This is a genomic window from Pseudarthrobacter sp. NPDC092419 (assembly GCF_044755045.1).
Taxonomy (GTDB): domain Bacteria; phylum Actinomycetota; class Actinomycetes; order Actinomycetales; family Micrococcaceae; genus Arthrobacter.
On the sequence record NZ_JBIVQF010000001.1, the window covers coordinates 430,198 to 487,868 of the forward strand.

The 57,671-nt window shown below is 62.7% G+C and carries 46 protein-coding genes (2 of these 46 only partly in view); 15 read left to right on the plus strand and 31 right to left on the minus strand.

Translation table 11 applies throughout. From position 1 onward, the window contains the following. Positions 1-697, plus strand: partial view of a hypothetical protein gene (locus ACIQC0_RS01965; RefSeq protein WP_400532326.1) — the 3' end only. The gene continues 809 nt to the left of window position 1, outside the view; the window shows 697 of its 1,506 coding nt (coding positions 810-1,506); the start codon falls outside the window, past its left edge; the stop codon is at positions 695-697. Continuing rightward, entirely contained in the window at positions 694-1,311 is a 618-nt protein-coding gene (locus tag ACIQC0_RS01970) for a hypothetical protein (protein WP_400532327.1), read from the plus strand. The genes ACIQC0_RS01965 and ACIQC0_RS01970 overlap by 4 nt, the downstream gene beginning before the upstream one ends. A gap of 25 nt (positions 1,312-1,336) precedes the next feature. On the opposite strand, the gene ACIQC0_RS01975 is transcribed toward ACIQC0_RS01970, so the two are convergent. From ACIQC0_RS01975 to ACIQC0_RS01985, 3 genes are read right to left on the minus strand one after another with little or no spacing between them, the layout of a single operon-like run. Further along, positions 1,337-1,837: an SRPBCC family protein gene (locus tag ACIQC0_RS01975; RefSeq protein WP_400532329.1), complete on the minus strand. Its 501-nt coding sequence runs from the start codon at positions 1,835-1,837 to the stop codon at positions 1,337-1,339. 20 nt (positions 1,838-1,857) lie between these two features. Beyond that, entirely contained in the window at positions 1,858-2,592 is a 735-nt protein-coding gene (locus ACIQC0_RS01980) for a hypothetical protein (RefSeq protein WP_400532330.1), read from the minus strand. A gap of 37 nt (positions 2,593-2,629) precedes the next feature. After that, the gene (locus ACIQC0_RS01985) at positions 2,630-3,115 is read right to left on the minus strand and encodes a nucleoside deaminase (protein ID WP_400532332.1); all 486 of its coding nucleotides are present in this window, start codon (positions 3,113-3,115) and stop codon (positions 2,630-2,632) included. Positions 3,116-3,213: 98 nt separating this feature from the next. On the opposite strand from ACIQC0_RS01985, the gene ACIQC0_RS01990 reads away from it, so the two are divergent. The 3 genes from ACIQC0_RS01990 (at position 3,214) to ACIQC0_RS02000 (ending at position 4,754) form a co-directional block, all read left to right on the plus strand. Continuing rightward, complete coding sequence (locus ACIQC0_RS01990; RefSeq protein ID WP_400532334.1) at positions 3,214-3,789, plus strand: HNH endonuclease; 576 nt, start codon at positions 3,214-3,216, stop codon at positions 3,787-3,789. 95 nt (positions 3,790-3,884) lie between these two features. Continuing rightward, on the plus strand, positions 3,885-4,256 hold the full coding sequence (locus ACIQC0_RS01995; RefSeq protein ID WP_400532336.1) for a hypothetical protein: 372 nt from the start codon (positions 3,885-3,887) through the stop codon (positions 4,254-4,256). Positions 4,257-4,379: 123 nt separating this feature from the next. Then, the gene (locus tag ACIQC0_RS02000) at positions 4,380-4,754 is read left to right on the plus strand and encodes a PH domain-containing protein (protein WP_400532337.1); all 375 of its coding nucleotides are present in this window, start codon (positions 4,380-4,382) and stop codon (positions 4,752-4,754) included. 137 nt (positions 4,755-4,891) lie between these two features. Here the strand turns inward: ACIQC0_RS02000 and ACIQC0_RS02005 are convergent, their stop codons facing one another. From ACIQC0_RS02005 to ACIQC0_RS02050, 10 genes are all read right to left on the minus strand, one after another. Continuing rightward, complete coding sequence (locus tag ACIQC0_RS02005; RefSeq protein ID WP_400532338.1) at positions 4,892-5,218, minus strand: type II toxin-antitoxin system PemK/MazF family toxin; 327 nt, start codon at positions 5,216-5,218, stop codon at positions 4,892-4,894. After that, entirely contained in the window at positions 5,215-5,418 is a 204-nt protein-coding gene (locus ACIQC0_RS02010; RefSeq protein WP_377215189.1) for an antitoxin MazE-like protein, read from the minus strand. Before ACIQC0_RS02010 ends, ACIQC0_RS02005 begins: the two co-directional genes overlap by 4 nt. Positions 5,419-5,600: 182 nt before the next feature. Then, positions 5,601-5,918 carry a putative quinol monooxygenase gene (locus ACIQC0_RS02015; protein WP_400532339.1) on the minus strand — a complete coding sequence of 106 codons (318 nt, stop codon included), beginning with the start codon at positions 5,916-5,918 and terminating at the stop codon, positions 5,601-5,603. A 66-nt stretch (positions 5,919-5,984) separates the two neighbouring features. Next, positions 5,985-7,157, minus strand: coding sequence for a Gfo/Idh/MocA family protein (locus ACIQC0_RS02020; RefSeq protein ID WP_400532340.1), 1,173 nt, complete (start codon positions 7,155-7,157; stop codon positions 5,985-5,987). A gap of 64 nt (positions 7,158-7,221) precedes the next feature. Then, entirely contained in the window at positions 7,222-8,043 is an 822-nt protein-coding gene (locus ACIQC0_RS02025) for a sugar phosphate isomerase/epimerase family protein (RefSeq protein ID WP_400532341.1), read from the minus strand. Further along, positions 8,040-9,194, minus strand: a complete 1,155-nt coding sequence (locus ACIQC0_RS02030) for a Gfo/Idh/MocA family protein (RefSeq protein ID WP_377215185.1) — start codon at positions 9,192-9,194, stop codon at positions 8,040-8,042. The genes ACIQC0_RS02025 and ACIQC0_RS02030 overlap by 4 nt, the downstream gene beginning before the upstream one ends. Positions 9,195-9,199: 5 nt before the next feature. Then, positions 9,200-10,183: an ABC transporter permease gene (locus tag ACIQC0_RS02035; RefSeq protein WP_377215184.1), complete on the minus strand. Its 984-nt coding sequence runs from the start codon at positions 10,181-10,183 to the stop codon at positions 9,200-9,202. Between the two features lie 3 nt (positions 10,184-10,186). Then, positions 10,187-11,695 carry a sugar ABC transporter ATP-binding protein gene (locus tag ACIQC0_RS02040; RefSeq protein ID WP_377215183.1) on the minus strand — a complete coding sequence of 503 codons (1,509 nt, stop codon included), beginning with the start codon at positions 11,693-11,695 and terminating at the stop codon, positions 10,187-10,189. A gap of 55 nt (positions 11,696-11,750) precedes the next feature. After that, positions 11,751-12,911, minus strand: a complete 1,161-nt coding sequence (locus tag ACIQC0_RS02045; protein WP_377215182.1) for a substrate-binding domain-containing protein — start codon at positions 12,909-12,911, stop codon at positions 11,751-11,753. A gap of 52 nt (positions 12,912-12,963) precedes the next feature. Continuing rightward, a complete protein-coding gene (locus tag ACIQC0_RS02050; RefSeq protein WP_377215181.1) occupies positions 12,964-13,446 on the minus strand; it encodes a hypothetical protein in 483 nt (160 codons plus the stop codon). Positions 13,447-13,661: 215 nt separating this feature from the next. Between ACIQC0_RS02050 and ACIQC0_RS02055 the strand changes: the two genes are divergently transcribed. Beyond that, on the plus strand, positions 13,662-14,732 hold the full coding sequence (locus ACIQC0_RS02055) for a LacI family DNA-binding transcriptional regulator (protein WP_377215180.1): 1,071 nt from the start codon (positions 13,662-13,664) through the stop codon (positions 14,730-14,732). 80 nt (positions 14,733-14,812) lie between these two features. Here the strand turns inward: ACIQC0_RS02055 and ACIQC0_RS02060 are convergent, their stop codons facing one another. Next, positions 14,813-15,676, minus strand: a complete 864-nt coding sequence (locus tag ACIQC0_RS02060) for a class I SAM-dependent methyltransferase (protein ID WP_400532342.1) — start codon at positions 15,674-15,676, stop codon at positions 14,813-14,815. Between the two features lies 1 nt (position 15,677). After that, positions 15,678-16,712, minus strand: a complete 1,035-nt coding sequence (locus ACIQC0_RS02065; protein WP_400532344.1) for an AAA family ATPase — start codon at positions 16,710-16,712, stop codon at positions 15,678-15,680. A 155-nt stretch (positions 16,713-16,867) separates the two neighbouring features. Between ACIQC0_RS02065 and ACIQC0_RS02070 the strand changes: the two genes are divergently transcribed. After that, positions 16,868-17,680, plus strand: coding sequence for a haloacid dehalogenase type II (locus ACIQC0_RS02070; protein WP_400532346.1), 813 nt, complete (start codon positions 16,868-16,870; stop codon positions 17,678-17,680). Here the strand turns inward: ACIQC0_RS02070 and ACIQC0_RS02075 are convergent. The 6 genes from ACIQC0_RS02075 to ACIQC0_RS02100 form a co-directional block, all read right to left on the minus strand. Then, positions 17,623-17,952 (minus strand): hypothetical protein, encoded by a 330-nt coding sequence (locus ACIQC0_RS02075; protein WP_400532348.1) that lies wholly within the window; start codon positions 17,950-17,952, stop codon positions 17,623-17,625. The two genes, ACIQC0_RS02070 and ACIQC0_RS02075, sit on opposite strands and share 58 nt — an antisense overlap. A 33-nt stretch (positions 17,953-17,985) precedes the next feature. After that, a complete protein-coding gene (locus ACIQC0_RS02080; RefSeq protein WP_400532350.1) occupies positions 17,986-18,669 on the minus strand; it encodes a hypothetical protein in 684 nt (227 codons plus the stop codon). Positions 18,670-18,847: 178 nt separating this feature from the next. Continuing rightward, on the minus strand, positions 18,848-19,468 hold the full coding sequence (locus ACIQC0_RS02085) for a flavin reductase family protein (RefSeq protein WP_400532351.1): 621 nt from the start codon (positions 19,466-19,468) through the stop codon (positions 18,848-18,850). A gap of 6 nt (positions 19,469-19,474) precedes the next feature. Next, positions 19,475-20,392, minus strand: coding sequence for a hydroxymethylglutaryl-CoA lyase (locus tag ACIQC0_RS02090; protein WP_400532352.1), 918 nt, complete (start codon positions 20,390-20,392; stop codon positions 19,475-19,477). Continuing rightward, on the minus strand, positions 20,392-21,645 hold the full coding sequence (locus ACIQC0_RS02095) for a CaiB/BaiF CoA transferase family protein (protein WP_400532353.1): 1,254 nt from the start codon (positions 21,643-21,645) through the stop codon (positions 20,392-20,394). The genes ACIQC0_RS02090 and ACIQC0_RS02095 overlap by 1 nt, the downstream gene beginning before the upstream one ends. Positions 21,646-21,756: 111 nt before the next feature. Then, on the minus strand, positions 21,757-22,548 hold the full coding sequence (locus ACIQC0_RS02100) for an IclR family transcriptional regulator (RefSeq protein WP_400532354.1): 792 nt from the start codon (positions 22,546-22,548) through the stop codon (positions 21,757-21,759). Positions 22,549-22,681: 133 nt separating this feature from the next. On the opposite strand from ACIQC0_RS02100, the gene ACIQC0_RS02105 reads away from it, so the two are divergent. The 5 genes from ACIQC0_RS02105 to ACIQC0_RS02125 all read left to right on the plus strand — a co-directional run bounded on the left by ACIQC0_RS02105 (position 22,682) and on the right by ACIQC0_RS02125 (position 28,784). Beyond that, the gene (locus ACIQC0_RS02105) at positions 22,682-23,527 is read left to right on the plus strand and encodes an ABC transporter ATP-binding protein (RefSeq protein ID WP_400532355.1); all 846 of its coding nucleotides are present in this window, start codon (positions 22,682-22,684) and stop codon (positions 23,525-23,527) included. Continuing rightward, on the plus strand, positions 23,524-24,390 hold the full coding sequence (locus ACIQC0_RS02110) for an ABC transporter permease (protein ID WP_400532356.1): 867 nt from the start codon (positions 23,524-23,526) through the stop codon (positions 24,388-24,390). The genes ACIQC0_RS02105 and ACIQC0_RS02110 overlap by 4 nt, the downstream gene beginning before the upstream one ends. A gap of 35 nt (positions 24,391-24,425) precedes the next feature. Further along, positions 24,426-25,502, plus strand: coding sequence for an ABC transporter substrate-binding protein (locus ACIQC0_RS02115; RefSeq protein WP_377215168.1), 1,077 nt, complete (start codon positions 24,426-24,428; stop codon positions 25,500-25,502). Positions 25,503-25,575: 73 nt separating this feature from the next. Next, positions 25,576-27,573: an aconitate hydratase gene (locus ACIQC0_RS02120; protein ID WP_400532357.1), complete on the plus strand. Its 1,998-nt coding sequence runs from the start codon at positions 25,576-25,578 to the stop codon at positions 27,571-27,573. A gap of 20 nt (positions 27,574-27,593) precedes the next feature. After that, entirely contained in the window at positions 27,594-28,784 is a 1,191-nt protein-coding gene (locus ACIQC0_RS02125) for an MFS transporter (RefSeq protein ID WP_400532358.1), read from the plus strand. Here ACIQC0_RS02125 and ACIQC0_RS02130 read toward each other — a convergent pair. Further along, complete coding sequence (locus ACIQC0_RS02130) at positions 28,781-29,410, minus strand: class I SAM-dependent methyltransferase (protein WP_400532359.1); 630 nt, start codon at positions 29,408-29,410, stop codon at positions 28,781-28,783. The two genes, ACIQC0_RS02125 and ACIQC0_RS02130, sit on opposite strands and share 4 nt — an antisense overlap. A 135-nt stretch (positions 29,411-29,545) precedes the next feature. Here ACIQC0_RS02130 and ACIQC0_RS02135 point away from each other — a divergent pair, with 135 nt between their 5' ends. Further along, positions 29,546-30,412, plus strand: a complete 867-nt coding sequence (locus ACIQC0_RS02135) for a ribokinase (RefSeq protein ID WP_400532360.1) — start codon at positions 29,546-29,548, stop codon at positions 30,410-30,412. A 199-nt stretch (positions 30,413-30,611) separates the two neighbouring features. Here the strand turns inward: ACIQC0_RS02135 and ACIQC0_RS02140 are convergent, their stop codons facing one another. From ACIQC0_RS02140 to ACIQC0_RS02150, 3 genes are all read right to left on the minus strand, one after another. Further along, positions 30,612-32,879, minus strand: a complete 2,268-nt coding sequence (locus ACIQC0_RS02140; RefSeq protein ID WP_400532362.1) for a DUF262 domain-containing protein — start codon at positions 32,877-32,879, stop codon at positions 30,612-30,614. Next, a complete protein-coding gene (locus ACIQC0_RS02145) occupies positions 32,876-34,573 on the minus strand; it encodes a DUF262 domain-containing protein (protein ID WP_400532363.1) in 1,698 nt (565 codons plus the stop codon). Before ACIQC0_RS02145 ends, ACIQC0_RS02140 begins: the two co-directional genes overlap by 4 nt. Before the next feature lie 144 nt (positions 34,574-34,717). Then, positions 34,718-35,344 (minus strand): DUF4230 domain-containing protein, encoded by a 627-nt coding sequence (locus ACIQC0_RS02150; protein WP_400532364.1) that lies wholly within the window; start codon positions 35,342-35,344, stop codon positions 34,718-34,720. Positions 35,345-35,593: 249 nt separating this feature from the next. Here ACIQC0_RS02150 and ACIQC0_RS02155 point away from each other — a divergent pair, with 249 nt between their 5' ends. Further along, the gene (locus tag ACIQC0_RS02155; RefSeq protein WP_400532365.1) at positions 35,594-36,913 is read left to right on the plus strand and encodes a hypothetical protein; all 1,320 of its coding nucleotides are present in this window, start codon (positions 35,594-35,596) and stop codon (positions 36,911-36,913) included. A gap of 79 nt (positions 36,914-36,992) precedes the next feature. Next, positions 36,993-37,220 (plus strand): hypothetical protein, encoded by a 228-nt coding sequence (locus ACIQC0_RS02160; protein ID WP_400532366.1) that lies wholly within the window; start codon positions 36,993-36,995, stop codon positions 37,218-37,220. Positions 37,221-37,249: 29 nt separating this feature from the next. Here the strand turns inward: ACIQC0_RS02160 and ACIQC0_RS02165 are convergent, their stop codons facing one another. The 6 genes from ACIQC0_RS02165 to ACIQC0_RS02190 form a co-directional block, all read right to left on the minus strand. Further along, on the minus strand, positions 37,250-39,865 hold the full coding sequence (locus tag ACIQC0_RS02165) for a DUF4268 domain-containing protein (protein WP_400532367.1): 2,616 nt from the start codon (positions 39,863-39,865) through the stop codon (positions 37,250-37,252). Between the two features lie 174 nt (positions 39,866-40,039). After that, positions 40,040-45,598: a DUF3320 domain-containing protein gene (locus tag ACIQC0_RS02170; protein ID WP_400532368.1), complete on the minus strand. Its 5,559-nt coding sequence runs from the start codon at positions 45,596-45,598 to the stop codon at positions 40,040-40,042. Between the two features lie 87 nt (positions 45,599-45,685). Further along, entirely contained in the window at positions 45,686-48,073 is a 2,388-nt protein-coding gene (locus ACIQC0_RS02175; RefSeq protein ID WP_400532369.1) for a HelD family protein, read from the minus strand. Between the two features lie 163 nt (positions 48,074-48,236). Continuing rightward, positions 48,237-50,456, minus strand: coding sequence for a 3'-5' exonuclease (locus ACIQC0_RS02180; protein ID WP_400532370.1), 2,220 nt, complete (start codon positions 50,454-50,456; stop codon positions 48,237-48,239). Further along, positions 50,456-56,818 (minus strand): DEAD/DEAH box helicase, encoded by a 6,363-nt coding sequence (locus tag ACIQC0_RS02185; protein WP_400532371.1) that lies wholly within the window; start codon positions 56,816-56,818, stop codon positions 50,456-50,458. Before ACIQC0_RS02185 ends, ACIQC0_RS02180 begins: the two co-directional genes overlap by 1 nt. Further along, positions 56,818-57,671, minus strand: the 3' end of a protein-coding gene (locus tag ACIQC0_RS02190) for an Eco57I restriction-modification methylase domain-containing protein (RefSeq protein ID WP_400532373.1). It continues 3,739 nt past the right edge of the window; 854 of the gene's 4,593 nt are visible here — the last part of the coding sequence; the start codon falls outside the window, past its right edge; it ends in the stop codon at positions 56,818-56,820. Before ACIQC0_RS02190 ends, ACIQC0_RS02185 begins: the two co-directional genes overlap by 1 nt.

The window sequence follows — 57,671 nt, forward strand, 5'->3', positions numbered from 1 at the left end:
GCCCAGGCCGGACATGGCACCTTGGCGCCCGGGCCTTCGGCTGCGCTTCCGGGCGCGGGCCGCACACGACGACTCGTTGTTCCGCTTGGAGCTTCTCCAATGGATCCGCTATCCCAGCAATGCAGTCCTGCTGCTGTTCATTAACGGGCTCTGTATCGCCGCTGTCGTGTCGGCAGCGGCCGCAGGCGCGGATGACCTGGGCCTGACGTACGTCGCCCTGGCCGTTGCCAGTTCCATTGGCATCGGCTGCTACGGCCCCACCCGCAGGCACCACTGGATTTACCGCATCGCCGGGAGCCCTACGGCCTGGGTGGCGCCAAAATTCATGGCCGTGGTGGCCGTGTGGTCCGCAATGATGGCCATCTACGGTACGGCTCTGGTGCTGCTGACCGGATGGGAGCCCTTCGAGCTGGTGATGACCCTCCCGATGCTGTTCGTGGAACTGTGTGCCAGTTGCATCGTTGGCCTGGTGCTCCCGGTGTCCCGCGACCAGTCGATCGGCGGGGCGGTGTCCGAGGCCGTCGCCCTTATCGGCCTGATCGGCCTGACGTTCTCAGCCCAATCCGTCCTTGCCATGTCCGCAAATCTCCTGATCGGGGTTCTGCTGCAGCTGCTCATGATGGCCGCGGTGGCAACGGCCTACTTCGCCATTGGCCGGAAGCTGGCCCTGCGCGGATCCGACATGGCGGAGATGTGACCGGGCACCACGGCCCAGGGGGCAGCCTCGCCGTCTTGGGCAGCGTCGCCGCTTCCCTGCTGGCCGTGACCAGGGCAGCGTCGAAACCGGCGCTGGCCATGGCCGTCCTGTTTGTCGGAGCAGGGACTGTGGCCGCGGTGGCAACCGGGGTGCCGGACGTTCCCCTGTCGGCAGCATTGACGGGCCTCATTGTCAGCGTTACGTCCCTCATCGTCCATGAGACTGCACATCTGCTCACCGCACGCGCCCTGCTGCGCCAGCCTTCGGCATGCTCCGTCCACCATTCAATGACCGAAGTCTGGATAAAGACCCCACCCCTGGGCGGCAAGCAGAACATCCTCACCGCACTCGCCGGGCCGTCCGCCGGCATCATCTGGTGCCTGCTCGCCATTCCTGCCGGTGCACCGGCCTGGATCGCTGGTGCCATCGCCGTGGTGCATGGCGTGAACCTGCTGCCGTTCCTCGCCGACGGACGAATGCTCCTGGTCGGTCTGGGCCAGATATTCCTGGCGGCTTCGAGATACTCAGGACCACCGCCGCGCCGCGCGAGGGCAGGAGCTCGAGTTCACCGTCGAACGTGTGGGTCTCCCCCTCCACCAGGCAGAGGATCGTGAACTGGATAATGGTTCCGACTCACACCTAGGAGCGGGCCTCCTCATCTGCATCGATGGATTCGGCGATCCGCTTGATCGCCGCGAGCGTTTTCGGAATGCCGTCGAGGGCCTGCTGGGTGCGGTCGGCGATCTGGACCTGGGCGCCGTCGCCGAACTTCTCCTCGAACATGGCTATCCCGGCCGGCAGGAACTCCCACGACTCGGTAAGCGTCGTCCCGGTTTCCGCCGGGGTCATCGTGAAGCCCCACCGGACAAACTTGCCGCCTACCACCCAGGCGAACTCACGGCCGCGGTCGGCAGTCACGACCTGCGACCGGGTCTCCCAGGTCCGCTGCGGCAGCTCATTGCGCCCGGTAAACCAGGCCCCGGGCTGGCCGGCACTGTCCTCGTCGTCCCACCAGCATGATGTACAGACGGGGCTCCATTCGCCGGTGCGGGTGATATCCGAGACCAGGTCGTAGAGGGTATCGGCTGAGGCCTGGACGGTGATGGAGTCCTGGTACTGGCGGATGCTGGTCTCGTTCATGGGTTCATCCTTCCCAACGTTCACTTCTTCTGACGCCGGCTGCCGCCGTGCCAGTCCTCCTGCTGACCCACTGTATTCGCGGCCACTCCGAAGGCAGGCAGCTGAGGCTGCTCGCGCAGGCTGCGCTTGAGCTCGGCGAAACCTCCGAAGCGTGCCAGCCCCACCACGTGGTCCCACAGCTCTGCGGCTGACTCCCCCTCCGGCAGCCGGCTGATGACCGGCCCGAAGAAGGCCACGCCGGTCGGTGGTTCAAAGTGGATGATGGGCGTGCCCACGTCCTTGCCGGTCAGGGCCAGCGCCTCGTCCGTTTCCTGCCGGATTTCGAGGTCCCAGGACTCGTCGTCGAGAGCGTCCGCGAGGTTCAGGGGCAACCCGGCGTCGGCGAGGATCGGCTCCACAAACTCCCGCGTCCCGCGCCTCTCCCGCATCTCGCCCTCGGTGCCCTGGTCCGCGTCCGGGGCGGTTTCGAAGATGTGTGTTCCGAACGCTTCATACAGCCGGCCGATCGACTCGCGGCCATGCTCCGCGCGGGCCGTGGCTGCCACCCGCAGAAGCCGGAGTCCGGCAGTGTGCCCGGCCTCGTATTCCGGCGGAAAGTGAGCGTCATAGTCAACCTCGGCATTGACCTGGCGCAGGGAGATGAACCGCCAGTCGACGGTGTAGTCGCGCTGGGCCTGCACCAGCCGCACCCATTTGCTGGTCATCCAGGCGAAAGGGCAGACCGGGTCGAAGTAGAAATTGATATCGGCTTTCATTCGTCCACCCTTACACCGGTTAGTGACGCAGGTCTAATCAGGCCTCTTCCGCGATGTCCTCCGCCCACAGCTCCGGATGGGAATCCTGGAAGGCGCGCATCATGTCCACGCACCGCTGGTCCTCCAGCACCACCACCTCAACGCCGCGTGACCGCAAAAGCTCCAGTTCGCCGTCGAACGTCTGCGCCTCCCCCACCACCACGCGCGGGATCTTGAACTGGATGATGGTCCCGGCGCACATGGCGCACGGCGCGAGGGTGGTGTAGAGCGTGGTGTCCCGGTAGCTCTTCTGCCGCCCGGCGGCGCGGAGCGCGGACATCTCCCCATGCGCGATGGGGTCGGCGTTCTGAACGCGCTCGTTGTGGCCGCTCGCGATGACGACGCCGTCTCGGGCGAGCGCGGCGCCGATGGGGATCCCGCCGTCGGACAGGCTCTTTTGGGCGGCGCGATAGGCGGCGTCGAATGCGGCAGCGTCGGTGCTGTCCGGTGCCGGCGCGGCGGGCTGCTGCGGCTCGTGGGTCATGGCGCCATTGTTGCACGGGGCTCTGTTGTTTTTGACTATACGATTCTCTAGAAACCCGGAAGCTGTGATTTTCCGGGAAATGAATATGGGGGAATTTTATGCAGGAATTAAGCCGAATCTATTGGACGCGGATGGGCCTTCGGCTGGCGTATTCGGCGGTGATGCTGTGGCTGGCTTTCTCGGTGATGACAGCTCTTATGCCAAAGGCCGCGCCGGTTGCCGGCCCGGCGCCGACCACTCCCGCGGAGGTCCTTCGCGGACTCGTCGACGGGGTGGTCGCCGTGGCAGTGCTGCCAGGGCTGGTGATTGTCGTTCTGGGCATCGTCGCCGCGGTGGTCACCGCCGGTGATGTACGACGGCGGGACCCGGTTCGGCGCTTCACCCGCCAGCAGCGACGCGAGGGGATGTCCCGGGCCGGCGGGCTGTGCGAGCTGGAGTCAGGGTTCGGGCGGCGCTGCGCACGCCCGGCCGAGCACGGGGACCACTTCTATCCGTGGTCCAAGGGCGGGTCCACCAGCCTGCAGAACTTCGTGGCGGCGTGCGCCAGGTGCAACCGCAGTAAGCGTGCCGGCATCCCGTCCCCGGCCCAGCAGCGGCGCCTCGAACGACGACGGCGGGACTACCTGCCGTCGTCGTCCTCCGTCAGCGTGGGCGAACGCCAGCCGCTGCCCTGACGCGGGCAGCCAATAGCCAGCTCGAGTGAATCAGGCGGGAAGCACCTCTTCCGGAGTTTCCTCCCATAGCGGGGATCCGGTCGATAAAATGGGCCATGGTGTTGCTTTTCTCAGCAATGGGAATCCTGCTTTGGGCCGGCTTCCTGCTGGCTGCCTGGCTTTTCCTGGGAACCTTGCTGGTCATCGGCAAGTCGATTGGTTGGTCCGTGGACCTCGTTGCTCTGCTCATCCGCAGGAACAAGATGCGTGCCGCTTCCAAGGGAAGTGTCCGCCCAGCACCGCCCCGACAAGTTGCCCCGGAGCGGAATGCGCCGCCCGCCCGCAAACCGCCGGCCCAGAAGCCGACCGCCCAGGAATTGACGCAGGACATCATGCCCAAATGGAACACGGCGCATCGGCGCGACGTGGACCGCGACCTGGCCGAGTGGCAGGCGCAGTTCGACGCCCTGGACCGCCGCAACGTGTAGCAATGACCTCCAGGTAGAGCCGATCTTTGCCGGGTCCCGACGCGGCCCCCAGCTGGTCAAGCGTCGGTCTCGTGGTGGAGCCGGAATTCGGCATGGTCATGGAACAAATAGGGGGAGTTTGTAATGGAAGCAGCCGCAGTAGCTACATGGATGTTCGTGGAGGAATGCCCGATTCCCCAAGACGTCGCGGAGCTCATGGTCGGCGGTGAGCAGCCCGTAGCGGCCTACAAGACGTTCCGGGACAGCGCAATTTTCACGACCAAGCGCATGATTGTCCGTGACGCACAGGGCTTTACGGGCAAGAAGGTGGAGATTTATTCACTCCCCTATTCGGCCATCAACATGTGGTCGTCCGAGAACGCCGGGACATTCGACCTCGATGCAGAACTGGAGCTGTGGACCCGGGCAGGGCATATCAAGATCAAAGTCGGCAAAAAGGCTGACATCCGGCGGCTCGACATGCTGATCGCCCACTCCGTGCTGGGAACGCAGCACTGATGTAATGGGAGGCCGCGCGCTTCTTGCCTGGTACGTCCCCCGCCCGGAAGTGCCCGAGCGTTCGCGGCGGAAAGCCCGCATTAAGTGAGAGAGCGTCGGAGGGGACGACGGCGGAACTGCCTGCCGACGCCGGTCTATCAGCGTGCCAGGCCGAGGAAGACGGCGAGCGATTGCTCCACGGCAACCATGGTTTCAGAATCGATTCTGCCGATTCGCGGGCCGAGGTTCGCGCGTCGCACCGTTGTCAGCTTGTCCACCATGATCTGGCTGGTCTGCGCCAATCCGGTCAGGGTGCTTGGCTCCACCGTCAGCCGTAGCAATGGCGCGTCAGTGAGGTGCGAGGTCAGCGGGAGTAGGGTGATCGATTCTGATTTCCCGAACACGTCATCCTGGATGATGAGCGCCGGCCGCGGTTTCTGCGCATAGGTTCCGCCGGATACCGTCCACAGCTCACCGCGGTTCACTCGGGCCAGTCTTCCGAGATCTGTTCGACGAAGTCCTGGTCGTCGAAGGCCCGGTCGGCAGCGGCAACCGCGAGCGCCTGACGTTCGGCCTCCCGCCTGAACTCGTCCGTGCGCGCGTCCGGCACCCACATCTGGATCTGCCGGAAGCCCCGTTCGCGCATGACGGCACGGTGCCGGGCAACCCGGTCTCTAACACCCATACCTCAACGTTACATGTAACGCTTTGCCCTGTCACTCAAGCGGAGGTTCTGCGCCCGATGCGACCGCGTCAAACATGCCAACCCCCGGCCAGCAACAGCGGATGGAACGTCGACGGCAGGACTACCTGCCGTCGTCGTCCTCCGTCAGCGCGGGCGAACGCCAACTGCTGCCCCAGGCCCTGTCAGCGCCTTCCGGTAAGAGGAGTGATGGGAGTTACGGAGAACGGTACGGCCAGCAGGGAATGCACCTCTTTCACGAATTCCTTGACATGGTTTTCTTCGTTGTGGGCCTCGAGGTCCCCGCGGCTGGCCCACCCCTCAAAGAGGACGAAGGTACCGGGCCTCTGATCGTCAGAGAAGACGGTGTATTCCAGGCAGCCTGGGTCTTCCCGGCTCGCGGACTGCAGCCGAACGAGTGCCTCATGAAGCGTTGCTTCCTGCCCTGCTTCGGCGATGAACACTGGCGTGAGCCAGACTTGCTCTTCTCTTGTTTGTGGCAATTTCACGTCCTCGGGTGCTCCTGTGCCCGCGGGAGGGACGGCTGGTGGGCCGCCCCTCCCTTCGGGTCATGCGTTGATCTGTGGAACGTCGACCCACGATTCTTTTGCAGCTGACTCGACGATTGCGTCGTCGATGAGGGCTACCTGATAGCCGTCGGCAAAGCTCGGGCTTACGCTGCCGCCTTCTGCGATCGCTTTGAAGAAATCGTAGGCCTCGATGATCTTCGTTTCGCCGTATCCGATGCCGAGAGCAGGGATGGGCCACAGTCCTTCGCCATAGGGGTGCGCGGGCCCGGTGTAAACGGTACGGAATCCACGGCGGTCGCCCGGGTCGGACGCGAAGCAGACCTGCAGCTCGTCGCGCCGCTCGTAGTTGAACACGATGCTTCCTTCGGTTCCGTGGATTTCGAAGGTGATGTAGTTGTTTCTGCCGTACGCGTTGCGTGTTGCTTCAACGGATCCCACGGCTCCGTTGGCGAAGCGGATCATCGTCATCACTTCATCGTCAACATCAACCTGGCCCCTTGGGCCTTCTCCGCCACGAACGGTGCCGAGCGCGTCAGCGCCGCCCGCCTGCAGCGGCCGCTCGGGGATCCAGGTGGACATCATGGCGTTGACGGCGCTGAACTCGCCCACGAGGTACCGGGCCATGTCAATGACGTGTGTTGCAATGTCTCCGAGGGCACCGGAACCTGCGATGGATTTCTGGAAGCGCCAGGAAAGCGGTGAATTGGGGTCGGCGCTCCAGTCCTGCAGGTAGGTCCCACGGAAGCTGAGCACGCGGCCAATGGCGCCTTCCTCGATGTATTTCTTTGCCAGCGCAACGGCAGGGGTGCGCCGGTAGTTGAAGGCAACCATGTGGACGATGTTCTTGTCCTTGACCGCGTCATACATGGCCCTGGACTCTTCGCCGGTACGCGCCAGGGGCTTTTCGCAGATAATGTGTTTTCCCGCCTCAGCCGCGGCAATGGCAATCTCGGCGTGGAGGTGATTGGGCGTAGCAATATCGACGACGTGAATGTCGGGGTCCTCGATGATGCTGCGCCAATCCGACGTGGACTTTTCGAAGCCGAAGCGGCGGGCCGCTTCCGAAGCGAGGTCTTCGCTGGCTTCTGCAATCACTTTGCGGACCGGCATAGCCGGTGCAGGCCAGAAGAACATAGGCATGGCGGCGTAAGCCAACGAGTGGGCCTTGCCCATGAAGCCGCCTCCGATGAGGCCGACGTTGAGGTTCTGCATGTGAGTCTTTTCCTTCCGGAAGGCAGGGCTGATGCCGGCTTTGGCGATGCCCTGCGGTTGAAAATTAGTTGGAGAGGAGCTTTTCCAGGTATTTCTTGCTGATGGCGGCCGCTTCCCGGGGGTCGCCGTCGTAGTTGTCGAGTTCGACCATGAGCCAGCTGTCATACCCGCTTTCCCGGATTGCGGCGATGATGTCCGGGAAGTCCAGCTCGCCCTGTCCCAGGGGCAGGAAATTGAAGGGGTCCCGCTGGAAGTCTTTAAGGTGCACGTGCCGGATACGGTCTGGGTATTTCCGGATAATCGCGGCCGGGTCGGCCCCACCGGCAGCAAGGTGGGCGGTGTCGGGGCAGAAGCCGATCCGGGTGAGCGGCATCAGCTTGTCCAGTTCGTCCGGGCTCTCCACGATGGTGCTCAAGTGCGGGTGGTAGCTGGCTGACAGCCCGAAGCTTTCTGCGATGTCCGTGACTTTGTCCAGCGCCTGGCCGAGCCGGCGGTAGTCTTCCTCGGTGGTGCCGGCCGCGCGGCGTGCTCCGCCTCCTACTACTAGCCGTTCGGCTCCGAAGCCGGCAGCCAACTCGGCGGCGCGGTGGATCCGGTGGAGCTCGTCGGGAAGTATGTCGGAATAGATGAAGTTCGCCCCGGTATAGACGCTGGTTAGTTCCATTCCGGCAGTAGCCAGGATCTCCTTGAGTTCTTCGGGCTTCTCTGCGTACTCCGCGAGGTTGCCGTCGAACATTTCAACACCCTGGTAGCCGACTGAGGCGATGTCCTGGACGGCGTCCCGCATCGACCCGTGGGTCAGGTAGAAAAGGTCCTTCACGCTGGTCACGCCTTGCGGGTGGCCGACGACGCCGCCCCAGGTGATGGAACAGTAACCGAGTTTCATTGCTTCTGCCTTTCAGCTGCTGAGGAAGACTTGAGTGATCCGATGAGGTTGTCTGTCTGGGGAACGTCGACCCACGTCTGCTGCGCGGCTGAGCGTACGACTGCATCGGTGAGGAGTGCTGCCCGCAGTCCATCCCGGAAGGTGGGCAGACCGTCGGGTTCTTGACCCTGGACAGCCGCATATACGTCTGCGACGAAGGCATTGAAGCTGTCCTGGTAGCCCTGCGGGTGACCCGGAGGAAGCGTGGCGTACCGTCTCCCGCCGGGGGTCGTGAGGGTTTGAGGGCCTACCGGGATGTGGGCGGTTGAGTCGGTGCGGCCCATGTGCAGGGTGTCCGGCCGTTCCTGGTTGAAACTGAAGGACGCTTCGGTTCCGTCAAAAGAGAACCAGAGGCGGTTCTTCCTTCCGGGACTGACCTGGCTGACTACCAGGGATCCTGTGGCGCCCTGGTCCGTCTCGAACAGGAGCGTCGCCCCGTCCTCGGTAGCCACAGAGGACATACTCCCTCCTGTTTCCCGCTGATCGTAGGCACGGCTGGTGCTCGCTACGAGCCGGATAATCTTGTGCCCGGTGGTGAATTCCATGAGGTCGCACCAGTGGACGCCGATGTCACCGAAAGCCCTGGACGCACCGCCGATCGATGAATCGACCCGCCAGTTGGTGGCTTCTGCGCCCACGAGCCAGTCCTGCAGGTACGAGCCGTGCAGGAGCCAAAGACTGCCCGCCTCGCCGCGGGCGATCCGGTCCCGCGCTTCGCGCACGGCCGGATAAAACCGGTACACGAACGGAACGCCAGTAACCACGCCGGCCTGGTCCGCGAGCTCTTTCAGCTCCCGGGCGTCATCAACGCTGGTGGCCAGTGGCTTTTCGCAGACGACTGCCTTTCCTGCAGCAATGGCCTTGCGGGCGAGGTCGGCGTGGGTCGCATTCGGTGTGCAAATGTGGACCACGTCCACGTCGTCCCGGGCTATCAATGCCTCGGGCGTAGCGGCCGCGAAACGGGCGCCGAGTCCGGCTACGGCGGACTCGGCTGCTGCCAAGGTCCGGCCGGCGACTGCGGTGACTTCACCGCCTGTTGCGCGAACTGCATGGGCGTGGACAGAGCCCATGAATCCTGTTCCGATGATTCCGGCCCGTAGTTGGAAAGTCACGGGTGCTACTTCTTCCTGGCCAGCGCGACAGCCAGGATGATGATGGCACCGCGCACCACCTGCTGCTGGCTGCTGTCGAGCCCTGCGAGGATCAGTCCGTTGTTGATCAGTCCAATCAGCAGCGCCCCGAAGAGAGTGCCGATGATGGACCCGAACCCGCCAAAGAGGCTGGTTCCACCCAGGATGACGGCAGCGATGGCGGAGAGTTCGTCTCCGGATCCCCACTGAAACCGCCCCGACTGGAGACGTCCGGCGTAGAGCATGCCGGCGACGCTTGCCGCCACGGCCGAGATAAGGAGCACCTGGAATTTGATGCGCTTGGTGTTGATGCCGGTAAACTCTGCGGCGTTGCGGTTGCCTCCAGTAGCCAGGACCTGACGGCCGAACTTGGTGCGGTTCAGCACGACGGCGCCAATGGCGACGAAGATGGCGCTCCACACCACCAGACCCGGAATCGGACCGAAATTGCCGGATCCAAACAGCATGTTGAACGTGTCGTTAAGGATGGGCTGAGGCGCCGAGGCCGTGATCCACTGGGCCACGCCGACGGCGATGCCCAGCATGCCGAGCGTCACCAGGAAGGAAGGGATGCCAAGGAGGCTGACCAGGGCACCGTTGACCGACCCGACGACGAGCCCGACAGCGAGGCCGGCCAGGATGCCGGGGATCAGGCCCCACTGGGAGAGTGCCATCGCGGTGCAGACACTGGAGAGACCGGCCACGGATCCGACGCTCAAGTCGATCTCTGCACACGCGATCACATAGGTCATGCCGACGGCGATGACGGTGATCGTGGCGGTCTGCCGGAAGATGTTCAGCAGATTGTTTGGCGACATGAAGCCCTGGTCGCGCAGCAAAACTGCGAAGAAAAGGAAGACCACGACGAAGCCGATGTAGATGACATAGCGACGCCAGTCGAGTTCTTTCAGGACGGTACCGAAATTGCGGGCCGCGTTGTCCCGCGGCGCTACGGAGTTTGCCTTGCTCACTGTTCAGACTCCTTGGACTGCGAGTTGGAGATATTCCTCGTCAGCGATTTCGCTGCGGGGAATGTCACGGATGATGGAACCGTCCTTGAGGACGAGGACGCGGTCGCTGACCGCAAGTAGTTCTGGATACTCGGAGGAGATGACGATGACGGCTTTTCCGGTACTGGCCAGTTCACGGATCATGTCCAGGATTTCGCTTTTGGTGCCGATGTCGACGCCGGCCGTGGGCTCGTCCAGGATCAGAATGTCCGGGTCGGTACCCAGCCACTTGGCGATGACCACCTTCTGCTGGTTTCCGCCCGAAAGGAGCCGCACCGGACGGTGGGGATGGGCGACTTTCACTGCGAACCTCTTAATCAAGGACGAAGACAGCTCCTTGGCCTTGGCCCCGTCCAGGAAGGGTCCCCGCTGGATCTGGCTGAGGAGGGGAAGCAGCAGGTTGTCCTGGACGGAGTGCTCCAGGACAAGCCCTTGGGCCCTGCGGTCCTCCGGGATGAGGGCGAGGCCGGCATTGATGGCCTGCTGCGGTGAGGTCAGGGTTACCTTCTTTCCCCGCAGGAGGACTTCGCCGCTTTCCGCCTTGTCAATTCCGAAGAGTGCACGCGCGAGTTCGGTTCGTCCGCTTCCCATCAGCCCTGCCAGGCCAAGGATTTCGCCGGGCCGGAGTGTAAAGGAAACGTCCCGGACGCGCGGCCCCGCATTGAGTCCGCGGACTTCCAGCAGCGGCGCCCCTTCGTGTGCCACGTGGTCCCGGGCACGATAGGAGAGCTGGCCCTCGATCTTCTTGCCCACGATGCCTTCCACGATCTGTTCGGGAGTGACGTCCGTCAGTGGCGCGGTGAGGAGGTGGCGGCCGTCGCGGAGGATAGTGATCCGGTCCGCAAGCCTGTACACCTCATCCATGCGGTGGGAGATATAGATGATTGAAATGCCGCGCTGCTTGAGCCGGTCAATCAGTTCGAAGAGGGCTTCGGATTCATGCCGGGCAAGGCTGGCTGTGGGTTCGTCCATGATCAGCACCTGGGCGTTCTGTGCGAGCGCCTTGGCGATCTCGGTCAGCTGCCAGTAGGCAGTGCCGAGCCGCGAGACCTCGGCGCGCGGGTCGACGTCGACCTCCATCTCAGTGAAGACTTCCCTGGCCCGGCGCACCGCGGCACGGTCGTCGATCATTCCCCCCACGCCGAGCGGTTCGGCGGCAAGGAAGATGTTTTTGGCTACGGTCAGGCTCGGTACCAGGCTGAATTCCTGGAAGACCATTCCGATTCCGGCGGCCTTCGCGTCCTGGATGGAGTTGATGGCTGTCGGTTTGCCTCCAACAAGGATCTCCCCGGCATCTGCCTGGTAAACGCCCTGGAGGATTTTCATCAGCGTGGACTTCCCTGCGCCGTTGCCGCCTGCGAGCGCGTGGACTTCGCCCTTGCGGACGTCGAAGCTCACGTCCTTCAGTACGGTAACGCCGTTGAAGCCCTTGGAGATCGATCGCATTTCGACGACATTGTCTGCGGTGTTCATCGTTGCCCTTTCGGCGCGGTGCGGAGGAAGGAACCCCCGCACCGCCGGTTCTTGGCTACTGCTTGTAGGAGTCCCGGATGTCCTTCGGAGCATCCTCGTGGTAGACCTGCTTCCAGGCTTCCAGAACGTTGGAGTGGTCAACCGGGAGGGCGCTCAGTGCCACGTAGGCCGGAGCTTCCTTGCCGATGAGCGCCCCTGCGGCCAGCCGCGCTTCCGTGACACCCTGGTCGAACGGAACCTGCGCTCCAAGGCCAACAATGAGTTCGTCTTTGGCCAGGGCAATCGCGACGTTCTTGCCCAGGTCCTCGGTGGCGATTTTCAGGTCCTGCCGGCCCGCGGCCCTCGCGGCTGCCATGACCCCTTCTGCGGGGACATCCCAGACAGCCCAGATGCCGGACAGGTCGGGGTACTTGCTCAACATGGCGTTGGCAGCAGCCTGTGCGTCTCCAGCGAAGTCGGGACCGGCGATCCCCTTTTCTTCGACGATCTGGATCTCCGGATATTCCTTCGTAATCGTTTCCTTGAACCCGTCGTAACGCTGCTTGGTTACGAAGAAGTCGGCCTGGTGGAAGACCACCCCGATCTTCCCCTTGCCACCGAGTGCTTTAGCCATCTGGTGGGCAGAGACGACGCCGTTGCCGTAGTTGTCGGCGGAAACAACAGAAACGTAGTCCTTACCGGCGGTCAGTCCCTGGGGGATGTTGTCCATGAAGACGAGCTTTGTCCCGGCAGCTGCAGCCTTCTTATAGGCCGATGCCGTGGCGACGGGATCGGTGGGGATGGAGACGATGATGTCAGGGTCCTGGGTCATGACCGTCTCGATGTCCGAGACCTGCTTGTCCGGCTTGAAGTTCGCATCCGTTGTGGCGATGACCTTGATGCCGAGTTTTTCGAATTCACTCTTGAGCCCGTTGACCTGGGCCGTGGCCCAGTCGTTGCCGCCGTAGTGCATCACGATGGCGGCTTTGGCGTTGAGTCCCTTGACTTTCTCGATCTCTTCGGGCGTCAAATCTGCGACGGAGGCGGGCGAGGGGGTCTCGCCGTTGGGGCCCTTGCTCAGGACCTGTCCCTTGATCTTATCGAGGGCCTGCTGGGCCTTCTCTGACACGCCGGCGTCGGGAGCATTCGAGGTGTCTGCTGCCGGGCTGCTGCAGGAAGCGATGGATAGGGACAAGGCTGCGGCGAGGGCCACAATGGGAAGCCTGCGGATCATCATTGTTCTCCAGTGCTTTGAGTGGTGGATGGATGGGGTGGATGTTGAATGTGGGTCAGGCGAGGGCAATAGCCAGGGCTGGAGGAACCGGCGACAGGACAAGCCCGCCGGAGGCCGACGCTGCGCGGATGGCAGCGGCCTTGTCTGAAGCTCTCAGGAGCGCCTCTGCGTGCACTCTGTCGACGAACAAACCGAGGGAACATGGCCCGTGGTGGGCTTGAACCCACTTCACCGCCTCGTTAGCCGCCTTCCCCATATCAGCGCCCGGTTCCGCGGCGGGGCCGGAGATGGTGGACACCGAGGCGGGTTTACCCGAGTTGTCGACGAAGAGGACCAGGCTTGCCCAAAGCAGGTTTTCATCGAAGATTCCGATGACCGCCGAGGAACCGGCAGGGACAAAGGTGCGGACAGCGGCTGCGAGATCGTTCGGCGGCGCGTCTTCCAGGATCAGTTCCAAATTTGCCCACTGGGACTCATCGACGTTTCGAAGCCCAGTGTTGGGATCGAGCGCGAGGGCGTCGGCGATCGTGTCAGCCATCCCGCTCCTTTCCTCCGTTGGTGGTTGGGGTCACTTCCGTAAGCGTTTATGGAATACCGTGAACGTTTACGGACACCATCGTAAACGTTTACGGAGAGAGGTGTCAACCATCACATTGCAATTCCTTTCCGGCGCGCGGGCCGGTGGCCCGGCGTAAGATCGAAAGGCATGGAACCCGAGGGTTTGTGCCATTGAGGTGCTAGACAGGAGAGAGTGTGGCAGGCACGACTGTTCCCCGCGAGGCGAACGAGAGGTTACCGGACGCCCCGTTGCGGCGGCGCAAGCCTACTATCAACGATGTCGCGAGCGCGGCCGGCGTGTCGTTCGGCACGGTTTCGCGGGTGCTCAATGACGCGCCGGATGTGAGCGCCGCGACACGGGAACGTGTCTTGCAGGTCATCAAAGACATCGGCTACCGGCGCAACCGGGCGGCCACTGCATTGGTTACCAGCCGATCGACGTCCATCGGCATACTTTCCGACGGTTCGCCGCGGTTTGGTCCTGTGGGTACGCTGATGGCTCTCGAAAACGTTGCCCGGAAGAAGGGCTATGCCACAACCGTCATCAGTGTCGAGAAGCCCTATGATGCGTCCGTCCAGGACGCCCTCGACACCCTGGACGATACCGGAGTGGGGGGAATCATCGTCATTGCCCCGGTGGTGGACATGGCAGCCGCCGTATGGAACGCCACGTGCCGCGTCCCTGTGGAGATGATTGCCGCCGGGGCATCCTCAACCCCCAACGTCTTCACGTACTCGGAAAACCAGGAACTGGGAGCGAGGCTGGCCACCCAGCACCTCATAGATCTGGGCCATAGGGACATCGCCCATATTGCAGGATCCATGGAATGGTTCGATGGCCGGGTGCGCAAACGCGGCTGGGAAGCGGCGCTGAGGGAGGCCGGACTCACGCCGGGGCTTTGCCTCGAGGGCGACTGGAGCCCCAGGTGGGCCTATGAGACGGGTCTCCGGCTGGTGCGCGAGGGAAGAGTTCCCCAGGCCATCTTCGCAGCCAGTGACCACACTGCCCTCGGACTGATCCGGGCTTTCACCGAAAACGGCATCCGCGTTCCGGAGGACGTCAGCATCGTGGGATTCGACGACGTTGAAGGATCTGATTATTTCCTTCCTCCCCTGACCACCGTGCGCCAGGACTTCACCGCGCTGGCGCTGATGAGCACCGAGGTGCTTCTGGGTGCCATGGAGGGGCGGGACGTTGACCGCACGCCGATCCCGCCCACCCTTGTGGTGCGCGACAGTGCCCGCCAAGCCACCTCCCAAACGTAGAAACGGCAGGGAAGTGAGCGAGCGTTCGCGGAAAACCTGCATTAAGTGAGAGAGCGTCGGAGGGGACGACGGCGGGACTACTAGCCGGGATCGCCTGCCGTGCCGTTCTCCCCGGCCTTCGTCAGCGTGAAGATTCCGTAGCGCATTGCGCCGGTGCGGTAGGCAAGGATCATGCGGGGAATGCTCAGGACAGCACCGCGGTTGCGTGCGCCCAGGGCGACGCCGCGCATTTCGCGATCGACGAGCAGGACCTTCGGGAGCCTGCCGGCGCAGATCCACCAGGTGCGGGCCACGCGGCGGCTGACGTCCTCATAGCCGGCGACCGTAAAGCCCGCCGCCGTTGCCATCGCCTCATACTCCTCGCGCGTGCCCATCGACGGCAGGCGCCCTTCGCGGCAGATCGGCTCCAGCAGGTGGCGGACCTTCCAGCCCCTGGCATCGGTCCCGACGAGCCACGCGCAGACGACCAGGCGGCCGCCCGGGGCCAGCACGCGGTGCGCTTCGGCGAAGAACCTGGGCTTATCCACCATGTGCTCGCTCGACTCGATCGCCCATGCGGCGTCAACCGCGGCATCAGCCAAGCCGTTGGTAAGCCAGTCGCGGACCTGGATGTCCACGCCCGGTACCGGATGCGCAGCGGCGTACTGGGCCTGCTCGGCGGACAGCGTGAACCCGGTGACGCGGACCCCGCGCGTCACCGCGACCTGCCTGGCGGTGGCGCCGTAGCCACAGCCAATGTCCACGCACGTCTGGCCGGGCATGAGGCCCAGCCGGTCGCCAACCGCGTCCACCAGCGCCTCGACCGCTTCACGAGGTGTCTCCCGGCCCGTAACCCAGAGCCCGTGATGGACATGGTCACCCCACACCCGGCGGTACACGGGATCGAGGTCGTCGTAGTGGTCCGCCACTGCCACGGCGTCCTGGGAGATGTCGGGCACGATCATGTCACACCAGCCAGCGCCACCAGCGTGGCTGCTCAGGTTCCGGCACCGGTTCGGGATCCGGCTCTTCTCCGAGGGCCAGCGCGGCCTGGATGATGTCGTCCGCCGTAAGCGTCATGACGGCGTCACGGTCCAGCGCGTCGAGGCTTTGTTCCTCGTCGAGCGACAGCCGCAGCGCCTGCCGGTTGAGGGCCTGTTCGAACAGCGTGCGGGCGAACCGTGCGTTGCCGGAATCCTCGCCCGCGTGGAGGCCAGTGAAGATCTGGCGCAGCACCTGGTCCGCCTCGGGCTCCAGCATGTACTCGTGCTGGGCCAGCATCCGGTGGAAGATCTCCTGGAGCGCGTCGACGGAGTAGTCCGGAAACGTAATCTCCCGGGCGAACCGCGAGCGCAATCCCGGGTTGGAGAGCAGGAAGGCCTCCATGAGCCGCGGGTACCCGGCCACGATCACCACCAGCCGGTGGCGGTGGTCCTCCATGCGTTTGAGCAGGACCTCGATCGCCTCGGGCCCGAAATCCATCCGGCCGTCCTCGGGGGCCAGCGCGTAGGCCTCGTCGATGAACAGGACGCCGTCCAGCGCGCGCCGGATCACCCGGTCGGTCTTGATGGCGGTCTGCCCGACGTACTGCCCCACCAGGCCCGAACGGTCCACCTCCACCAGGTGGCCCTTCTGCAGCAGGCCGACAGCGCGGTACATCTCGGCCAGAAGCCGAGCCACGGTCGTCTTGCCCGTGCCCGGGTTTCCGAGAAACACCAAATGTTGCGACGTGGCCACCTCCGGCAGGCCGTGCGCTTTCCGGCGGGCCTGGACCTGGAGCAGCGCCACGAGGGCGCGGACCTGTTCCTTTACGGTCTCCAGCCCGACCAGCGCGTCCAGCTCGGCCTGCACCTCAGCCAGCGGCCGTGCCGGCCCGGGCCTCGCACCCATGAGGTCACCGACCAGGTCATCGACGCGGTCCGAACCGGGCAGCTTGAGCTGATCGGCCAGGTGGCCGATGGTTTCGCGCAGGTCATCGAGCGGGTTGCGGCCGTGAGCCATGCCTCCACTGTAAACCTCTAAGCCCAGGTCCTGGATCCAAGGAGCTACACGGAAAGAAGCTGATAGAAATCGCGGCCGGGCGCAGCCGGGTGGCTGAAATCAGTGCCCATGCTGCCAGACTATCGGTCAGGGCAGTCCACAGAAGGAGACAGGACATGGGGTTCCGGCCGTACCGTTCGCCATCCACCGGGCGCGAGGTGCGCGCCATCCTTTTCGACACCTTCGGGACCGTGGTGGACTGGCGCTCCGGTGTCGCACGGGAAGCAGCGGCCTTTGCCGCGGAGCGGGGGCACCACCTCGACGCCGAGGCCTTTGCGGACGACTGGCGCGCCCTGTACCAGCCGGCCATGGACGCCATCCGCAGCGGCGCCCGTGAGTTTGCCACGTTGGATACCTTGCACCGGGAAAACCTGGACCAGGTGCTCCGCCAACACGGCTTCGCCCCGGAGCGGCTCGATGCGGAAAGCGTGGAGAAGCTCAACAGGTCCTGGCACCGGCTCCCGCCGTGGCCGGACAGCGTGGAAGGCCTGGCCGCCATCCGCCGCTGCTACATTGTGGGACCCCTGTCCAACGGCAACACCTCCCTGCTGCTGGACATGGCCCGGAACGCGGGCCTGCCGTGGGACGTGATCATCGGCTCGGACATGACCCGCACCTACAAGCCGCTGCCGCAGGCCTATCTTCGGACCGCGGAGTTCCTGGACCTAGACCCCGGCGAAGTGATGCTCGCGGCGGCCCACAACGACGACCTGCAGGCCGCCCGGGAAGCAGGATTGGCCACGGCCTTCATCGCCCGCCCCACCGAATACGGCCCGGCCCAGACGGCGGACCTTGCCCCGGAGGCTGACTGGGACCTCGCGGCCGCTAGCATTCCGGAACTGGCAGGCCTCCTCGGGACCCCGGCAGAGCTTCAGGCGGGGGTCCCATGGACCGGCTTCTCCGGTCGGCGCTTCCTGCGGATCAGGTAGCGCGCCACGAGTGCCACGATGAGGCCGGCGAGGGTCACCAGCTGCACCTCGTCGAAAGACAGGCCGTCGATGTTCGGCTGGAGCTCCTCCTCCGTTGCCCAGCCGAAAAACACCTCGCTGACCAGAATCGCGGCGCAGAAGTAGGCCACCGCCGAAAGCAGCCATACCCACTTGGGCAGGCCTTTGCCCACGATCAAACGGGCAATAAGGCCAAATGCCAGCGACATGGCCGCAAGCAGCGCCACCGCGCCGAATCCCAAGTCCCACTGCATGGACGTCTCCTTTCCCCGTGAACCAACCAGCCACTATTTGAGGCTGAGCACCTCGTCGATGGGCCGCCCATTGACGAACACCTGCGCGCTGGTGGCCCCCGACGCCGCCATGGCGGTGTACTCCAGCTGTGCCTTGGCACGCGGGACATCGCACACGCCGCCCGGCATGAACTGGCCGGTCAACCAGATGGTGATGGTGCTGCCGCTCAGCTCGCCGCCGACGTACGCGAGGTTCGACTGGTACAGGGCATTCACCAGCCCGGACAGGCCCACGTCACGGCTCTTGTTCGCCAGCAGTGTCCTGATGCTGGGGCCCACCTGGTCCGTGAAGCGGACCGGCGCCGTCGTGGTGGCCACCGCACTGTCGCCGCAGCCGATGGCAGGCCCGGCCACGCCGTTGTCCCCCACCGCGACGTAGTAGACCGTCAGCGGGGCCACCTGCTCCGGCAGGCCTGTTGGCGCGGGCCCGGCAGTGGGCGGCGGGCTTGCCGGGGCGGACGACGGCGGCAGGGACGTCGGGGCGACAGTCGCCGTCGGTTTGGCGGCAGGTGAGGTGGGGGACGCCGTCGTCGTTGATGTCGGGGAGGTGCTGGCCGTCGCCGTCGGAGCGGCGGAGGTGGCGGTCGGGGCAGGGGCCGGCGGCCCGAAGCATCCCGTGAGCACCATCAGGCCCGAGAGCCCCAGAACGCTGAATACCGGGATTTTGGGCCTGGCCATGATGCCCCCTTCGAGAGCGGGCCCGCGGGTGCCGGCCCTGTTCTCAAGCTACTCCCGGGGGTTTAGCCAGAACAGGGACCTAAGTCCGTGCGGAAGCGTTCTCGGAAATCCTGCACTAAGTGAGAGAGCGTCGGAAGAAAACCTGCATCAAGTGAGAGAGCGTCGGTGGTGGGCGGGCCTAGGGTGCCCGGCGGAAGTGGCCGGGCCAGTCCTTCAGCCTGATCCGGCTCAGGTCGCGGATGTCGCCCAGGATTCCCCACTCGTCCAGCCCCAGCCGGGCCAGCGGTTCCAGCAGGTCGATCCGCGGGTGGCTGCCGTCCAGCGCCGAATCACTCACGGCTGCGTGGGTCACTTCGCCGAACACCAGGGTGGAGTCCCCCATCGGCAGCACCGAGTGGAGCCGGCATTCGAGCACCGCGGGTGATTCCTTGACCCTCGGCGCGCGCACGGTGACGCTGGGCTCACGGGCCAGCCCGACGGCGTCGAACTCGCTGACCTCCGGCGGGAAATTGGTGCCGGTCGCGTTGATCTCCTCGAGGAGGCGAGCTGGCGCGAGGTTGACGACAAACTCACCGGACGCCGTGATGTTGCGGAGCGAATCCTTCTCCCCCACCGACGTGAACTGCACGATGGGCGGGTTTGTGGACGCGACGGTGAAGAATGAGTGCGGCGCAAGGTTGTCAACGCCGTCCGGCGAAATGCTCGACACCCAGGCAATCGGCCGCGGCACCACCACCGCGGTCAGCAGCCGGTAGAAATCACGGGCGGACGCAGCCGAGGGGCTGAAGTCGATGCGCATGCTGCCTTAAGCCGCCGCGGGAAACGCCCCGGCCCCTGACAGCCCGGAACGCGGAGCCGTGCCCACCTTGCCGCAGATCCAGCGGCCCAGTTCCGTCGCCTTCTGCAGGTCGATGCCGGTGTGGAATCCGGCCCGCCCCAGCATCCACGCGAGGTCCTCCGTGGAGCTGTTTCCGGCCGCGCCGGGAGCGAATGGGCATCCGCCGAGGCCACCGACGCTGCTGTCGAAGACATCGACGCCCGCCGCCATCGCCGCATAGGTGTTGGCCAGCGCGGTGTGGCGGGTCTCGTGAAGGTGCGCCCTCAGCTGCAGGTCGGTTTCCCCGCGCAGCCTGGCGAACGTCTCCCCTACCTGCCACGGCACCGCGCAGCCGATCGTGTCCGCCAGCGCCACCTCCGCGAGGTCCGCGCGCGCCATGGCATTGCGTACGACGTCGAGGGTCTGCTCCGCGGGGACGTCACCTTGGTAGGGGCATCCGAAAGCGACGGCGGCCGTGACGCTGAGCGGTATGGAGGCCGACGCGGCAATCGCCGACACTTCTTCGAGGGCGGCGAGCGCGGCGGCAACGGTGGTGTTCTGGTTGGCGGCGGCGAAGGCGTCAGTCACCGGGAGCACATAGTTCATCTCGTCCACCCCGGCGTCGACGGCGCGGTGGGCGCCCCTGGTGTTCAGGACCAGGCCGATGTAGCTGGCGGCGCCGGTGCGCGGCACTGCTGCCATGACGGCGTCGGCGTCGGCCATCTGGGGAACTGCCTTGGGGTTTACAAAGCTGACGGCTTCGATGCGCCTGGCGCCCAGCCCGATCAGTTCTTCGATAAGCCGGACCTTGTCTTCGGTGCTGACGGGGGTCTTTTCGTTCTGCAGACCGTCACGCGGGCTGACGTCCACGATCGAGACGGGCCGGGTTTCGTGGGCAAACGCCATCAGATTGCTCCTTCGCTGCGCGCGTTCTGCAGGTCTTCTTCGGTGAGGTTCAGCAGGCCCTGATACACGTCCGCATTGTGGGAGCCGTGCACCAGCGGTCCGTTCCAGCCGATCCGGCCGGCGGAGCGGGTGAGCTTGGGGACGATTCCCGGCTGGACCACGGTGCCGAGTTCGTCGTCGGCCACTTCCACGAGCATGTCCCGGGCCTTGAGCTGCGGGTCCTCGAAGATGTCTTCCACGGTGCTCACCGTGCTGTTGGGAACACCGTGCTGATCGAGGAGACTGACCAGCTCGCCCGCGGTGTAGTTCACGGCCCAGTCGGCGATGACGCCTTCCAGCTCCTCCTGGTTGTGGCCCCGCTGCGCGTGGTCGCGGTATTTAGGGTCCTCCGCCAAGTCGGGCATGCCCATCGCCGCGGCCAGGCGTACGAAGACCGAGTCCTGGTTGGCTGCGATGACCACCCACTTGCCGTCGCTGGAGCGGAAGATGTTCGACGGCGCGATCCCCTTAAGTCCCGAACCGCTGGGTCCCGGGACAATACCGGTGGCGGCATAGTCCGGGACGGCGCTTTCCAGCAGCGAAAAGCACGCCTCGACGAGGGAGACATCGACCACCTGGCCGGTTCCGCCGCGCGCGTCCCGCCAGTACAGGGCCAGCAGGATCCCCTGCAGGGCGTACAGCGAGCCGAGGCTGTCCCCCAGGGAAATGCCGGTGCGGGGCGGCGGCTGGTCCGGGTAGCCATTCAGGTGCCGCAGTCCACTGCGCGCCTCGGCGACGGAGGCATACCCGGGCTTTGACGCTTCGGGGCCAGTCTGTCCGTAGCCGGAGACGCGGGCAATGATGAGGCCGGGGTTAATCTTCCACAGCTCTTCCGGACCGAGGCCAAGCTTTTCCATGGTGCCCGGGCGGAAGTTCTCCAGGATGACGTCGGTTTCCTTGCAAAGCTCCAGGAAGAGCTCCCGGCCGCGCGGGGCCTTCAGGTCCATGGTGACGCACTTCTTGCCGCGGGACTGGACAGACCACCACAGGGGATGGTCCTTTATCCGCGCCCGGCCCCATTCGCGCATGGGGTCAGGCCGGTTGGGGGATTCGACCTTGATGACTTCGGCGCCGAAGTCCGCCATCTGCCGTCCCGCGAACGGTCCGGCAATCAGTGATCCCAGTTCAAGGACCCGCACTCCGGACAGCGGACCGGCGCCATTGCCGGGAGCTTCAGCAGCAGCTGCCGCCGTGCCGGTTTCGAAAACCTTCATCAAATCTCAACTCCTGATTCCTGATGCGGACCGCACTCGCGCCCGGTGGTCCGTCGGCGCCGTCGTACAGAAACCAGTATGCACCGCGCTCACCATATTGTGAACAAAAAATCACGATATGGGCATGACCTCCGGCGGAAGGCTTCCCCCGATGAGCCGGGTTCCTTCAGCGGCGGCGGCGATGACCGGCTCCACCCAGGAGGCGCACACGTCGTAGGGCATCCGCATGGTGGGGCCCATGACGGTGAGTGCGCCGTAGAGCTCGGCCTGCGGCCCGAAGATCGGCACCGACAGGCCGCTGGCCCCGGTAACCCGCTCCCCGGTGGTGATGGCAAAACCGTCCGCACGGGTCTTGGCGACGGCGGCATCAAGGCTTGCCGCGTCGGTGATGGTCCGGTCAGTCATGGACTGGAGGCCCGAGCCGTAGACCCGCTCCGCAAGGTCGTTATTCCAGGCGAGCAAAACACGGCCCGCGGAGCCGGCGTGGAGGGGCATGATGTCACCCACCTCCACCGCCCGACGGAGCACGCGCCGGGTTTCCGCCACGGCAATACACACCCTGCTCCCTTGTGATTCCCGGAAGATACACACCGTTTCACCCAACTCGTCCCGCAACCGGCGGATCACGGGCGTCAGCAGTTCCAGGAAATCGAGGCCCTGACGTGCGGGGGCGGCCCAATGGGTCATGCGGATGCCGATCCGGAACCTGTCATCACGGCGGTCGAGCATCCCCTCGTTCAGCATGTTGGTGACCAGGCGCTGCACCGTGGAGTGCGGCAGTCCGGTCTCCGCGCGGATCTCGGCGAGGCTCATTTCGGGCCGTACCAGCGAGAAGGCATCCAGGATGGATGTGATCTTCTTCAGCACCAGCAGCGGGGCGGCCGCGTTCTCGGTTGCGCTCATGGCTCGGATCCTGGTTCCTCTCGGTGGCTCGACGGCGGTTTTTGTAACCCCTTGTAGTGTGACAGACGTTACTGTTAGCCTTGTGCCCACTATATGGCCAACAACCCACAATGTGGTTAGCGAGAGAACAGCAATGACGCAGCCCTTTCAGCCTAAGTCTTCGAAGTACGCGGTCGAGCTCAACGGATGCACCAAGGAGTTCGCAACGCCCGGCGGCGGGTCGTACTTCGCTGTCCGGGACATCGACCTCAAGGTGGAGCCCGGACGCTTTGTCTCCATCGTTGGACCGACGGGGTCCGGCAAGTCCACCATCCTCAACATGGCGGCCGGCCTCCTGAACCCTTCCTCCGGCACGGTCCACAGCTTCGGCGAGCCCGTCCACGGCGTGAACCGCCGGGCCTCCTACATGTTCCAGCAGGACGCCCTGCTGCCGTGGAAGTCGGTCATCGACAACGTCAGCCTGGGACTCACCATGGCGGGGGTATCCAAGGCCGAGGCCTATGACGAGTCACGCCGCTGGCTCGAACGGGTGGGATTGAAGAACTTCGCCGACCGGTACCCCCACCAGCTCTCCGGCGGCATGCGCAAGCGCACAGCAGTTGCCCAGGCCTGGATCGTCGACCCGGACATCCTGCTCATGGACGAACCCTTCTCCGCGCTCGATGTACAGACCCGCCAGATCATGGAGAACGAACTCCTCCAGCTCTGGCAGGAATCGGACAAAGCCGTCGTGTTTATCACCCACGACCTGGACGAGGCCATTGCCCTGTCCGACGAGGTGGTCATCCTCGGAGCAGGGCCGGGCAGCACCGTCGTCGGAAGCTACGAGATCGACATCCCCCGCCCCCGGGACCTCCTTGAAATCCGTGACGATCCCAAGTTCGTCGAACTCCACAGGGAAATCTGGGGCCGCCTCAAGGTTGAGGTATCCAAGACGTACGAATCCGCACGTGAAGAAGAAGAGAGCGACGCAGCATGACCGTGGCACCAGCTCCGAAGAACATACAGCGTTTTCCCCTCCGGAAGGAGCAGAGTCCGGCGGCGGTCCGGCGTCCCAAGCGCAAGCGGCCTGAAGCATCCAACTTTTCCATCCGGATGGGGCAGCTCGGCCTGGCTGTCGCCGTCCTGGGCGCGTGGGAACTGCTGGGACGCGCCGGCATCATCGACCCATTCTTCTTCCCCCTCCCCTCCGACATCCTGGCGACGGTGTGGGTCTGGATCTCCACGGGCTTCGTCTTTCCGCACCTTTGGATCACCCTGCAGGAAGCGGTCCTCGCATTCATCACGGGTGCGGTTGCCGGCCTGGTCCTCGGCTTCCTGCTGGCCCGGGTGCGCCTCCTGGAGCGGCTGTTCGACCCATTCCTGCAGATGTTCAACGCACTGCCCCGCGTTGTCCTCGCCCCGATCTTCCTGCTCTGGTTCGGCCTGGGTATCTGGTCCAAGGTTGCCTTCGGCTTCACCCTCGTGTTCTTCATCGTTTTCTTCAACACCCTTGAAGGCGTCAAGAGCGTGGACCGGGTCCTGGTGGACAACGCCAAGATGCTCGGAGCCAGCGAAAAGCAGCTCCTCCGCCACGTGTTCATTCCCAGCGCCCTGACCTGGATCTTCTCCAGCCTCCACATCAGTGTTGGCTTCGCCATTACCGGCGCGGTTGTCGGTGAATACCTCGGCGCCTCGGCAGGTGTCGGCTACGCCATCGCCCAGGCCCAGGGCGTGTTCGATACCGAGGGCGTGTTCGCCGGCATGTTCATCCTAATGGTCGTGGTCCTCATCATCGACCTCGGGGTCAACCGGGTGGAACGTCATCTCCTGCGCTGGCGTCCGCCGCAGCAGGCTTCCTAACCAGTCCAAAGCCCGTCCGTCCGAAAGGGATTCCCATGTTCAGCTCCGCAAACCGGCAACGACGCCGCGTTTTCCCCGCCAAGCCACTCGCCGTCATCGCCGGTCTGGCCCTTGCCCTGTCCGCTTGCGGCGCCCCGCAGTCAGCACCTCCAGGCCAGGGAGGCACCGCCGGCGGAGGCGACGGCGACAAGGTGATTATCGGCGTCGGCGGCCAGACCCTGCTGACCTACCTGCCCACCACGCTCGCCCAGGAACTCGGCTACTACGAGGAGGAGGGCCTGAACGTCGAGCTCCAGGACCTGCAGGGCGGGTCGAAGGCGCTGACGGCGATGATCGGCGGCAGCACCCATGTCACCAGCGGCTACTATGAGCACGCCATCCAGATGCAGGCCAAGAAGCAGCCCGTCAAGGCGTTCGTGAACATGAACCTGTCCTCCGGACTGGCGCTGGTGGTCGCGGAGAAGAACAAGGACTCCATCAAGTCCGTCGCCGACCTCAAGGGCAAGAACGTGGGCGTCACCTCGCCGGGGTCCTCCACCGACATGTTCGTGAAGTACCTGCTCTCTAAGAACGGCATGAAGCTGGACGCCGCCGCGGTATCGGCGATCGGTGCCGGGTCCTCCGCGGTGGCCGCCGTCGAGCAGGGCCAGGTGGACGCTGCCGTCATGCTCGAACCGGACCTCACCGTCCTGGCCAAGCGGCTCGGAACCGAGCCGACCATCATCCAGGACGTCCGCACGCCGGAGGGCCTGAAGGAGGTCTTCGGCACCGACGCGTGGCCGTCGTCGAGCCTCTACGCCACCGCCGGCTGGCTGGAAAAGAACCCGGAAGCGGCCAAGAAACTGGCCTCAGCCATCAAGAAGACCCTGCAGTTCATCGCGGACCATTCCGGCGAGGAAATCGCGGCCGAGATGCCCGAGAAGTTTGCCGGCGGGGACAAGGAGCAGTACGCCAAGGTCATCGAGGAGATGAAGCCGGCGCTGAGCAAGGACGGCGCCTTCACCGAGGAGGGCGTCAAGGCCGTCCTCGAGACCCAGCGGGTAGCCAACCCGGAGGTCGGCGAAACCGAGATCAAGCTCGAGGAAACCTACACCAACGAGTTCGTCAAGTAATACCGCTTCCCTGCGGCCCGCCGATCCCACGGCGGGCCGCAGTTGTCTGTACGCACAGCACTAAGGAATCCCCGTGGCCCAGAACCTGACCCAGAAGCTCCTCGCCAGCCACCTCGCGTCCGGCGAGCTGACTCCCGGCAGCGACATCACCATCGCCGTGGACCAGATCCTCATCGAGGACGCCACCGGAACCATGACCGCCATGCAGTTCGAAATGCTCGGCGTGGAGTCCATCGCGGTGCCGCTGGCGGTCATGTATGTGGACCACAACGTCCTGCAGATCGACGACAAGAACATGCAGGACCACCACTACCTCCGCACCTTCTCCGCCCGCTACGGGCTGCGCTACTCCCCCGCCGGGCACGGCATCTCCCACTACATCCACCTGGAGCACTTCTCAAGACCCGGCGGTGTGCTGGTGGGTGCGGACTCCCACACCTCCACGGCGGGTGCCCTGGGCATGTTCGCCGTCGGCGCGGGCGGCTTGGAGGTGGCCGTGGCCATGGCGGGCTACGGATTCGACTTCGTGTGCCCCGCCGTCGTGGGCGTGGAACTGACGGGCACGCTCGGACCCAATGCCGAAGCGAAGGATGTGGTGCTGGAGCTGCTGCGCCGCCACGGCGTGCGCGGCGGCCGCGGGAAGGTGTTCGAGTTCTACGGCGAGGGCGTGGCGTCCCTGTCCGTCTCGGCGCGCGCGACCATCTGCAACATGATCATCGAAACCGGTGCCGCCACCGCCGTCTTCCCCTCCGACGAGCAGACCCTCGCCTGGCTGCGCGCCCAGCGCCGCGAGGACCAGTTCGTTGCCCTGGCAGCGGACGCAGGGGCAACGTACGACGACGATGAGCGGCTTGATCTCTCGGCCCTCGTTCCGCTCGTGGCGCTTCCGCATTCCCCGGGCAATGTCCGTCCGGTGTCCGAACTGCCGCGCACCGAGGTGGTCCAGGTCTGCGTCGGCTCCTCGGTGAACAGCTCGTACGAGGACCTCGCGACGGTGGCGGCCATCCTCAAGGGACACACCGTCCATCCGTCCGTCCAGCTCACCGTGACCCCGGGCTCGCGGCAGATCCTGCAGACGATCATCGCTTCCGGGGTCTATGAGGACCTGATGCAGGCCGGGGCGCGGATGCTCGAGCCGGTATGCGGCCCGTGCGTGGGCATCGGACAGGCGCCCACGGAGGGTGCACCGTCGCTGCGCACGTTCAACCGCAACTTCCCGGGGCGAAGCGGTACCGCAGAGGACAGCGTGTACCTGTGTTCGCCGTCGACCGCTGCCGCGAGCGCACTGGAAGGCGCCATCGTGGACGCGTCCACCGTCAGCCGCGGCGAGCTCCGCCCCGCGACGCCGCCGCGCCCGGAGGTCCACGACCTGCATATCGCCGGCGTCCTGCCGCTGGAGAGCCGGCGTGACATCGAGATCGAGCGCGGCAGCAACCTGGTCCCGCCGCCACAGCCGGAACCGCTCCAGGCGGACCTCGACGCCCGGGTGCTCATCGTCGTCGGCGATGACATCTCAACCGGCGACATGGCGCCCGACGGCGCGATCGCCATGTCGGTGTGGTCCAACATCGCCGTCTGCGCGCGCTTCATGTTCCGCCGCCTGGACCCTGGTTTCCACGACCGCGCGCTCGAATGGGGCGGCGGGATCATTGTCGGCGGGGAAAACTACGGGCAGGGCTCGTCGCGGGAGCATGCCGCCCTGATCCCGCTGTACCTGGGGGTCCGGGTGGTCGCTGCCCGGAGCTACGCCCGGATCCACCGCCGAAACCTGATCGCGGCCGGGATCGTGCCGCTGGTCCTCCCGCCGGACGCGCAAAGTTCAACCGGGCAGCGGTGGGTGATCGACGGGCTGGCTGACGCCCTGGCCAGCGGTGACAGCTCGGTCACCGCCCGGGTGGACGGGGATGCGGAGCTGGTGCTGGGGCTCGATTTCTCGCCGGCCGAACGTGCTGTCCTCCTGGCCGGGGGCCTGCTGGCCCAGGTGCGCACCGGCGGGCGCTCCGTGCTGGCTGGCGGCGCCGTCGTCCAGGATGACCTGGCCGGCGTTTCGCAGAGCCGGTCCGCACGGTGAGGCGGGCCGCCGTCGAGCCTGTGCGAAATCCAGCACGCCGGCCGGGACAGCAGGCGACGGCCATCGCTGCGCTGACGACGGTGGTAGCGGTGCTGCCGGTCTTCCTCGTGGGCGGGCTGGCTGTCCAGCTCGAGCAGGACCTGGGCATGACGGCGTCGGCACTCGGCGTCGCGGTGGCCACCTTCTGGGCTGTGTCGGCGCTGCTCTCCGCTCCGGCCGGGTATGTGGCCAGCGGGCTGGGGCTGCGCCGCGGGATTCCGCTCGCAGTCGGGCTGGGCTTTGTGGCACTGGCCGGCATCGCGTTCGTCACCCCGCACTGGGCGCTGCTGATCGTCTGGCTCAGTTTCGCCGGTGCCGCCAACGCCCTGAGCCATCCGCTGTCCAACGGCCTGATCGTGGACCAGGTGGCGGTGCGCAACCGCGCCTTCTCGTTTGGCCTCAAGCAGGCGGCCATTCCGACGGCGACGCTCACCGCCGGTCTGTCAGTCCCGGTGTTCGCGCTCACCGTGGGGTGGAACTGGACCTTTGCGCTGGCGGCTCTGCTGGCGGCGGCCCTGATCCCGGTGGTCCTCCGCACCCTCCCGCGCCGTGCCCCCGTCAGCCGGCGCTCCGGAAAAGCTGTCAGGGAGCCGCTCCCCCGGCGACTGAAGCCGTTCCTGTTCGCTACCGCGGCGGCCAGTGCCCTGGGAGCCGGGCAGGCCAACGTGGTGGGTGCATTCACTGTCAGCATGGCGGTGCAGGCGGGCTTCGATGCCGCCGGCGCGGGCCTATTGCTGGGCGCGGCGAGCGTGGCCGGGATCCTGGCGCGCCCGCTGGTGGGCATCGCCGCGGACCGGGGCATCGGCGGCTCGATGGCCACGGTGGCCCTGATGATGGCGGCCGGGAGCCTGGGGCTGCTCGGCATGGCGTCCGGCTTCCCGATCGCCTATGCCGCCGGAGCCGTGGTCGCGTTCGGCCTGGGCTGGGGCTGGAACGGCCTGGCCCATTACGTGGTCGCACGAACGGCGCATCCGTTCACCGCCCAAGCTACGGGCATCACCCAGAGCGGAACCTATATCGGCGGAACCCTGGGGCCGCTGCTGTTCGGGATCGTGTTCTCGCAGTTCAGTCCGGCTGTTGGGTGGACGCTTGCCGCGGTGGTCGCAGCAGCCGGGGCGGGGGCGTCGCTGGTGGCGTTCCGACTGGAGAAGGGGTTGCGGAGCGGTTCTTAGTCGCCGCGTGTCGCGGTGCCGAGGATGTGGAAGGAGACCGGTGTGCGGGTCTCGGGAAACAGGTACCGGTCCAGGCTCTGGATGGTAAATCCGGCATCCTCAATCGCCGCAGCGGTGTCGCGGCCGGTGTGGCATCCCCCGGCCACGCGCGGCCAGAGGGTGGCATCGAGCACCCGCTGGACCCGTACGAGGCCGGGTGTGTCCGCCCGGACATGTTCGAGGAAACGCAATTGCCCGCCAGGTTTGAGCACCCGGCGGATTTCCTTCAGCGCCGACGCCTGGTTGGCCACGGAGCACAGGACCAGCGACACCACCACAGCGTCGGCGCTGGCGTCGGCGAAGGGAAGCCTCTCCGCGAGGCCATCGACCACCTCCACCGGTACCGGAGCCTGCTTGGCCGCTTCGCCGGCGAGCCGCCGCAGGCGCGGTTCCGGCTCCACGGCCAGGACATGGATGACGCTGGGCGGGTAGTGCGGAAAGTTAAGCCCGTCGCCGGCGCCTACCTCGACCACCTCGCCGGATAGGCCGGTGACCAACGCGCGGCGCCGCTGGTCCATGCCGCCGCGCTCCATCGCCTTACCCATCACGGGGTAGAGCCGCGCGAAAACCGGATGATGGACTGCCATGCTCGCCACTGTACCGGGCCGCTGTACCGGGACTCGGGGGTACGACGGCGGTTCCTCCTTCTACGGGCAGCCCGGCTGCGGTGGTGGCTGGGTGTTGTATCAACGCTCCCGGCCCTCCCCTGAGAGAGTTTTCCCATGAACACAACACGTCCTGCCGTCACCGTGGTCGGCAGCATCAACTTGGACCTGATCGCCACCGCGGAGCGGCTCCCGGCGGCGGGCGAAACCATCGGCGGCGCCGTGCTGTCTGAGCAGCCCGGCGGCAAGGGCGCCAACCAGGCCGCGGCGGCCGCCTGGCTGGGCGGTCGTGCCCGGATGGTCGGGGCGGTGGGCAGTGACGCCCAGGGGCAGCGGATGCTGGACGCCCTGGCGGGTGCCGGCGTCGACACCACTGACGTGGCAGTGCTGCCGGGCGCGACCGGAACGGCGCTGATTGTCGTGGACCGCGACGGCGAGAACCAGATCGTGGTGTGCCCGGGGGCCAACTCGCACCTGTCGCTGGACGGGGTGGAGTTCGGCCCGGAGGAGACGGTGCTGTGCCAGCTGGAGGTGGGCCTGGACGTGGTGCTGGAGGCGGCCCGGAGGGCGCAGGGCTTCTTTGTGCTGAACGCTGCGCCCGCCATGGACCTGCCGGCGGAGCTGCTGGAGCGGTGCGACCGGGTGATCGTCAACGAGAGCGAATACGCCCTGATCCCCGCCCTCGCGGAGGCAAAGCTCGTGGCGGTGACGTACGGCAAGGACGGCTCGGCAATGTTCGAGCACGGCCGAAAGGTGGCGGAGGCGCCGCCCACTGCCGTTGAGGTAGTGAACACGGTGGGCGCCGGGGACGCGTTCTGCGCGGCCCTGATCCTGGCGCTGCGGAGCGGGCTGGACAATGCGCGTGCATTGGCTGTGGCGAATGCCGTGGGAGCCGACGCCGTGGGTGATCCGTCATCGCAGCCCGATTTGGCACAACTGGGCCACTACGTGGAGCGAACCGCTCCGGCATCGGACGCCCGATGAGCTTCGCACTGTCAGCGACTGTCACGATGCTGCTGGGGGTGTTCCGGATGGAGCTCTGACGTGCGGCGCGGGTTGCTGCTCCATGAGCAAGCTCCATGGATGACGGTGCCCAGCCCAGGCAGGTGAACAAATTTCGGTACGGAAGCTGGTTCAGCTCCAGAACATTGAGTTGCGACTCAAATATGCATGAACGCGCCGGTCACAGTCCAGCGTCAAGAAGTCGCCGCAGAACGTCCGCTCCGAGCAGGATCCGGTCAACCGCGTCGATGCCGTCCACCTGTTTGATCTCAATGAAGCCGTTCTCGGAAGCGCCGAGCTCACGTCGAAGCGAGGTGTAGAGTTCCGCAAACTCCTCTACCGCAGGTCCGGACAGCTCCAATCCTTGCGAAACTGAGCGGATACCGACACCGCTCCGCGTGAGCTTCAACCGCCGAGGAGTAGCTTCATGCCCAGTGAACCAAGGGTCTTCCACGTCCTCGGGGCTCCCGGAACTACGCCAAATTGCAAGAAGATATGGATCCCGGTACCGACTATTGAGCGTGGTTGTACCGCCTCGGAGCATGCACATCGAGTAGCCCAGCGCCCCACCTTCTGAGTAGTAGATTCCCGAGCCGCCCTCACGCATGTCCGAGTATTTCACCATGTAGTATCGCCAATCGAAGGAGAGCTCCGCTTCACGCTGAGCGAGCCATTCCGACTGCAGGGCCCCCAGTGTCGGCTCTAATTCTTGGCAACAGCTGATGGCGTCCAAGAGCTTGGCCAAAGCGGATCGCGTCTCCGAAAGTGCCTCTCGATCTGCCCCCGTCAATAGTTCCCGCCAGGCATTCTCGTACCGCTTGAACCCGGTTCCGAATTGAAACCTTCTGTTGTTGGTTGTTCGTTGATACTCGCCCGTTGCTAGCAGCGCCCCCGTGACCTCGGGCCAGATTTCGGGCTCTGACGCCAAGCGAAGGAAGGTGTCAGTTCGAGCAGCGAACTTATTCGGTTCTAAGCAGAAGGCGCCTATAGATCCGCGCAGGAGGTGACTGTCTTCCAAACGATGAAGCGACTGGGTGAGCTCAGGGTTTGCGACCAGGAACTCTCGTTTCAGCAATTCCTCCCCGATCTGCTGCTTGTTGAAGCTCTCGAGTTCGCTGAGAGCGCCGTAACGCACAAGTCGTTCGATGTCTCGGAGCAACCTGGGCATCCGGTCCAGACGCAGTTCATTCGTGGAAGCTTCTATGAGATTACGCAGGGAACGGATCCGGGCCTGAGGTGCGTCTGTCTCATGCATAAGGTGGAGAAGCACGGCGAATAGCAGGAGGCTCTGCCCGAACGTGAAGATTCGTGTTCTCCCGCTCGTTTCACCAAACGTTCGACAGCAAACGTCGAACAGGTTGATCCGCTGGTCCCGGAAGAACAATGCGATTCGGTCGGCTTCATCCGCTGTCTGCTCCACCGTGCCCCTGAAAAGCCCTGCAAACAGGCCGGCGATGTCTCGGCCTTCCCATATGTCGAATGCGTTAAACAGGAAGTCCAATGACTCAGACCGTCTGACATTCGCCTCCCCAAAGACGCGCTCGGTGCGACGGCTGAGAAGTTCTCGACGCTCACGAACGTCAGCTTCTGGATCGCCCCACTCACACAACTCAGTGATGAAGCCGATGTAGCGAACGAACTCGTCGTCGATCAAGTCATCTTCGCCGCGGAATCCCCAGAGTAGGTCCGACCACACCCCGTCTACCCGTTCGGCAAACTCCATAGCCCTCTCGGTTGATTCAATAGACTTCTCAAAATGCGCCTTGAAATTTTCGAATTCCGTCAGCGGCTTACCCCGTGAGTTCATCTTGATGTAAAGGTCCGCAGCCGAGCCCATATCAGACGGAGCGAGCACGAGGAAGGAAACCGCCGGCTTGATCGGATCAACGAGTCGCACCCAAGCGGTCTTGGCATCCTCGGTCCGGAATCGCGTGTGAATTGCGTCCAGCATCACAAGCATGGACTGGATTGTGGGATCATGGCGCCAAACGAAGAGGTACCACGGCTGGTCGATGATCCATGCCGACGGCTTATCAATGGAGGCTGGCAGCGGGGACACTACAAGGCGTTCGCAGAATAAGCGTGCGCTCGGTCGAGTGGCGTATGTGAACTGGGCCCATGGCTGACGAGAGTCAAGCTCTCCCGCTCGCGATGCTAGATACCAGTGCAATAGGAATAACGTCGTAAGCCGCTGCTGACCATCAAGTGGCTCCAGCACACCAGACTTCACTTCACCGTAAACAAAGTCGAGGTGGACCGGATCCGGATTTTCTCCGGAGACGGCCGAGTGAAGAACGTCAAGGAAGTTGTTGCGAATCTGTTCGATTTTGCCATCTTCCCGACCCTGCGCGTAATCCCTCTGGATTAGAGGGACTTGGATCGCCCTAACTTGTGCCTCATCATCGGCAAAAAGGCCGATGAACGTCGTCAAGCGGCTTGGCGTATTCATGCTTGGCTCACTTCTTCCATTAAGTAACCGCCGATTTCACTGCGAAATGCGTCCAAGTACGCACGGCGATCCGCTGCGCCCCAAAAGTGGACTTGCTGCGCACCCTCCTCCGTGTAGTACTTCAAAAACACATTTCGTGTACATACCGGTATGTAGGAACCCATGCGGTCCCTTCGGAGTATCTCAAGCCTTTTCACTTCAAAAACCGCGTTGCTCAATGCGCTGTTGTCTCTGCCGCCGAGAAGCGCAAGGTTGTCAATGACATGCACGTCACCCTCTGCACCCTCATCACCGGAAGAAAAGATCGCATTGACCTCGCGCTGCAACTCAGGGAACGTATGCCGGTTGATCGTAGGGATCGCATCGTCAATGCGGCGGATCAGGTCATGACGACGGTCCTGGTCGATCGGCAGGTTGACTAACGCGTCACGATGTAGGCGGAGCCAGCTCGCCCACTGCTCGGCCGTATTGAGAGCTTCGGCATTCTGTGCGTGGATGTGCTCCAGTGACCATGCCCCGGCCGCGTGCGCATGAAATGAATAGCGTTCCGAGGAATGTTGCATCTTTCGGATTGTTTCGACGTTCATCAACAGCAGTGCTTGGGTCGCCTTCTCCCGTCCTGCCGCACTCTCATAGGAGAGCCCGGATAGTGCTGTGTCGGTCAGGTCCAGTTTCGTCTTGATCATGTTATCGAGCAACGCCTCGAAGCTGCTCTTAGTTCTGCCTTCTGCAACAGCGACAAGCTCGTCAAAAGGAGTCTTAGTTGCGATCAGGTACCCTACCTTGTGAAAGAGATTTCGGTCCTCGTACCAGCCGAGAATCAGGGAGTGGAGATCGAGGACTTTGTTCCAAAAGGTCTTGAAGTCAAAATCAATTTCGGCACGTAGGGAATCAAACGTTTTGAAGGCCGCTGTTTCACGCCCTGTCGACCCACCTGCGAGACAGTCGAGCAGCAGAGCTATATGGTTCGACTGACTATCTGCCTGCCCTGTCACGAACGCCCACAGCTCGGGTGCACGGAGATCGCGTTCGAGGGTGTCCCACTGGGCGGCTATCTCTTGGGACCGGTCGGGCCCGACGGCATTACCTCGAGCGCGGGTGAGCAGAAGCGCCTTCACCAGCTCCGCATCGGTCAAGGGGATGCGACCAACATTGAGCCGGGTAAACAGATCGGTAGAATCCATCGCAGTTGGTGCCTCGTACCAGATCACCTTCACGCGACGCGACAAATCCGTGTAGAAGTCGATTGCCGCTTGAGTTTCGCCAGGCCCTAAAGATTCAAACCAAGATCTGATCGTAGAAGCGGCCTTGTGGATGTGGAAGAAGTCGATATTGCGTTTGCTGCCCGCCTCGTCAGGTTCCTTCAAATACTCCTGACTCCCACCCCGCGTGGCATATTCGAGCTCGAACTGAACCTTTGCGAACGGCAACGACCGGCGGATGTCCTGCAGAATAAGGAACAAAGTGGTAAGTCTCTGTTGGCCGTCTACAAGCTCCCACCGACCATCTGCCATGGATTTCACGACGATCGGCTGCAGATAATATGCCGATTGGTTACGGCTCTCCACGATATCGTCCAGAAGGCGCGTAACTTCCTCTTCACCCCACCGATACCCGCGCTGGTACGCGGGGATGAAAAACCGCCCTTCAATAGCACCGACAAATCGATCCTCTAATAAACCTGGCTTCCCCATGCCCGCAACTGTACACAGCCCCTCCGACATTGCCGGCGGTTTCGATAGCGTTTCACTACGTGTTTAGCCTGCCGTAGTCGGAACTATCCCCGGCAGTTAGTTATGCCATGCAGGGCTTTAATCAGAATTATCCAAGGGCACAATCTAGCCAGTTGCATCTTTCTCAAAGGTGACCTCGTATCCGAGCGACCCGAACAGGCCGGTCAGCATGCTCTTGGTGTTCTCGTCGGCTCTCTGCCGCAGCTCAGAGTCCTCAGCAGCTTCAGCCATATCCGATTCGGCGAGGAGATAGAGCTCCGCTTGCTGAGGCGCTGTAAACGCATCTACGACTCGGTCCGCTATACCCCGATCCTGGCTGTACACGTAGGAGCGATCATGATCGACATTGGGCTTGTCCAGCTGCGGCTCGGGCAGCCGCAGTGTCACAGATTTGCCGTCCGCTGACAGAATAAGGTCCTCATCGGCGAGGCCTGCAAGATCGACATAGGCATTGACGGTTCCAGCGGCCACAAAGAGGGTCCGTCGTCCTGCTATGAAATCGGGAAGTCCCCCGGTGTCTTCTTTCTCGTCCAACAAAATCTCGAAATTACCGACAGCAGCATGGTACTGGCTTACATTTTTGACGGACTTCAAAAGAACGGTTTGATCCCGCTCGCTCTTGTTTGAAAACGGGCCGAGTCCAAGCACGCTCGCTATAAGCAGTGCGGCCAGGAGCACCGCCACCGCAATCGCAGTGAGCGCGACCGGTTTGAATGATTTAGCTTCCGACACTGGACCCCTTTTGCTTTGAAACGGCCTGGGTTCCGTTCCTGATGATTGCATGCCATAGATTGCTGTCTGGCTGATTCAGGATCAGTGTACCGGGACTCGCCCAACGCTTAGCCGGGCGACACTTCATGCGTTCCGATATGAATGTGGGACGATAACCACCGGTGCCGTTTCGGCAAGGACCATGTTCTCAGGTTCTGCAGCGGCGTCGCTCCCACCGCCAAGGCGGTTTCACTTCCATGAGGGGACAAAGTGACTACTGACAGCAAAGCACTCGTGCCGGTATGGACACTAGCTACAGAGGCAGTGAGCGTTGCTGACGTGCTGGGTACTGAGGCTCTAACGCCGGCTCGCCTCGCAGAAATGCGAACCGTTCTGGCAGCACTCGCGGATTCTCCCATCGCCACACTCGAAATGCACCCGATGCCACAGTCCCGCGATCGCAAGGGGGGCCTACCGCTTGACGTTGCAAGCCCGCTCGCAAAGCAGCTGGCGCAGCTCGTAACGCAAACAGCGAAATCCGCTCCCCCGAAGGTGAATGTGGCCGAAACGGGAGAGGTACTTTACCGGTTGGTAATGCCTGCCAAGCTTGCCGCCCAGGCTGGCCAAGGACTCGTTCGCCCTATGGCCGCCAAGGGAGTTGCAGGAGCTATTCATGGTTCCCTTGTGAACTCGACCGGAATCGTGGGTGCCGCTACATTCGTCCCTGTCGCAAGCGGAGCAGCAGCTGCAGGCACGGCCGGCGCTGCAACTGGTGCGGCAGCTACAGCTGGCGTGGCGGTCGCCAGCGCTGGAGCCCTGACGGTGGCCGCACCACTTGTGCTGATGGCCGTAGCCGTGAGCGTCAGCGCACATGCCGAGCACCAGCGCCAGGAAGCGATTGAGCGCATCACTGAACTCTTGGAGCAGTTGCACGAGGACAACCTTGAAAAGGAACGCAACGAGTTGGACGGTTGCCGTGAAGCGATCGACAAAGCGACGTCGATCCTACTTGACCAGGGCCGGATCGGCTTTTCGCTCGGCCTGGATTCTTCCGTGCATGGTATCAACACCGCTATTTCGGCTACCCGTAGGCGGCTAAAGAAGTGGGAAGCTGCACTGGATGCCCTGCCCGACGGCGCAGTCGAAGTGGGCGAACTAAAGAAGTCATTTCCCGGCATCACCGAGGAAGGCGGCACCTTCCGGGCGCACTTGGAAATTGCCCGGCTAGCCGTCGCTCTTAAACGCCGGGTGCTTGTGCTTCAAGCAGTCGAACACGCCCAGCAGGACAAAGACAATTCGTTCAAAAATTTCATCCGGGCGCTTCATGCTGACGGACGCAGCACCGACGAGTTGGAGTCGGGCATCAACCAGCTTCTGCTTCGACTGTCTGCCCTCGAGGTGAAGCGCGACGGCGGTTTCCGGCTTCCCGCATTTACGCCCGGCGAGGTAGACCAGCTGCTGCAGGCCGCATATCGACTTCGTGCTTTGGGAGACGGTCTCCAGCTAAATGACCACCGGGACGACGTCGCAATTGAGATTGAGCGGAACAGCGACGGGTCGCTCGTAGTTTTCCCTGCGGTCCCCGCCTAGGGTGTCGGTGCGCAAAGCGTCCAGGGACTTTGCACTCGTTTATCCCGTCAGACCAGCCATCACAGATATGGAGCAGACCATGGCCGGAAAGGCAAACAAAGCCGCAGCCGCGATGAAGGACGTCGGACAAAAGGCTAAAGCCGCCACTACCAGACTTTACGTTCTCGCCAAGGACCCGGAGATGCAGGCCAAGGCCGAGAAGCTGCTTGTGGACGGGAAGAGAATTTATCGTGCAGCAACGAGCCCTGAAGCCAAAGAGACCTACCGCAAGGTAGCAGCAGTAATAGACAAGATGCGGAAGAAGTAGCAACGGGCACGAGCCCTGCTAGTTCATCATCAACCTTCCGGGGACTGTTGCGCCAGGTCCGGTTCCCACTCCAAGACGAGTTGATCCTCCGGATTCCCTTGCAGATCCGGGTTTTGCAGGTACTTCGCCAATACCTGCGCAAACCTGTCGGCCCTCGTCACCAGCCATTCCACGAGTTCCTGTGACTGGGCTTCATCAAGGAAATCGCCGGGCAGCCTGCTGACAAGCTTGGAGGCCTTACGGCCGGGCTTGTCGTCCCACTCCACCTCAAACCCTAGAGCGGCTTCGATAGCGGTGCGCTGCGCAAGTAACTCCCCGTAAAGACCCTTGTCGTTGTTGATCCAGAATTGCGCGGTTACGAGCTTGCTCTGCGAGTTAACTGAAAGCGAGATCACAGCACGGGAATCCCCGAGGCTCACGTCATACCAGTTTTGTGGTGACGGTTTACGCCATGTCTTGATGTTGGTCGCATTAGCGAGCCCGAAGTTTCGTACTCGCTCGAAGAAGTCCAGCTGTGCGTTCTTCAGCGCCACGTTGTTTTCCGCGCGAGCCTGACCGCTCACCCTATTGCGTCGCGCGGAGATCACATTCTCGTCGACGTCGAGACCCGCGGCTTCAGCAAGCTCCTCTGCACCAATAAATTGGTCGCGGTCCGCGCGTCCTTCAGCGTCAAATCTAACTCCTTCCTCCTCGAGAACCGCCCGTGGGTCATCGTTGCGGTCGGGTTCCAGCCAACGGAAGCCGGGCGAGATGGTCCCGCCACTCTGCAGGACACGCCACGCGTTCGCTATCGGATAGTTCGCAAGTATCCCGGCCAGTGGCTGTGGCCACGTGTTCGCCACGATGGCGACATCCCCGTAGGAGCTCCATCGGCCGGCGGGGATCCCGGCTACAACCGCAGCAATTTGGCTGCGAAGAGCTGACGGCTCCTCGCCCACTGCAATAATGCTTTCGTCAGGGCCAGGCCACAAATCGATGATCTTCTCCGCCAGTTCAGCGCTGCGCGCGTTGATCTCGTCGGCACCCCAAGAGGTGTGGGCGGCAATCGCTTGATTCATTGCAACGCCGCTCTTAGCCAGCAACTCCCGCTTCTCGTGGAACGGCTTGTTGCTGAGCTCGCTGTTGTACCCACTGAGAGTCAGGTTGCCCAGGGTGTGCACGACGCGCTCATGCTCGTAATCAATGTCTGCGTCTGCGTCGAAACCCTCTGCGAACGCTTCCCGTACGGGCTCAGTCATAGTCTGGGGCAAGACATGCTCGATGCTCAGGTGCCTTGGGTCGAGGTCGACGATCTCCTTCGGGCGGTAGGCTTCTTCAAGCCACTGCAGGATCAGCTTTTTCTGTGTTCCACGGCCCTGCCAGTAGAAGGCGACAGCCCGAGCAGCCTCTCGGACCTGCTGATCGGTTGCAAAGTATTTTCGACCCTGCGACAGGTAGTCGCGTAGTGCCTTGTCGATGTCCTCGGCACCACTGATCGCACCAACAGCTTGGAGCAGTGTCCGGTTCAGGTTGGCGGTAGCGCGTCCGATGATGATCCGCCGCACGAAGTAGGACTCGAGATAAGTCAACGCGCGAACCACTTGATCATTGGCAGCGGTGCCGGCGGCGCGTCGGGCGAGGATCTGCATCACCACGGGATACGCAGTGGTCGAACCCCACGCCTTGATTCTGGTGAGGCGCCTGCGAATCTCGGTATGTCTTTCCTCCGCAGGGTTGAGAATCGTAGCGAGCACGTTGCCCAATCGGGCTATACGGACTACCTCAGCCTCTACCTGGTCAATGGTCTTGAGTTTCTCGAGCCGCTTTTGCTGTCCTACGTAAGTATCAGATTGTTTTGCCCGTTCGTCGCGTTGAGCGAGATCGAGCCAGAACAACAACTCGAGGTTTTCAGAGTCAAGCTTTTTCTCTAGTGGAAGCCAAATATTGTCGTAGACGGTTTCTGCGCGGTCACCGAGCCTCATGAACAGGTAGTTCTTGAGCAGGTCACTTTGTGTCAGGCGAAGACCAGTATTGTTCAGGGACTCGAAGATGCGGTGTGCGTTGTCTGACGGTTCGGCAGTAACGACGACGAGCGCGAGTCCGCGGACGACGGCGGCCTCGAGCAGATAGAGGTCGTGTGGATCGTCTGGGTCGTCAGCCGCCGCGATCTTCGAGCGGAAGAATCGGTAGGCGTCGCCGATGGTATCCTCACCGCCGGCCTGAGGAGCACGGTTGAGAACAGCCATATAGGCGGGCCGGTCTGTCTGCGTCGGCATCACCTTGAGTGGCTTGCCATTGTCGTAAACGTTGATGAGGTATTGGGCATCGATGCCGCCAGCTCGGTCAGTTTCCCCGGTTTCGATCAAGTGGTCCCGGAGTGCAGCCAGGAGAAGAGTCAGAGTGGTCAGGCGCTGCTGGCCGTCAACGACAAGAAACTTGTTGACGCCGATGGCCCCGAAATCAGGGCTGCTCGCCAGGACGAGGGACCCGATGAAATGAGAGGCCTTCGGGTCGTCGTGAAGGGTCCGCTCCAGCTCCACGACGTCTGACCACAACTGGTCGAGCTGCTTCTTCCCCCACGAGTACACCCGCTGATACAGAGGAACCTGGTACTGCTTCTTGCCTTCTAGAACGCCCGCGAGCGTCCCATTTTCCGCTCGAACCACAAGCGTCTCCTTAGAGTCTTAGTGCTTAGGGATGAGAATACATCGATCGAGTATTCACACCCCGCCCTGTGCGTCTAGAGGAAGGCTCGATGTGCTTGATTTGCGTACCTCCTGCCAAATCATGAGCATAAAGCGCCCGCCGAGATAGCGCCTGGCGGGCGCTTCATACACACCTTATTGCGCAGTCTCGTATGAGCCGTCTGGCCGGCGCAGGCAGTAACCCTTCTTTACGGCTCTCCGAAGGCTCCGCTGAAGTGCATTCTGAATATCGGGGCCTCGTCGTGCCCAGCCGAAGACGTCACGGACGGCGACGAGTAACTCTTCTTCTGTAATGACTATTGAGTCAGCAACTACGAGACGAACGGCCTCATCGAACTCTTCAGGCGGGATAGCGCCTGCTTTACGGATGTCACTTTGTCCCGTTGGTCGCCGGACGTTTACTGCGTTTGCGCCATCGACTCGGATAAAGCCTTCTTTATCGAGCTTCACTTTCATGCCGCTAACTTTGGCAAGTGACAATGCTCTTTCAATGTTGATTTTGGCGCGGGGACCAATGGCACCGGCTCCCCAGTGCTCCCGCAACCGAGTGTGAAAGGTATCTACGTGCAGCGGCGCTTCGACGCTAACGACGTGGGCCGCATACTGGATGAGGTCTGTAAGTGCGTCGGCATCTCCCGGTTGGTACCAATACCGGTGCGCAGGCTTTGAGGCGGAGGTGTATGGGACCGTCCAGGCGGGCGGGGCGGACAGGTCAATCTCTTCATACTCCATGAGCCCGGTACTTTCCGCCGCCTGAGCAATGGCAGGAACGCCCTGGTTCCCACTCACAGCGTCCTCAATTGCCTGCTTGAGAGCGATCTCCTGTGTGGACCGGTCTCTGTACCAGCTCAAACCCCAGATCCGATAGATATCCCACCCGAGCCCCCGCAGCACGGATTCCCTCAGGCGGTCTCTGTCACGCGCGCTCTTTGCCGAATGATAAGCGGCTCCGTCGCACTCGATGCCCAGCATGAAGCTCCCGGGCTTTTCAGGATGACGAACCCCTATATCTATCCTGTAGCCACCAGCCCCAACCTGAGACACGGCGTCGTAACCCCATGCCCTGATTACGCGAAGGACTTCCTCTTCAAAGGGGCTCTCGGCATCCCCCACAGATCCGGATATGTCAGAGGCTAAGGCCGTTCGGCCCCGGGCAGCAAAGTCCAGATAATTCTTCAGGTGACGATTTCCTGCTGACGCGCCGTCAGACATGTCTCCAGCATGGAATGAGCTGACTACTTCGACCCTTCGGCGTGCGCGCGTGATTGCCACGTTTAGTCTCCGTTCGCCGCCTTTCCGAGTCAGGGGTCCGAAGTTCATTGCCAGCTTGCCCGCTTCATCGGGCCCGTAGCCAATACTGAAGATGATGATGTCTCGCTCGTCGCCCTGGACGGACTCGAGATTCTTCACAAAGAACCCGCGGAGTCGATCATGGTCTTCCATGAGACCCGTAAGCAGCGGCTCTAGTTCTGCGCGACGTTCAATAGCTTCGGAAACAGCCTCGGCTTGTTGTGTAGAGAACGTTACGACTCCGAGCGAGAGGTCCGGGTTAACGCGGCGATGTTCAAGGACACGGTCCACGACGCGCTCTGCTTCAATGGGATTCTTGCTACCAGCCCCTCGCTGATAGATACCCTGAACGAATTCGTGATGTACCCCGAGGTCGTCAGCTTCCTGGGTGGCGCCAGGGAATGTATTGAGTTTCCCCTCGTAAATCCGGTAGTTCGAATAGGTAATGAGATCTTCATGAAGGCTGCGGTAGTGCCATGAGAGCGGCAGGGACACCATAGCCCCCGAAGCCTTACATAGGTCCAAGACGCTATCGAAGTTGTCCGGTTCATCTTCGTCGTCGCTTTCAATATCTGCAGCCGAGAAGAAGGACGTTGGCGGGAGCTGTCGCTGGTCCCCAGCCACGATCAGCTGTTTGCCCCTGTAGATGCAATTGACGGAATCCGCGGGCATGACCTGAGAGGCCTCATCGAAGATAACGACATCGAAGACGAACCCTGCAGGAAGATACTGCGATACGGAAAGAGGACTCATCATGAAACAGGGCTTCAGCCCCTGGACTATAGAGCCGGTTTCTTCCAGCAACCGCCTAATGGGTTTGTGACGGGACTTCTTGTTGGCCTCGTGCGCGATGACTGCCGCAGGGCCGGCCATGCTGCGTGGACGTCGGGCAACACAGGCCGTCACGACGTCGGCGTAAGCATTGACGATTAGGTTTCCGTCCAATTCCTTGAACTGTTTCAGTAGGCTTTCGCGGCCGGACGCACGGTGTTCCGATAGCCTGTCGTCCCCTTCAATGATGCTTTCTGCCCAAGGTTCCAGCGCAGCCCTTTCAATTGCTGACACTACTTGGTCCGCTGGCGCATGGCTGTCGCACAGGGCTGTCAGCGTCTCAGGCACTCCAGCATCGGAAAGAGCAGCAAAGAGCCTTTTATATTCGAACCAAACATCTATATCAGCAGCCGGGTTAAAACCAAGGGCAGCAAGGAGTTCCTCTGCGTATTCAAGGTCATGGTTCAGTTCGGCGCTGAGCTCGGTCGAGCGCTCGGCATCAAAGAAGCCGACCAGCTTGTCTCGGGCTTCCAGCCAGGAGGAAAGGCCTTCTGCCAAATCAAGGTCGGAAGCGTCGAACTCCTCAACGAACCGGACATCGTCATCCTCGATTGGTCCTCCGACGATTCTGCGCAAGGCTGCGATCCAATCGTAGTCGGCTCGCACCGCTGCCCAGTCTGTTTTCCGTGGACTGTATCGCTTGCCCAATACCTCGGAATCGTGCCGCGAACGTTCGGCGGTTTTCTCATCCATCGCGTCCAACGCATCGATCTGCCGGAGAACCGCACTGGCCGCAACCGGTGTTGCCGTCTCGCCCAGCATCTTCGAAAGTCGGTCCCGTAAAAGTTGCGCGGCCGAAAAGTTCTCCTGGGCCGCCTTGAGGATTCCCAAAATGTGAGTCAGTGGCAGATCACCGACCTGTTCATGGAAAACAGTGCCGAAGAGTGCATGCGTGTCGACACCGAAGCGCTCCACCATATTGGCAACGTCTCTCGCCAGAGGGATCAGCTCTGCGTCTGGCGTGTTGGCTTTGCTCAGCTGCCGGGCCAGCGCGGAGGACGCTATGTCATCTCCGGCCAGCTTCAAAGCCGTTCTGGCAACCTCAAGTGCCTGAGCGATCCTCGCAAAGTCAGTCGCAGTGCCACGGTAATAACTACCGAGCCGAGGCCCATATTCGGGCTCGCTGTTAGCGAGGTTCTCCTGTGCTGTCTGCCAAGAGATGGCATCACCAAGCATGGCAATGATTTCCTTGTTGACGACCCCGGCAACGGTCACCTCGCGAAGCGTTTTCTTGTCCGCCCGGGCTTGTTTACTCCAGGCTTTCAGTCCTCTGTGTTGCAATTCGAAACGGGCCTTAAGGCCTTTGAGATCCAGTGCGAGGATTTCAGGGCTGAAGGTTGACTCCATTGCCGACTGACGGTCGCGTACGATCGCAGCCAGCTCCTCAAGAATTCGCGCGCTTTCGTCCAAAGCCCCTTGGACACTCGGGTTGATCCAATGTGGTTCCGGCAGGCTGCCCTGTTGGCTGAGCTCTGCGAGTGATGAGAGGGCTAGGCATTTGTTTAGAGTCAGTGATTGCGGTTCAACATCGAAAAGCACACCTAGTTGCTGGGCCTTGTCGAGTAGATCTTCGAGTAAGGAGGCAGCCCTGGAAGTTCCCAGCTCGATGCCGCTAAGCTGGCCGAACGGAAATTGGCTAAGAGGACGACTGAAAACTGCCGGATCGTGCTCAAGAAAAGTTTCAAGCGGGGCTATAAGGCTCTTGTCGATCTTGTCCCATCTGTCCACGCAAATACTGTCAATTTCAGATTTTTTGGTCTGGTATTCGACGTCCTCTGCGTGAAGGCTGTCGATCCTTCGAAGAACATCAGTGAATTTGGGCACGGAATACCAATGCCGGGGAACGTTCCTTCTTGTACAGAGATGGGCGGAAAGATCCGCTCGCGAACGAACGCCGGCAACGTCCAGGGCAACAGGCCAGAATGGGATCTGTGCGTCAAAGAGCCTGACTGTCCGCAGGAGGCGTTCTGTTGCCAGGGCCAGAATGTCCACACACTTCTCGGCCTCCTTGATTTGTGCTTGTGTGAGGCTCGATCCGGCGAGACCTCGCCAGGAAAATGATTCTCCTTCTGCAGCCGGGCGCCACACCTTCGACAGTGATGTGGCGGCAAGCAGGATGTCTGCTAGTGCGTCCGCAGACAGCAAGCCAAGTTTGCTGGGATCCCCAGAAGGGTATTCGCCCACGTTTGCTAGCTGAGCCAGCCGTCCCAAGACATCAAAGAGGCTCCGTCCTAACGGGCTTCGGACCTCGTTCATTGCGTCAGCATGGTCGCTTAGCCTGGTCCGGCTTTTGATGAGCTGAGATCGGTCCGTTTCCGAGAAAGAGCTCTTTACTACCGGGCGGCGGGTGAGCTCAGCATGAAGCGTCTGGACCACCTGCTTACGGGTCGCCTTATGGCTATGCAGTTCAAGCAGGAATGGATCCAACTGCCTGCTCGTCAGCCGATCGCGCACCACGTCGAGGGCGGCCGCCTTTTCACTGACAAACAGCACCGTTTTTCCTGTTGCGATGAGCTCAGCGATGATGTTGGCAATGGTCTGGCTCTTGCCGGTACCTGGAGGGCCGTCCATGATAAAGCTGCGGCCTTCTCTCGCCGCAAGAATGCACTTTCTTTGACTTCCGTCGGCGTCAAGAATGCTGTGGAGCTTTTCGGGCGGCAGACGGAAATCCAGCTCTTCGTCAGAAACAGGGTCAAAGGCGAACACCTCGGAGTTCGGTGCCTCCGGGCCCAGTGCCATGAGTTGAATCATGCCGTTGGCGACAATCTTGGCTTCGTTTTGCTCAAGGTCACGGTACATAGCTTCCTTGTGGAAGCTGAAAATGGACATGACAACCCGCTCGTCAACATTCCAGCCTGCGTACTGCGCGATAGCCTTGCGCACGCCGGACAGTACCGTCGCTACGTTCAGGTCATCCACCTCGAACTCCGGGAGGTCCAGGCCGAAGTCCCTACTGAGCTTAAGGCCGAGGGCCGTGTTCAGTGCCGGTTCGTCTTCCGTTCGCCTCAACACATACTGCTTTCCCTCCTTGGCTAGACGGACGGGCACAAGCAGCAACGGACTTGAGATTTTCTTTCCGTCAGCGGGATCAATCCAATTGAGCATGCCGTGGCCCAAATAAAGGGTCCATACCCCGCGGTCCGCATATTCTTGTTCCGAGCGTTGATGCAGCCGCTTTGACGTGCTCAGGATTTGGGCAGCGGTTTTGCCAGTGACGCGTAGGGTTCGTGAACCTTTCGTGGGAAGCCTCAGGGCCTGTGCCGATTCACCCGCTTCATCGTCTGCAGGTTCACTGCTGACGAGCATGACGTCGCCCTCCGCCACCAAGGCTTCTACCCCTGAGCAGCCAGGTTCAACGATTTCGAAAGTCCCACTCTTGGGGTGCTGGAAATAGACAAGCCTCTGACGTCTGTCGATCGACAACAGGTCGTCCCGCCAGCGTTGCATCTGCAACGCGAGCTTTTTGTCCAAGACACCATTGCCTGTCGACACGGTTTCTCCTACCTTTCCGCCCCACGCGGAGAATTGATGCATTGCATTCAGCGTCTCGGTCTTTTCGAGCCGATCGTCCACTGAAGGATATCTGTCTAGTTGGTCTGCTGAGTTTTCAGTCCAACCTATGGCTGGAGCCTCAATTTTGAGTCAAGTTCTGCCGAGTATTCACTCCTCCGAAGCGATGCGGGCCAGCTCTTCGACGACAGCTGGAACCAACTTGGGCGGCACATTATCCCGCAGCTGGGATGCGAAGAACTTGGCCCAATGCTCAGCCATCGCCTGCTGCATTCCATCCAGGCGAGACATCTCCGTCCCCACAAAATGTTCCGGGGCAGCGCCAACAGTAAGGGATGGGACGACGTCGGAGACCAGGTTACGAAGGGCGATAGTAGATGCGGCATCCGGAGTAGCGGAGTCGGCTCCCGGAGCTGGATCACTCAAGATCTTCACGTCAGCTTTGGATGGCTGTCGCGGCTGTTCAACGTCAACTGCCATTGGTGGCTCAGGCTTGTCCGAACCACCAAGAATCGGCGGCAACGAGCCCGAGGGATAAATCACGTCCAGATGAGTAGTTGTACGTGTTAGTGCGATGTACAACATCCGTTCGCCATGCGGCATGGCCAGGATTCCCGCCGGATCAACCACCAGGACGGCGTCGAACTCGAGCCCCTTGGCATCCTCAGGCGTAACAAGATTGATGGCGGTGGACAGCTCACCTTCGCTTGATTCGCTCCACTGCAGATCATCACTTCGGAATGCGGTTCTAAGCTGCGGCCACAAGTATGTCGGGGCGATCACGCCGACAAAGCGGCCCCGTCCACTGTGGGTGAATACGGAGCGCGATACCTCGAGGGCCAGTTCCTCCCGGTGGGCGCCAACGAATCGGGGCTCGTAGTCAACTTCCCTCAAGATGCGCGGAGGGGTTATTGAAGGTGCAGCTGACTTGAGCAGCGGCAGGGCGACGTCAAAGACCTGCTTCGGTACCCGGTAGCCGTGCTCAAGCTCCACCACGCGGGTGCCCGTGCTGTCCGCTGTGCCCTCACTGAGAATCTGCGCCACGTCGTCCCAGGAATCGCGTGAGTACGGCCCGGTCGACTGAGCTATGTCACCGACTACAGTCATCGATCCGTTTTTGGAACGTCTGCGTATCGCACGAAGCTGCATCTTGGAGAGGTCCTGTGCTTCATCAACCACAATGTGCCCGTATGTGCGGGGTGACTCGCGCATTAGCGCCTGCGCCTCATCGAGCAGGGCGAGGTCGGCGACAGTCCAAGCCTCATCTCCTACTTTGTCGGATTGCTGCCGGTACAGCAGCTCGATCTCTTCCGACGTCAGGTGCCCGTAGGCAGCCCGCTTGAGTCGTTCCTTAGAGCCAAGGAGTTCCCGCAGAAATTGCTGGGGAGTTATCTGCGGCCAGATTTTTTCGACTTCCGCTTCCAGAGCCCGTACATCGAGAAATTGTTCCGGGGCAACCTGACGGATGTTGCCAAGCAAAGGGGCACACAGCTCGACGAGCCGCTGCCTAAAGCGACGGCGGCCGTCAGCAAATGTCTCGAACTGCATGTTACTCAAGACATCGGCGACGGTATTTGCAGGGATAGAAACAGTAAGGACTGTATTTCGTCGTTGAATTCGTACATCCGCGGCCGGAACTCGGATGCGTTGCTTCAGCCCGTTTTTCAAGACCTGGCTCATACGTGCCGAGCCCTTAACCTTCGCCGTCTCAGTTGAGTCTTCCCCGCTGATACGCACGTCGTTGGACAAGAGGTTCTGCAATGCTTGCTGGACGACGTCATCATCTCCAAGATCGGGCAAAACCCTTCGAATGTATTTCGTGAAGGTCGGATTGGGCCCGACGACAAGTACATCCTCTGGCGGCAATTCGTCCTGATAGTTAAACAGAAGCCATGAAACACGATGAAGGGCCACCGCCGTCTTGCCAGTGCCGGGACCACCTTGTATGACAAGGAGCTGGTCCGGCTCCGCGCGCACGAGCTTGTCTTGAGCCGCCTGGATCGTCTTGACGATATCCGTCATCTCGGAGCCGCGCTTACGACTCAAAGCCTGCAGTAGGGCGTCCCCCGTATAGGTGTGCTCGTCGAGCTCGCTAACGGCTTCGGCCAAAGCTTTGAAGACGATGTCTTCGAAATCGAGAATCTTGTTCGCTGGCGCGTCGAACACCCGCTTGCTGCGCAGCCCCATGGGGTCTTGTATAGAGGCCTGATTCGCTACCGCCGCGGCTGGGGCCTGCCAGTTGACGACCAGGAGATTCTTGTCCTCATCGAAGATGGCAACCTTACCGATATACAGTTTGTCGCCGTCTTCAAAGTCAATGCGCGAAAGTGCAATCGGGTCATCAGGGGAGGCAACCCTGCGTTTCTCCATGGCGCGTTTATAGGCACGCCGTTCAACTGCTGAACCCGAGGAAGCCGTGGCCAGGGACCACGCTGCATCCTGGCTGTCACGGTATTGCTTCGCTCGATCGAAATAGGACTGCTCCCGTTGAAGTTCAGCCGCCTTAGAGAGAGATCCGACGCCGGCGTCTACACCCACTATTGCCCCCAGTTTTGTCGGCCCCTATGGGCCGTTTTAGCTCAGTCACAATAATGTAGCTGGAACGGCCGACAATTCTAGAAAGCCATGCGTCGTGAGCAGGTAAATTCGCAACGTAAAGGCCCCACGATTCCACTCCCCTGGTTCAGTAGCGGTGCCCCGTCTAGGAACTAACCCCAAGCAGTTCCGATGGCTTCCCGCTCCACGAGACCACCAGTTCATCCCGCGCCCGAGTCGCAGCAACATATAGCAATGACCGCTCCTGCAACAGGGCATCAGACTTCTCGGCGTCGCCGAGGTTTTTGAGCGCCCACTGCAAAGGCATGTTCGCCTCCCCCACGCCGAAAAGGATGATTTTGGAGAACTCCATTCCCTTTGCCCGGTGCATGGTCATCACAACGGGCTCGCCGGGATGTGCCTCTTTATCACCGGAGACTTTTTGGGCAGAGACTCCGCGCTCAAGCAGGCCGCTGACGACGAAGTCCACCTGCTTGCCCGAGCGCACAAGTACGCCGATGGTTTCCGGTGCGAATTCTGGATCGGCCGTCCACGCCTTGACCCAGTCAGCAGCGTTATCGAGCTCCTTGGAGAGCGACTCCTTGCCCTCGAGCTGGGGGTGTGGCCCGCTTCTGGCTGACCGATAGTCTGCGGACTCCTCTGCGGTGTCCTCAATGTCAGTGAACGGAATTCCGGAGAGAAGCCCGACGGCGAAAGCGAGGTTCTGGGCCGTCGTCCGGTAGTTGAGCGTCAGACGCCGTGAGCGCCCCACGATTTGGATGCCGAACCGGCTGAGGGGCACCTTCTGCCCATAGATCCGCTGGTGGGAGTCCTCCGCAATGAACAAGTCGTTGGCACCAGGCGCCACCAGTGCACGCAGCAGGAGCCAGTGGCCAGCGTGAAAATCTTGAGCCTCATCAACAATGACGTGGTCGAAGGGGCGGTCGCCTCCCCCAGCGGCCCGGTGATCAAGGACCGCAGCGGCCAGTGCTGCGAGTTCGGGGTAGCTCACGGCTCCCTTGCTCCGGCAGATTCGCCGATACGCCTCAATGACCTTCCAAACCTCGATCCGTTTCATTCGGTTCAAGGCCGTGCCGCGACCTCCTCTCGGAACGGTCAGGTACCCGTCCCTGTCGGTGACTGAATTAGCAAGGACGATCGACAGGTACTCCTGCCCGAGGAATATGGGGTTCGCCAGAGCGGGCTCGAGCTTGTGCTCCACTTGCTCGAGGGCCTCAGCCCATTCCTTGTCATTCGATCTGCTCGTCGCCGTGGCATCGGCAGTCCCCAGCACAGCAACAAAAGCGCCTGTTTGTTCTTCCGATGTCGCCTTTGACCAGACCTGGGCAGCGACGGAGTCGATGCCGGCTACAGTCACCGGGGCTTCACCGAGCTTGTCGCTCTGTTTCAGCCCCGGATCCAGGCGCCCCACGTTTTGCGCCAGACTCTCGGCCAGCGTCTTGGTGAATGTGGTCAGCAGGATGCGTGAGTCCGGGTACCGGTCCGCCAAGTGTTTGGCGCGATGGATCGCCACCACAGTCTTGCCCGTACCCGCCCCGCCGGAAAGCCGAAATGCTCCGTTGCGGTCCTTGACCGCGTACTGGGCTTGGGCCGGGTGCAGGAATACGAGCCAGTCCTGAAAGCTCTCGTTGTTGATGACGTACTCGAGGTCTTCGGACCCCTCGGCGTACGTGAACTCAAGCTTCGAGGCAGGGTGCTTGAGTGCTTCGGCAAGCTTCTCATCCTCGGACTTCGTTGGATCATCGACGTAGTCGCCAATCCCCAGGCCTTCTCTGACGTCCGGAAGTGACTTTCCTGCCTCAAGGTCAATGAGGGCAAGACCCTGCCATTCCGGGACTGCCTCGTCGGTGACCACCAGTTCGAACGCTTCCACAGAAGCTGCACCGATCGCAGCTGCGCCTGTCCGTTCGGGGATGCCCAGCTCCTCAAGGAGGTACGACGGCGTGTACCCGGCCTTTTGGAGGCCGTTCTCATATGCGGGACCCGTGGCTGCAGGGGGAACTACGGCGGCCGGCTGAGGGGGCGCTGATCCCTCTGCCGGTGCACTGATGAGTTCCGCAATACCGCTGACCGGGTTGACGGTCAGGATGCTTGTCTGCGCCTTTTTAATCGCCTCATCGTGGTTGAAGGTGCCCGCATAGACGTAGTGCGGTTCAGTCCCAGCATTCAGCTTAAATAGCACCGCCCGGAACTGCTGGTCAACGCGGCCTGTGCGCGCCCGCGAGTCCTTGTAGGTTTTCATCGGCTCGATGTGGAGGCCAGGCGAAGTGTCGTCTTCCTGAAGCTTGTAGAGGAAGTCCAGGACCTTGCCCCTGAGCGATCCGTCGACCTTGTTGGCCCCCTTCATCAGGGTTACCGATGCCATCAGTCGTTCTCCTTCAACTTAAATGCTTTCAAAACTTGTGCAGCATCGCCGGCCACAAGTGTCCAGCCTTCATACTCTCCCGCCGGATCGAAGACGACAGCCAGTTTGTGCTCCGGCCACGCAATGTCCATCGGTGTCCCATCGTCAAGCTCGTAACCGAGCTCCGGCAGCGGCAACTCGTCGACTTCGGCGAGCACTTCCAACAGTTTGCGCTCTGCAGGCGTCGCCATGTCGATAAGGTCCTGCCATTCCGGCCGGAGGTGCCCACCCAGTGCTCCCTGTTCCACGATGACCGGGACCGAGGGCATGGCCAGAGTGACCGCGCCGATGGCCGGGGCTGTCCGCCTGAATCCGAGAAGGTTGCTGAGACGCAGCCACTCGTGCCATACGTCCTTGTACCCCGGCTGCGCCACTGCTTCGTCCCGTCCATCAAGGACGAGCACGACGTCGGCGCTCACCATGAGTGGCGTCGTCAGGTTCGCGGCGCACCGGAGAGGGCCATCTGCGTACATCCATGCGCGCCCCACCCCCAAGTCGGGCGCCGCTACCGGGTCATCCAAGGTGGTTTGCACAAAGTCCGGAAGATTCACAACCGAACCCTTGAACGTGGTGCACTTGCCCAGCATGAGCATGGGGATGGCATCAGACAGGTCAGCCCATGCGTTGCTGTTTGGTTCCCGGATCCACTGCCACAGTTGGCTCATTGCGTCGGATTTAACGGCGGCGAGCAGCGCGGGCTGGAGCGGCCTCGTCCCGTTCTGCACGATGCCCGCCGCCTTGTCAGTGAACCACGGCGGGATCGACTGCCCGTCGCCGGAGAAGGTATCGATGTCCTCCCACGTGACCGCCCACGGGACTACACCAACCGCCCTAAGAGCCTCCCGCTTAGCGGCATCGTCGGCCACCCTGTTGTACTCAGGGGAAGCGTGAAAAATGTAGCCGTCGGTGTAGATTGCCACTTTGGGAATGTTCGGGTCTGCGGTCGTGAGTACGAAGTCAGGTCGCGTACCGTGAATGTCGACCTGGGGTTCGAGCCACCAGATGTGTTTGGCACCCGGCAGGCGGAACTCCACCTTGTCGGCGCGAAGACCGGGGGTGACCTTAACGTTGGCACCGACTGCGGTAAGCCTGTCCACGAGTGTCTTGCGGAACTTGACTTCGAGGTGTGATTCCAGGGCCGGTGCGGGCGGCGGCACCCTAGTGACGGTCCAGCCCTCGAAGGTGGGATCACCGTCGTCGGGAACTCCGTCATGCCCCGCCAGGATGCTGCGCAGGAGACGCTCCGCGGTCACGCGGGCCACCTTATCCACATTCCAGGGGGACGCGAAGGGAAGGAGGCAGCGATGGCAGGCGAGGCGTTCCTCGGCGCGGCAAGCGCAATTCCGCACCACATCCCATGCGGCCCGTAAGAGGTTCCATACCTTCTCCGGCTCGGCGAATTCGGCGAGGTAGCCAGTGCCGCCGGGGACTTTGTCGTGCAAGAGCAGAGAGACGGCGGTGCCGCCGTCGGCAGGCTCGTTGATCGGCACTGCGGCGATATGGTCCGGGGATCCACCAATCACTTCACGGAGGCCGAGGAGTAATGCAGCGGTCAGGCTGGGGAGGGCAAAATCATCCCCCAAGACACGGCCGGCCGGGAGGCGAAGGGCAACCCCCTGCGTCGCGAGAACACGTGCGAGCGCCACCTCGGCGACGTGCTCGTCACCGGACTTCCGGTACTTGCACCAGAAGCGGTGCTCATCAGGGTTGTTCGCACGCCCGGCGGAGTCCAGCTTGCCGCAGTACGAGCAGACACGGAACAGCGGCGCCTTGGACTCGTTGCCGGCGATGATCCGCGGGGCGGCGTTGGCAGAGGCTCGCCCCAGGTTGAGCCACCTGAGCTGTACCCGGTTCGCGTACTTGGCGCCGAACTCGAAATCATCGAGGAACCATTCCTCGGTGACATGCTCAGGATCGATATCCGCCGCGAGAACGGTGTTAAAGCGTTCTTTGACGCGCTGGTCGCTGCGATCGCCGATGGCCACCTCGTCGCGGCGCACCTCTGCTGAGACGTTTTTCATGACCACAACGTCGAATTGCTGGCTTACGTCGGCGATACCGCCGAGATGGCACCGGCCACACAACTTAACCGGACCTGCGGCGTCCACGTCGGTGTGTATCCACCCGCACTCCGGGCATGCCTGCCAGCACTGGATGTGGCTCTGCTGTGGGCCGAGGTCCACAGCGTCGATCTTTACCTCGAGGCCACGCGAGTAGAACGTGGCACCCGGGGCAAGCTCGTTGATCGCGATGGCAGCGCCGCGCTGCAGCGAGATCGTCTCGGTGACGTAGTCCTGGGTTTCGACTTCCTGCCAGGTCACACCGATGTCGAGATTCACCGAGTCGTCGAGGAGCGTGTAGTTCGGCAGCAGGCCGTACTTCTCGAGCACGGAGATCCAATATTCGTCGCGTAGGGCGAAGAGCTGTCCCCGCAGCATGCGCTGTGTGGCCTCGGCGGATTTGGGGGCACGCTTGTCCTCGTCCGTGGCGGCGTTGGACTCAGCCATGGCCCTAAGCTCGGGCATCGTTTTCTCGATATCGTCGATGCGGGCCTTGAGTTCGTCGCAGTCGTCGGCCCACAGCCTGGCGGCCCGGACCACGTGTTCGGCGAGCTCGCTCGAACCGTCAGCACGCGGGGCAGCCCATTCCCGGAGCCTAGCGGCGCTGGCGGGAGCGAGAAGATCCCCGAACTGGCCGAGGAACTCGCTGATATATTCCTCCGCTTTGGAGTGCGCTGTCTCGATCAGATCGCCAAGGAAGGTTCCCGGTCCATCCCCAGCGAGTGCGCCGGCGGCCTTGCGCGGGTGAGGACGGCCGGCGTCGCGCGCGAACCTGTCCACCAGGTGGGCGAGGTATTGCCTTTGCAGGATCTCCTCGGCGTCGAGAAATGTGGCAGGCGGGCGGACTTGCCCGTTGATCACAGACAGCGGGTCGTGGAGCTTGGGCAGGTGCTCACCCCGTCCACGCGCGTAGGCGAGGACGAGTGAGTTTCCAGTGAGGCGGCCGGCGCGCCCCACTCGCTGCAAGTAGGAAGAAACGGACGTGGGCAGGGAGGCTAGCATGACGCAGGAAAGGTCACCGATGTCGATGCCCATCTCGAGAGTAGGTGTCGCGACCAGTACGTTTGGCGCCTGCGGCGTCTGTACCGAGGCTTTGAATTCGTTCTCAGCGCGCACCCGCTCCTCATCAGGCAGCAGCGATGTATGCTCCTTGGCGACGACGCGCTTCGGCTCCCGCGCTCCGTACAGCTTGAGATAGAAGTTCTCCTCCTCGGGCTGGCGCGCGAGCCGGCCGGGGCATCGAATATATAGACAGTTCGCACCGTCGAGCTGGTCCACCACAGTCGCGGAACCGGGTGTAACCGCACGGCACACAGAGCACGCGAGGAAGTGGCGGCCGGCGCCGAGGCCCTCGCCCGTGGGTGCCTGAAGCAGGATTCGGTCGGTGGGAAGCGCAAAGATCGTGGCGCCGTCCTTGGCCTGCACCGTCTCGAGCACGCCTTGGCCGGCGAGCTGCCCGAATAGAGCCTTGGCCACAAAGGTGGCGTCCGCCTTCGGGATGTTGAGGCACAGCGAGGTCCATCGCGTGTACCAGCTCTGGGCCTGGGCTATTGGGTCCATGTAGCCGGAATCGCCGCCGCCGAGCCGCGGGAAGGCTGGCTTGGACCGCCCGGCAGGGAAGGCAGGCATACCCTCGCTGCGGCGTCGGCCGCCCCACACCTTCCAGCGCTGGGCCTTCTCCCCCGCCTCGACCATGTAGTCGTTCAGCCACTGGTGGCGGATGCCGCCCTGGGTGCGCACGCGTTCGACGACGCCGCGCACCCAGGCGAGCAGCGCGGCGTCGTCAGTGAACTGCCCCTCGAGGCCGAGGGTGTCGGGCGCCGCTCCGACCGCGGCGCGGGCGGCCGCGAGCATCGCGGCGGGCGATCCGGCGTCGGTCTCGGCGACAATGCTGCCGGTGAGCTCGAGGGTGCGGCCGAGGCGGGACTGGAGGCCGAACTCGAGGGAGGCGTCGAACAGGACGCGCTTCTCCGCGTTGCGTGTCGCGTTCCGGTTCTCCTGGGCGTGGGCTTCAGGATCCCAGTAGGCGCGGAACTGCGGCCTGTCGGCGTAGTCGGGGGCGATGAGCTGGTACTTGCGGACGGGAGTGGCAGCGTCTGCAAGTGCCCTGTCGACCAGCTGCTTGAGGGTGACGACTCCCCCGTCCGGTGCAGCAACTTCGAGCGCATTGCGGAAGGCGGCTCGCAGGGTGAGGATGTGCGAACGGGCTTGAACGAAGCCGGCACGGTGGGCGGCGTCCTGGACACTGTCGGTGAAGACGAGGGCCTTCTTCTCCCCCGAATCGAGGCCATCGGCGCCGAAGAGGTTTGAGATGCTCACGGAGAGCATGGTGGCGATGGCGCTGCCCAGGAAGCGGATGCCGTCCGCCGTTTGGCAGGCAGGGCAGACCTCGCGCTTGGAGTCGTCGTCCGCGTCCTGGCCCCGGAGCATGAGGACTGGGACGATGTGGCCCTCGTGGGCCTCGGCGGTGTCCTCGGCGGGCGGCTCGTGCAGGATGCTGCGGTTGACCGTATCGAGCCAGACAAGGCTGTCGGCGATCTCGCCCTTCTCGGCGCGGAGGGCGTCCTCGTTGGGGGCGTGGATTAGCGCGCGGAATCGCGGGTTGCCGGTGGCCTGCTCGCGGCGGATCTTCGAGTCGTCGTTCTCGAGGTCCGTGCCTGTGGGGCCAAGGACGGCGCCCCAGCCGGAGCGGCCGCAATGGCGGCAGAAGACTGCAGGAAGGTAGAGGGTCCGGTCGGTGTGGGGGCCGTCGTCGCCCCAGCGGTAATGGTGCTCACCGTCCACCGACTTGTCGAGGCGGGACAGCTCACGCACCCAGAGGTGCGTCTCAACGGAGATGGCGTTGCGGTTGGGTTCGGGGACCGCGCGAGCGTGGCTGAGGAGGGCCAGGAAGTGGGCCATAAACTCGGTGTGCCGCTCGGCGAGAGTAACGCGGCGGCGCGGGCCGCCTGAGTTGTTGAACCCGCCGAAGACGCGCTCGGCCAGGTCGGCGAGGACGACGGCGTCGCTGGCCTCGTGGAGCACTGCGCGGGTGAGCGGATGTTGGCGGATGGCGCCGAGGAGGTCCGCTGGCTGTTCGCCGAAGAGAAGCTGGGAGACATGCTCAATGATGACAGCGTTAGTGTCTTCGGCTCCCGAGCCGAAGACAGTCTCGATGGCCTTGCCGGTGTCCTCAATACCTTCGGCAACGCGGGCCATCTCAGCGGCCGGATCACCGGCCCAGGCCTCGCACCAAGCATCGATGCTGAGGCGGGACTCGGTAACGACAGCGTCGTCAGGGAAGGTTTCTCCAAAGACAGTCTGGGCAAAGCGGAGCATGGGCTTGGACTCGCCCTTCGCGCCGAGCGTGGCAGAGGTCGCGACGGGTGTGATGCGGCCGAGCGGGCGGGCCCGGTCCTCCTCGCTGGGTCCGTGGGGGATAGTGCTGAGGTCCTCCGGCCAGTGGCTCTTCAGGGTGAGGCCGAGGCGGCGCAGCAGCATGGCGACGTCGGTGCCCTGGGCGCCGTCGTAGGTGTGGAACTCATCGAGGACCACGTACTGCAAGGAGGTGGCGGACTGTTCCCAGATCGATGCGTCCTCGCTGCGGAGCAGGAGCATGTCCAGCATTTTGTAGTTGGTCAGGAGGATGTCCGGGGCCTCGCTGCGGAAGATCTCGCGTGTGTTGATGAGCCCGGCGGCGGAAACCTTCGTGTGCTTCTGACCGTCCCTCTGACCCGTGTAGATGCCGGCCGTGATGCCGCCAAGTTCGGGGTTGTCCGTCAGCAGACTGGCGAGGCGCTGCGCCTGGTCGTTGGCCAGGGCGTTCATTGGGTAGAGGATCAGCGCCTTCATGCCCGTGATGCCCGCGGCCTTGGCCCTAAGGACGTGGTCAATGATCGGGTACAGAAACGACTCGGTCTTGCCGGAACCCGTCCCGGTGGTAACCAGCGTCGGTTTCGGCCGCCGAAAAACGCCGTCCACGGTGCTTGAATCTGCCGAAACAGCTGGCTTTGACGTCAGTCTTTGAAAGGCCAGGGCCTGATGGCCGTATGGGGCAAAGCCCTTGTACCAGTCAAGGCAGTCGCGCCACCCGTCGGCCGCAGGCTCGAAAGGAAGCCTGAGTCGTACGAAGGGCCCCTTGAATATTCCGTCCTGTGAGTCCTCGAGGAATCCCTGCAGGCCGTTGCGCGCATCCCGATCCGTGAGGGCAAACGTTGTCGACAGGTAGTCAATCAGCCCAACCTGGAGTTCCTCGACCTGTTGCGTGGGCAGCAGGACTGCCATTAGCTCTTCTCCGCTAGGAGCTTCTCGAAGTGTGCATAGGCCTTCCGCATGTCCTCTTCACGGTCGTACGAGACAAACGGGAACTCGAAGACGTACTCCACTTGGCTCTGGGGATGCGTCCACGTGCGCTCTTCGAGGGTCAGATCTTCCCCGCGTGTCAGGAACAGACGAGCGATTTCCGCCGGGACTTTTCGCCCGAGCAGGTCATACAGATCCTTTCGCTCGTATCCATGCAGCACAGGGAATTGAGAACGGTATATGACGCATAGCTCGTCAACACCTATCCCGAAGACGAGCGCAATGGCGGCATCTAGCTCGACCGACAGAAGCCGCCGTTGGGAAGCCACACGAATAGGGCTCGAGCGGGTCCATTTTTCAGGCATGACAGCATTCCACAAGTCCGAGTAGGCCGAGGTCAGGCAGGTGAGACGAGCGCTTCGTTCAACTATCTCCTCGAAAAGAGGATGGTCCGCGGGGATCGCGGGAACTTGCCCGACTGCCGTGGCGCTGATCTCAGAACCCACGGAGGACCGAACCTGTAAGTCAGCGCCGATGAAGTTCATGGACGCAAGCACAGCGAGCAGCCGGCATGCGCTGTCGCCTCCGACGAACGCCGCTGCTCTCACTGCATGCACGTGGGCCGTACCGGGAGGGACAACAGATGCACGAAGAGTCCTCTCCCCGGTGGTGGCAGCCATTGACCGCCAGACGACCCGATAGGTCGAGCGAACGCTTACAGGTTCGGCTTGCTCACCCTGCCAGAAACCATAGTCCGAATCATATCGCCGACGATCCTCATCGGGCTGGTAACTGGTTCGGGGTATGAAGTCGTCAGGGAGGGCCTCCAGATCGA

Coding starts and splice junctions, on each gene's coding strand:
- ACIQC0_RS01975 (WP_400532329.1), bottom strand. CDS start 1,837: ATGAACGAGACCAGCATCCGCCAGTACCAGGACTCCATCACCGTCCAG.
- ACIQC0_RS01980 (WP_400532330.1), bottom strand. CDS start 2,592: ATGAAAGCCGATATCAATTTCTACTTCGACCCGGTCTGCCCTTTCGCC.
- ACIQC0_RS01985 (WP_400532332.1), bottom strand. CDS start 3,115: ATGACCCACGAGCCGCAGCAGCCCGCCGCGCCGGCACCGGACAGCACC.
- ACIQC0_RS01990 (WP_400532334.1), top strand. CDS start 3,214: ATGCAGGAATTAAGCCGAATCTATTGGACGCGGATGGGCCTTCGGCTG.
- ACIQC0_RS01995 (WP_400532336.1), top strand. CDS start 3,885: ATGGTGTTGCTTTTCTCAGCAATGGGAATCCTGCTTTGGGCCGGCTTC.
- ACIQC0_RS02000 (WP_400532337.1), top strand. CDS start 4,380: ATGGAAGCAGCCGCAGTAGCTACATGGATGTTCGTGGAGGAATGCCCG.
- ACIQC0_RS02010 (WP_377215189.1), bottom strand. CDS start 5,418: ATGGGTGTTAGAGACCGGGTTGCCCGGCACCGTGCCGTCATGCGCGAA.
- ACIQC0_RS02020 (WP_400532340.1), bottom strand. CDS start 7,157: ATGCAGAACCTCAACGTCGGCCTCATCGGAGGCGGCTTCATGGGCAAG.
- ACIQC0_RS02025 (WP_400532341.1), bottom strand. CDS start 8,043: ATGAAACTCGGTTACTGTTCCATCACCTGGGGCGGCGTCGTCGGCCAC.
- ACIQC0_RS02040 (WP_377215183.1), bottom strand. CDS start 11,695: ATGAACACCGCAGACAATGTCGTCGAAATGCGATCGATCTCCAAGGGC.
- ACIQC0_RS02045 (WP_377215182.1), bottom strand. CDS start 12,911: ATGATGATCCGCAGGCTTCCCATTGTGGCCCTCGCCGCAGCCTTGTCC.
- ACIQC0_RS02050 (WP_377215181.1), bottom strand. CDS start 13,446: ATGGCTGACACGATCGCCGACGCCCTCGCGCTCGATCCCAACACTGGG.
- ACIQC0_RS02060 (WP_400532342.1), bottom strand. CDS start 15,676: ATGATCGTGCCCGACATCTCCCAGGACGCCGTGGCAGTGGCGGACCAC.
- ACIQC0_RS02065 (WP_400532344.1), bottom strand. CDS start 16,712: ATGGCTCACGGCCGCAACCCGCTCGATGACCTGCGCGAAACCATCGGC.
- ACIQC0_RS02070 (WP_400532346.1), top strand. CDS start 16,868: ATGGGGTTCCGGCCGTACCGTTCGCCATCCACCGGGCGCGAGGTGCGC.
- ACIQC0_RS02075 (WP_400532348.1), bottom strand. CDS start 17,952: ATGCAGTGGGACTTGGGATTCGGCGCGGTGGCGCTGCTTGCGGCCATG.
- ACIQC0_RS02080 (WP_400532350.1), bottom strand. CDS start 18,669: ATGGCCAGGCCCAAAATCCCGGTATTCAGCGTTCTGGGGCTCTCGGGC.
- ACIQC0_RS02085 (WP_400532351.1), bottom strand. CDS start 19,468: ATGCGCATCGACTTCAGCCCCTCGGCTGCGTCCGCCCGTGATTTCTAC.
- ACIQC0_RS02090 (WP_400532352.1), bottom strand. CDS start 20,392: ATGGCGTTTGCCCACGAAACCCGGCCCGTCTCGATCGTGGACGTCAGC.
- ACIQC0_RS02095 (WP_400532353.1), bottom strand. CDS start 21,645: ATGAAGGTTTTCGAAACCGGCACGGCGGCAGCTGCTGCTGAAGCTCCC.
- ACIQC0_RS02100 (WP_400532354.1), bottom strand. CDS start 22,548: ATGAGCGCAACCGAGAACGCGGCCGCCCCGCTGCTGGTGCTGAAGAAG.
- ACIQC0_RS02105 (WP_400532355.1), top strand. CDS start 22,682: ATGACGCAGCCCTTTCAGCCTAAGTCTTCGAAGTACGCGGTCGAGCTC.
- ACIQC0_RS02110 (WP_400532356.1), top strand. CDS start 23,524: ATGACCGTGGCACCAGCTCCGAAGAACATACAGCGTTTTCCCCTCCGG.
- ACIQC0_RS02115 (WP_377215168.1), top strand. CDS start 24,426: ATGTTCAGCTCCGCAAACCGGCAACGACGCCGCGTTTTCCCCGCCAAG.
- ACIQC0_RS02130 (WP_400532359.1), bottom strand. CDS start 29,410: ATGGCAGTCCATCATCCGGTTTTCGCGCGGCTCTACCCCGTGATGGGT.
- ACIQC0_RS02135 (WP_400532360.1), top strand. CDS start 29,546: ATGAACACAACACGTCCTGCCGTCACCGTGGTCGGCAGCATCAACTTG.
- ACIQC0_RS02140 (WP_400532362.1), bottom strand. CDS start 32,879: ATGAATACGCCAAGCCGCTTGACGACGTTCATCGGCCTTTTTGCCGAT.
- ACIQC0_RS02145 (WP_400532363.1), bottom strand. CDS start 34,573: ATGGGGAAGCCAGGTTTATTAGAGGATCGATTTGTCGGTGCTATTGAA.
- ACIQC0_RS02160 (WP_400532366.1), top strand. CDS start 36,993: ATGGCCGGAAAGGCAAACAAAGCCGCAGCCGCGATGAAGGACGTCGGA.
- ACIQC0_RS02180 (WP_400532370.1), bottom strand. CDS start 50,456: ATGGCATCGGTAACCCTGATGAAGGGGGCCAACAAGGTCGACGGATCG.
- ACIQC0_RS02185 (WP_400532371.1), bottom strand. CDS start 56,818: ATGGCAGTCCTGCTGCCCACGCAACAGGTCGAGGAACTCCAGGTTGGG.